At 43.9% G+C, this 57,671-nt stretch carries 46 protein-coding genes and 1 pseudogene (2 of these 47 cut by a window edge); 37 read left to right on the forward strand and 10 right to left on the reverse strand.

All coding sequences use genetic code 11. The features are described 5' to 3' along the window. A protein-coding gene (locus AC58PV_RS26435; protein ID WP_497435624.1) for a glycine--tRNA ligase crosses the window boundary here: on the forward strand, positions 1-515 show its 3' end. Its footprint begins 868 nt before the window's first position; the window shows 515 of its 1,383 coding nt (coding positions 869-1,383); its start codon lies beyond the left edge, outside the window; it ends in the stop codon at positions 513-515. 64 nt (positions 516-579) lie between these two features. On the opposite strand, the gene AC58PV_RS26440 is transcribed toward AC58PV_RS26435, so the two are convergent. The 4 genes from AC58PV_RS26440 to AC58PV_RS26455 all read right to left on the reverse strand — a co-directional run bounded on the left by AC58PV_RS26440 (position 580) and on the right by AC58PV_RS26455 (position 5,375). After that, a complete protein-coding gene (locus tag AC58PV_RS26440) occupies positions 580-1,071 on the reverse strand; it encodes a cysteine dioxygenase (protein ID WP_497435625.1) in 492 nt (163 codons plus the stop codon). A gap of 191 nt (positions 1,072-1,262) precedes the next feature. After that, positions 1,263-2,156, reverse strand: coding sequence for a LysR family transcriptional regulator (locus tag AC58PV_RS26445; protein ID WP_497435626.1), 894 nt, complete (start codon positions 2,154-2,156; stop codon positions 1,263-1,265). A gap of 145 nt (positions 2,157-2,301) precedes the next feature. Further along, positions 2,302-4,347, reverse strand: coding sequence for an iron ABC transporter permease (locus tag AC58PV_RS26450; RefSeq protein WP_497435628.1), 2,046 nt, complete (start codon positions 4,345-4,347; stop codon positions 2,302-2,304). Positions 4,348-4,358: 11 nt separating this feature from the next. After that, a complete protein-coding gene (locus AC58PV_RS26455; RefSeq protein WP_497435629.1) occupies positions 4,359-5,375 on the reverse strand; it encodes an ABC transporter substrate-binding protein in 1,017 nt (338 codons plus the stop codon). Positions 5,376-5,634: 259 nt separating this feature from the next. Here AC58PV_RS26455 and leuC point away from each other — a divergent pair, with 259 nt between their 5' ends. From leuC to gyrA, 15 genes are all read left to right on the forward strand, one after another. Further along, positions 5,635-7,056, forward strand: a complete 1,422-nt coding sequence (leuC, locus tag AC58PV_RS26460; RefSeq protein ID WP_497435630.1) for a 3-isopropylmalate dehydratase large subunit — start codon at positions 5,635-5,637, stop codon at positions 7,054-7,056. A gap of 66 nt (positions 7,057-7,122) precedes the next feature. After that, entirely contained in the window at positions 7,123-7,728 is a 606-nt protein-coding gene (gene leuD / locus AC58PV_RS26465; RefSeq protein WP_497435631.1) for a 3-isopropylmalate dehydratase small subunit, read from the forward strand. A gap of 261 nt (positions 7,729-7,989) precedes the next feature. Further along, positions 7,990-9,483, forward strand: a complete 1,494-nt coding sequence (locus AC58PV_RS26470; RefSeq protein ID WP_497435633.1) for an N-acetylmuramoyl-L-alanine amidase family protein — start codon at positions 7,990-7,992, stop codon at positions 9,481-9,483. A gap of 68 nt (positions 9,484-9,551) precedes the next feature. Beyond that, the gene (locus tag AC58PV_RS26475; protein WP_497435634.1) at positions 9,552-10,139 is read left to right on the forward strand and encodes a GerMN domain-containing protein; all 588 of its coding nucleotides are present in this window, start codon (positions 9,552-9,554) and stop codon (positions 10,137-10,139) included. 26 nt (positions 10,140-10,165) lie between these two features. Then, complete coding sequence (locus AC58PV_RS26480; RefSeq protein ID WP_497435635.1) at positions 10,166-12,904, forward strand: S-layer homology domain-containing protein; 2,739 nt, start codon at positions 10,166-10,168, stop codon at positions 12,902-12,904. Positions 12,905-13,098: 194 nt separating this feature from the next. Beyond that, positions 13,099-13,770: an endonuclease III gene (nth, locus tag AC58PV_RS26485; RefSeq protein WP_497435636.1), complete on the forward strand. Its 672-nt coding sequence runs from the start codon at positions 13,099-13,101 to the stop codon at positions 13,768-13,770. A 25-nt stretch (positions 13,771-13,795) separates the two neighbouring features. After that, positions 13,796-14,071 (forward strand): hypothetical protein, encoded by a 276-nt coding sequence (locus AC58PV_RS26490; protein WP_028554377.1) that lies wholly within the window; start codon positions 13,796-13,798, stop codon positions 14,069-14,071. Positions 14,072-14,161: 90 nt separating this feature from the next. Then, on the forward strand, positions 14,162-17,866 hold the full coding sequence (locus AC58PV_RS26495) for a dynamin family protein (protein WP_497435638.1): 3,705 nt from the start codon (positions 14,162-14,164) through the stop codon (positions 17,864-17,866). 263 nt (positions 17,867-18,129) lie between these two features. Then, on the forward strand, positions 18,130-19,980 hold the full coding sequence (locus AC58PV_RS26500) for an ABC transporter ATP-binding protein (RefSeq protein ID WP_497435639.1): 1,851 nt from the start codon (positions 18,130-18,132) through the stop codon (positions 19,978-19,980). Further along, positions 19,977-21,824, forward strand: a complete 1,848-nt coding sequence (locus AC58PV_RS26505) for an ABC transporter ATP-binding protein (protein WP_497435640.1) — start codon at positions 19,977-19,979, stop codon at positions 21,822-21,824. The genes AC58PV_RS26500 and AC58PV_RS26505 overlap by 4 nt, the downstream gene beginning before the upstream one ends. Before the next feature lie 203 nt (positions 21,825-22,027). Then, positions 22,028-22,843 carry a GDSL-type esterase/lipase family protein gene (locus tag AC58PV_RS26510; RefSeq protein WP_497435642.1) on the forward strand — a complete coding sequence of 272 codons (816 nt, stop codon included), beginning with the start codon at positions 22,028-22,030 and terminating at the stop codon, positions 22,841-22,843. A gap of 12 nt (positions 22,844-22,855) precedes the next feature. Further along, the gene (locus tag AC58PV_RS26515) at positions 22,856-23,818 is read left to right on the forward strand and encodes an ABC transporter ATP-binding protein (protein ID WP_497435644.1); all 963 of its coding nucleotides are present in this window, start codon (positions 22,856-22,858) and stop codon (positions 23,816-23,818) included. Between the two features lie 15 nt (positions 23,819-23,833). Further along, positions 23,834-24,826 (forward strand): DUF2705 family protein, encoded by a 993-nt coding sequence (locus AC58PV_RS26520; protein WP_497435646.1) that lies wholly within the window; start codon positions 23,834-23,836, stop codon positions 24,824-24,826. A gap of 27 nt (positions 24,827-24,853) precedes the next feature. Then, the gene (gene parE, locus AC58PV_RS26525; protein ID WP_497435647.1) at positions 24,854-26,827 is read left to right on the forward strand and encodes a DNA topoisomerase IV subunit B; all 1,974 of its coding nucleotides are present in this window, start codon (positions 24,854-24,856) and stop codon (positions 26,825-26,827) included. Between the two features lie 23 nt (positions 26,828-26,850). Beyond that, positions 26,851-29,292 carry a DNA gyrase subunit A gene (gyrA, locus tag AC58PV_RS26530; protein WP_497435649.1) on the forward strand — a complete coding sequence of 814 codons (2,442 nt, stop codon included), beginning with the start codon at positions 26,851-26,853 and terminating at the stop codon, positions 29,290-29,292. Here gyrA and AC58PV_RS26535 read toward each other — a convergent pair. Further along, entirely contained in the window at positions 29,283-29,450 is a 168-nt protein-coding gene (locus tag AC58PV_RS26535; protein ID WP_157265131.1) for a hypothetical protein, read from the reverse strand. The two genes, gyrA and AC58PV_RS26535, sit on opposite strands and share 10 nt — an antisense overlap. Positions 29,451-29,780: 330 nt before the next feature. Here AC58PV_RS26535 and AC58PV_RS26540 point away from each other — a divergent pair, with 330 nt between their 5' ends. Then, on the forward strand, positions 29,781-30,185 hold the full coding sequence (locus AC58PV_RS26540; RefSeq protein ID WP_497435715.1) for a MarR family winged helix-turn-helix transcriptional regulator: 405 nt from the start codon (positions 29,781-29,783) through the stop codon (positions 30,183-30,185). A 22-nt stretch (positions 30,186-30,207) separates the two neighbouring features. Here AC58PV_RS26540 and AC58PV_RS26545 read toward each other — a convergent pair whose 3' ends face one another. Genes AC58PV_RS26545 through AC58PV_RS26555 form a run of 3 tightly spaced genes read right to left on the reverse strand, consistent with a single transcriptional unit; the run spans position 30,208 to position 32,964 of the window. Then, positions 30,208-30,918, reverse strand: a complete 711-nt coding sequence (locus tag AC58PV_RS26545) for an RluA family pseudouridine synthase (protein WP_497435651.1) — start codon at positions 30,916-30,918, stop codon at positions 30,208-30,210. 3 nt (positions 30,919-30,921) lie between these two features. Then, positions 30,922-31,788 (reverse strand): class I SAM-dependent methyltransferase, encoded by an 867-nt coding sequence (locus tag AC58PV_RS26550; protein ID WP_497435652.1) that lies wholly within the window; start codon positions 31,786-31,788, stop codon positions 30,922-30,924. Positions 31,789-31,842: 54 nt separating this feature from the next. Then, the gene (locus tag AC58PV_RS26555; RefSeq protein ID WP_497435653.1) at positions 31,843-32,964 is read right to left on the reverse strand and encodes a peptidylprolyl isomerase; all 1,122 of its coding nucleotides are present in this window, start codon (positions 32,962-32,964) and stop codon (positions 31,843-31,845) included. A gap of 181 nt (positions 32,965-33,145) precedes the next feature. Between AC58PV_RS26555 and glgB the strand changes: the two genes are divergently transcribed. The 5 genes from glgB to cls all read left to right on the forward strand — a co-directional run bounded on the left by glgB (position 33,146) and on the right by cls (position 40,414). Then, positions 33,146-35,152: a 1,4-alpha-glucan branching protein GlgB gene (gene glgB / locus AC58PV_RS26560; RefSeq protein ID WP_497435654.1), complete on the forward strand. Its 2,007-nt coding sequence runs from the start codon at positions 33,146-33,148 to the stop codon at positions 35,150-35,152. Next, positions 35,095-36,243 (forward strand): glucose-1-phosphate adenylyltransferase, encoded by a 1,149-nt coding sequence (locus AC58PV_RS26565; RefSeq protein ID WP_068670193.1) that lies wholly within the window; start codon positions 35,095-35,097, stop codon positions 36,241-36,243. Before glgB ends, AC58PV_RS26565 begins: the two co-directional genes overlap by 58 nt. A 6-nt stretch (positions 36,244-36,249) precedes the next feature. Beyond that, positions 36,250-37,362, forward strand: coding sequence for a glucose-1-phosphate adenylyltransferase subunit GlgD (gene glgD / locus AC58PV_RS26570; protein ID WP_497435656.1), 1,113 nt, complete (start codon positions 36,250-36,252; stop codon positions 37,360-37,362). A gap of 50 nt (positions 37,363-37,412) precedes the next feature. Beyond that, entirely contained in the window at positions 37,413-38,849 is a 1,437-nt protein-coding gene (glgA, locus tag AC58PV_RS26575; RefSeq protein WP_497435716.1) for a glycogen synthase GlgA, read from the forward strand. 104 nt (positions 38,850-38,953) lie between these two features. After that, positions 38,954-40,414, forward strand: a complete 1,461-nt coding sequence (gene cls, locus AC58PV_RS26580) for a cardiolipin synthase (protein WP_497435657.1) — start codon at positions 38,954-38,956, stop codon at positions 40,412-40,414. An 83-nt stretch (positions 40,415-40,497) separates the two neighbouring features. Here the strand turns inward: cls and AC58PV_RS26585 are convergent, their stop codons facing one another. After that, on the reverse strand, positions 40,498-40,923 hold the full coding sequence (locus tag AC58PV_RS26585) for a VOC family protein (RefSeq protein ID WP_497435658.1): 426 nt from the start codon (positions 40,921-40,923) through the stop codon (positions 40,498-40,500). A 310-nt stretch (positions 40,924-41,233) separates the two neighbouring features. Here AC58PV_RS26585 and AC58PV_RS26590 point away from each other — a divergent pair, with 310 nt between their 5' ends. From AC58PV_RS26590 to speD, 13 genes and pseudogenes are all read left to right on the forward strand, one after another. Further along, positions 41,234-42,205 carry an ABC transporter substrate-binding protein gene (locus tag AC58PV_RS26590; RefSeq protein ID WP_497435660.1) on the forward strand — a complete coding sequence of 324 codons (972 nt, stop codon included), beginning with the start codon at positions 41,234-41,236 and terminating at the stop codon, positions 42,203-42,205. Positions 42,206-42,277: 72 nt separating this feature from the next. Next, positions 42,278-42,916: a hypothetical protein gene (locus AC58PV_RS26595; RefSeq protein ID WP_497435661.1), complete on the forward strand. Its 639-nt coding sequence runs from the start codon at positions 42,278-42,280 to the stop codon at positions 42,914-42,916. A gap of 12 nt (positions 42,917-42,928) precedes the next feature. After that, positions 42,929-43,102: pseudogene (locus AC58PV_RS26600) on the forward strand (helix-turn-helix domain-containing protein); the annotation flags it as partial. Positions 43,103-43,123: 21 nt separating this feature from the next. Beyond that, positions 43,124-43,918 carry an ABC transporter substrate-binding protein gene (locus AC58PV_RS26605; protein ID WP_497435718.1) on the forward strand — a complete coding sequence of 265 codons (795 nt, stop codon included), beginning with the start codon at positions 43,124-43,126 and terminating at the stop codon, positions 43,916-43,918. Between the two features lie 87 nt (positions 43,919-44,005). Continuing rightward, complete coding sequence (locus AC58PV_RS26610; RefSeq protein ID WP_497435663.1) at positions 44,006-44,989, forward strand: substrate-binding domain-containing protein; 984 nt, start codon at positions 44,006-44,008, stop codon at positions 44,987-44,989. Positions 44,990-45,024: 35 nt separating this feature from the next. Continuing rightward, positions 45,025-46,425 (forward strand): sensor histidine kinase, encoded by a 1,401-nt coding sequence (locus tag AC58PV_RS26615; protein WP_497435664.1) that lies wholly within the window; start codon positions 45,025-45,027, stop codon positions 46,423-46,425. Then, entirely contained in the window at positions 46,422-47,996 is a 1,575-nt protein-coding gene (locus tag AC58PV_RS26620) for a response regulator (RefSeq protein WP_497435665.1), read from the forward strand. The genes AC58PV_RS26615 and AC58PV_RS26620 overlap by 4 nt, the downstream gene beginning before the upstream one ends. A gap of 95 nt (positions 47,997-48,091) precedes the next feature. Continuing rightward, positions 48,092-49,168 carry a D-xylose ABC transporter substrate-binding protein gene (xylF, locus tag AC58PV_RS26625; protein ID WP_497435666.1) on the forward strand — a complete coding sequence of 359 codons (1,077 nt, stop codon included), beginning with the start codon at positions 48,092-48,094 and terminating at the stop codon, positions 49,166-49,168. 112 nt (positions 49,169-49,280) lie between these two features. Next, entirely contained in the window at positions 49,281-50,381 is a 1,101-nt protein-coding gene (locus AC58PV_RS26630; protein ID WP_497435668.1) for a sugar ABC transporter substrate-binding protein, read from the forward strand. A gap of 93 nt (positions 50,382-50,474) precedes the next feature. Further along, positions 50,475-51,995, forward strand: a complete 1,521-nt coding sequence (locus tag AC58PV_RS26635; protein ID WP_497435669.1) for an ATP-binding cassette domain-containing protein — start codon at positions 50,475-50,477, stop codon at positions 51,993-51,995. Positions 51,996-52,006: 11 nt separating this feature from the next. Continuing rightward, on the forward strand, positions 52,007-53,182 hold the full coding sequence (locus tag AC58PV_RS26640) for a sugar ABC transporter permease (protein WP_497435670.1): 1,176 nt from the start codon (positions 52,007-52,009) through the stop codon (positions 53,180-53,182). A gap of 44 nt (positions 53,183-53,226) precedes the next feature. Then, a complete protein-coding gene (locus tag AC58PV_RS26645) occupies positions 53,227-53,841 on the forward strand; it encodes a hypothetical protein (protein WP_497435671.1) in 615 nt (204 codons plus the stop codon). Between the two features lie 105 nt (positions 53,842-53,946). Beyond that, the gene (gene speD, locus AC58PV_RS26650) at positions 53,947-54,759 is read left to right on the forward strand and encodes an adenosylmethionine decarboxylase (protein WP_497435673.1); all 813 of its coding nucleotides are present in this window, start codon (positions 53,947-53,949) and stop codon (positions 54,757-54,759) included. An 89-nt stretch (positions 54,760-54,848) separates the two neighbouring features. Here the strand turns inward: speD and AC58PV_RS26655 are convergent, their stop codons facing one another. Beyond that, complete coding sequence (locus AC58PV_RS26655; RefSeq protein ID WP_497435674.1) at positions 54,849-55,799, reverse strand: serine hydrolase domain-containing protein; 951 nt, start codon at positions 55,797-55,799, stop codon at positions 54,849-54,851. A 230-nt stretch (positions 55,800-56,029) separates the two neighbouring features. Between AC58PV_RS26655 and AC58PV_RS26660 the strand changes: the two genes are divergently transcribed. Both AC58PV_RS26660 and wsfD read left to right on the forward strand, forming a co-directional pair. Continuing rightward, positions 56,030-57,160, forward strand: a complete 1,131-nt coding sequence (locus tag AC58PV_RS26660) for a hypothetical protein (RefSeq protein WP_497435675.1) — start codon at positions 56,030-56,032, stop codon at positions 57,158-57,160. A 20-nt stretch (positions 57,161-57,180) separates the two neighbouring features. Further along, positions 57,181-57,671, forward strand: partial view of a glycan biosynthesis hexose transferase WsfD gene (wsfD, locus tag AC58PV_RS26665; protein WP_497435676.1) — the start only. The gene runs 997 nt beyond the window's last position; the window shows 491 of its 1,488 coding nt (coding positions 1-491); the start codon lies at positions 57,181-57,183; its stop codon lies beyond the right edge, outside the window.

Below are 57,671 nucleotides of genomic sequence, written 5' to 3' on the forward strand. Positions count from 1 at the left end.
GGGGTATTGCGGACCGTACGGACTACGATTTGAAGCAGCACATGGCGCATTCAGGCGAAGATTTCAACTACATTGATCAAGAAACGAATGAGCGTTATGTTCCTTACTGTATCGAGCCTTCGCTTGGAGCAGACCGTGTCACTTTGGCGCTTCTAATCGATGCGTTCGAAGAGCAGAAGCTTGAAGGTGATGACAGCCGTACAGTGCTTCACTTCCACCCCGCATTGGCACCTATGAAAGCAGCGATTTTCCCACTTTCCAAGAAATTAAATGAAGGTGCGCAGGCTGTTTTCGCCGATCTTGCGAAGCATTTCATGGTTGATTATGATGATACAGGTTCTATCGGTAAAAGATACCGTCGTCACGATGAGATCGGTACGCCATTCTGTATTACGTACGATTTCGAATCCGAGACGGATGGTCAAGTAACGGTACGTGATCGTGATACCATGGAACAAACACGTATGCCGATTTCGGAATTGAAAGCCTTTATCGAGAATGCGCTACAATTCTAATCATTGATAAAATAGAAAACCCCTTGTGAGCTCGTCAATATGACGGCTTGCTAGGGGTTTTTCATTAGATAACATAATCTAAGACATCACTATAGGGTAAGTAACGTCGAACTTCACGCAGCGGCGGTGTATAGACATGGATTGAAACAGCCGGCTCATGAAATGGATTGCTTAATTGGTGGATTTGCTCAGCAGGCGCAGTGAAATATTCCCCGGCTTGGATGAAGTCATCCTTATGAGCAACTGGGTAACCTTCTGAATCTAACGAGTAGGTTGAATTCACTAAGGAACCTAAGACAAGATAAGCTACACCAACGGACAAGCCATGGTTATGGATGGCTGTTGAACGGGAAGCCGGAATATGAATGACGATAACTTCTAGATGGGGTGAGCTAAACACGACATTTCGGCCATAAGGCAGTTGTGTTGGCTCGGTCTTAAACTCTGGAACGAAAGATAATTTGTGTTCTATCGATTGAAGGGCCTCGATTAATTGCTCCAAAGTTGGTGTATGCAACTTACAGAATGTCTGTTCAATTGCGTGAATAAGCGTCATTGGCATCTCGCCTCCTAGGCATTCTTATCTCTTTATCAAATATTATTTGTAAAAGGATAAGTTTTGTTTATATAATATGCCTCGGCGATTCATTTGGTTAGGGTTAAATGTAGTCACCTATTATTATTCAAAGATGGTTCATGAACAAATCCAAATCGAAGGTTGTATCCAAAGAAGTGAAGAGAGTTATGCTAACGAATCGTTTGCATAACCTCTTTCATTGTTGAGATAAAGGATTCGGCAGCTTTGGAAATATAGCGACCTTTGCGATAGGCAATAACGAGCTTGCGTGAAGGTCTGCCTTCTAAGATGACGTTTACGGGAGAAAGTTCGTGTAAGCTTCTTTTGGAAATTAAATAGGGAACGAAAGCAACACCCATCCCTGCTGCAACAAGCGATTGCACAGTTTCCATATTACTCGATTCGAACACAATATTCGGTGTGAAACCAGCTTCTTGGCATAGATCGAGGGTCAGCTTCCGGAAGCCTTGTCCTTTCTTCAATGCGATGAAGGGTTCCTTTTCCAGTTGAGAAATTTGTACATGATCCTTACTTGCAGCTAGTGGGTGCAGCGGCGGTACGGCAAGGATAATTTCTTCTTCTAATAACGTCTCATAGACGAGAGATTCTTCTCGTAGAGGCAAAGACAACAGAGAAATATCGGTTTGCCCGTTCACGGTTAAGGTCTCCAGGTTAGATGAAGTTTCTTCAACGAGCGATATTTCTATATCTGGATATGCAGCTTGAAACACGGGTACCACGTAGGGTAAAATAGTCGATCCTGTAATTGGCATTGAGCCAATCACGAGGCGGCCTTTTTTCATTTGAGAAATATCTTCCATTTCTTTTTTAAGCCCCTCGATCATATCGAGAATCTTTTGGGATTTCTCGACAAACAGAGAACCAGCATGTGTCAGCTCTACGGAATTCGTACTGCGCTGAAATAGAAGGACACCGAGTTCCTTCTCAAGCTTAGACAGTTGTTGGCTTAATGAAGGTTGTGCTATATGTAACTTCTCCGCTGCGCGTGAGAAATTTCGTTCTATGGCGATCTGAATGGCATACTGTAATTGACGTAATTCCATGCGAAGAAGTATCCCCTTTATTCATGTCTTGATGGTTATCATATCAAGCTTTTTGGGGTGAAACAAGGTGGACATAGGAACAATTAACCACAAAAGGCAATGAAGACCGGTAGCGACCAGTTTCATTGCCTTTTATGATTATTAATTATTTGCGAACAGTACTTCTATACATAAGGAATAATAGATACGGAGCGCCTATGATAGCTACTACGATACCTGAGGGAATTTCTTTGGGGATAAGAATTGTTTTCCCTATAATATCCGCCAATGTGAGAAGGAATGCCCCTAAGATAGCGGATAGAACTACGGATTTCTGATGATGCTGTCCCATGAAGAGGCGAACAGCGTGTGGTGCTAATAAGCCAACAAAACTTACTGTTCCAACTGCCGCTACGGCAATTGCCGCAACGAACACACCGATGGCAGCGGAAATTAATCTCGTTTTTTGTAATTTCAGACCTAGCCCAATAGACACGTGGTCACCGAATGCTAATAGATCTACACGGCGCCCAAGTAACCAAGCACTTGGTACTAGAATGACCGTTGTAACCAGAAGTTGGATGACTTCTTTCCAACCTCTAGAATAGGTGCTTCCTGCTAACCATGTAAGTGCAGGAGCGGCTCCAAGTTTGGACTGGATCACAAGAAATTGAATGACAGCCGAGCCGATTGCAGAAACCGCAATTCCGACAAGAATGAGAACAACGGGATTCAGCCCCTTTTTCCAAGCGAGCGCATAGACGCTGCCGGCGGAAATGAGTGCGCCGACTATAGCACCAATAGGAACCAAAGTTGCTGAAGCAGTTGGCCAAATCGTCAATACCAGCAAGGCGCCCATTCCGGCACCAGATGTAACGCCGACGACGGATGGATCAGCAAGTGGATTGCGAACTGCTCCTTGCATCATGGAGCCAGCAACAGCCAAGGAGGCTCCAGCGAGCGCAGCGACCAGAATGCGAGGCAGACGCAGATTCAGAATGACGTTGCGAGCCATCTCTTCTCCTTGCCCTGTAATTACAGCGATAACATTCGATATAGGAATATGCAAAGCTCCAGCTGTTAAACCGAATAGTATCAAGACAACTAGTGCAATTGCAGATACCACGACGATGATGGGATATGGAATTTTCGTGCCTACGTAACCGACGCTCATCGAGTTGCTTTCAGCGGAAGCTTTCATTCGAGAGCCGCGAATTGCGAGCCAAATCAGCCATGGTGCACCGATCAGGGCAGTTACGGAACCTGCAGGAAGCTCGCCTAGTGTACTGTGGAACATTTTGGCAATGGTGTCTGCTCCAAGCAGAACTGCCCCACCCCAGATCGCACTTCCTGGAATCAACAGTCGATGTCGTTGTAAGCCAATTAAGCGGACAAGATGCGGCGCGATAAGCCCTATAAAACCAATAGGTCCTACTACACTAACAGTCGCACCTGCCAGTAGTATCGCTGTAGCTAGCGCAACTAATCGGACTAGGTTGATATTCTCTCCTAACGAAATAGCAGTTTCTTCACTCAGAGCTAGCATATCCAGCTTTTGATGGAACAGAAAGGCAACGACGAGCCCGATGCAAGTCCATGGGAGTGCAAATCGAACCCCTTGCCAATCGTTCTGTCCTAATGCACCTGAACCCCACATGAATAAGCCATTGGTGGCATCCTCGAACATGATCTGCAAGCCGTTTGTGAACGCTGACAGTACGAGCGTTACGATCATACCCGCGAGTGCCATACGTAAAGGCGAGCTTTTGCGGCCGCCAGACATGTAGTAAGCCATAACGGCTGCGCCACAAGCCCCAATTAATGCAAGAGGTAAAGCATGATCCGACTTCAATGCCGGGAAGAAAACAGCAGCTAGAACTATAATGAAATAGGCGCCTGCATTCAAACCTAGCGTTGAAGCGGAGGCAAGTGGATTACGCGTGACAGTTTGCAGTAGTGCACCTGCAACAGCAAGTGCTGCTCCGGCAAGCATACCTATCACTGCGCGCGGCATGCGAAGCCCCCGCACCATTAAATGGTCGGGGGTATCTTGTGGAGATATCAAAGCTTGTATAACCGTATGAACGGTAATGTTCGCTTCTCCTTGCGTTATATTGAGAAAAAGCAAGAGGAGGAGAGTGAGCCCCCCACCTCCAAATACAAGAAGTGATTTCCACTCGATATTAGCGAAACGGTTAGTTTTCGATGTCATCGCGGATTGGATCATTTCGTAAGCGCAGCAGCAGTTAGCTCAGCGAATAATTTGGCAGATAAAGGTCCACCGAAAGTCCAAGTGTTACCTGGAAGCTTAAATGTCTTGTTGTCTTTCACGAATGAAAGACCTTTCCATACGGCATTGTCTTTCAATTGTTTCTCGAATACATTGTCCGCATCTTGAACAATATAGAAGAAGTTTGCATTTTGAACAGCAGGTAAAGCTTCTACAGAAGCAGTTGAGAACCCATAAAGCTCGAATTTAGTGGACTTAAATACATTTTTCAAACCGATACGATTCATAATCTGAACGACCATGGAGTTATCAGTGAACATACGAAGAACAGCATTGTTTTGATTGCTGAACGCTTGTGTTAAAGCAAACTCAGCGCCATCTTTTTTCGCAGCAACTAATTTCGCTTTCGTATCTGTGTAAGCTTTGTCTAGATCAGCTAGGACTTTGTCACCTTCCGTTTTCTTACCTACGATATCGGAAATTGTTTTGAAAGTAGTAATCATATCCGAGTATTGATCGCCTTTACCTTCAGCCGGGTAGGATTCGAATGCGATTGTTGGAGCAATCTTGGAAAGAGCTTCATAGTTCTTGCTTGAACGCAATGTGCTAGTAATGATAAGATCTGGCTTCAAACCAGTGATTGTTTCTAGGTTAGGTTCTTGACGAGTTCCTACATCAACGACAGAAGCATCTAATGCAGGTTTAACATTTACCGCACCAAGGTAACCTTTATTATCAGCTTGCCCTACAGGTTGAAGGCCAAGTGCTAATATATCTTCTGTGTATGCCCACTCTAATGTTACAATGCGTTTCGGTGTACCTTTAATTGTTGTTGTTCCTAATGCGTGTGTGATTGTTTTATCAGCAGCAGGTGTTGCTGTTGGTTGAACAGTTGCTGCAGGAGCAGGTGAAGCAGTTGATGAAGATGAGTTCGAAGTTCCGCATGCTGCTGTAAGGAATAGCAACATAAGTGAAAGTGTGAAAGTAACTGGTTTAATAAGTTTACGCACAATAAATCCCCCTGTTTATGTATTCAAATAATTGGTGAATCGATGGTCATTTCGATAACCACTAGGAGAATGATAATCATTATCATTGTGGATGTCAACAACATTTTGTAGGATAGTGACAACTTTTTTCGCTATATAGGAGTTATCTATCAAGCTTATAGTTATTATATCTTGGAACTATGACGTAATCCGTGCTAAAGTACGTTATGAGGGTAAGACATTAGCAAACTAATGCGGATAATGACAAGAGGTGACTGGTATGAGTAAAAAGACAATGTTCGAGAAGATTTGGGATAATCACGTTATTAACCAGGAAGATGGCAAGCCTAGCGTTATTTATATTGATTTGCATCTAGTACATGAAGTAACTTCACCACAAGCTTTCGAAGGGCTTCGTATGTCCGGTCGTAAAGTTCGTCGTCCTGATTTAACTTTCGCAACGATGGATCATAACGTACCAACGAAAGATCGTTTCAATATTACAGATCCAATTTCGAAGCAACAGATCGATACACTTTCACAAAACTGCCGTGATTTCGGCGTTACACTTTTTGACCTGGACAGCCTAGATCAAGGTGTTGTTCACGTTATGGGGCCAGAACTTGGTCTTACACACCCAGGTAAAACAATCGTATGTGGCGACAGCCATACTTCAACACACGGCGCTTTCGGCGCACTTGCTTTCGGTATCGGAACAAGTGAAGTTGAACACGTTATGGCAACACAAACACTTCAACAATCCAGAGCGAAATCCCTGGAAGTTCGTATCAATGGCAACTTGAAGCCAGGCGTTACTGCGAAGGATTTGATCCTTGGTGTTATCGCAAAATACGGCACAGACTTTGCAACAGGTTATGTTATTGAGTACACAGGCGAAGCGATCCGTGGTCTTTCCATGGAAGAGCGTATGACTGTTTGTAATATGTCTATTGAAGGTGGAGCTCGTGCTGGTCTAATTGCTCCTGATGCAACAACATTTAACTACCTGCGTGGTCGTGAATATGTACCTCAAGGTGCTGATTTTGACGCAGCGGTAGCTGAGTGGTCCAATCTTGTAACAGATGAAGGCGCTGCGTATGACTGGGTATTGGAATTCGATGCAGAAACGTTGATTCCACAAGTTACCTGGGGTACGAGCCCTGGTATGGGAACAAGCGTTACTTCCTTGGTTCCAGATCCACAAAGTTTCGAAACAGAGAACGAACGTAAAGCTGCTGAAAAAGCACTTGAATATATGGATTTAACACCAGGAACACCAATGACAGAATTGAAAGTGGATTATGTCTTTATCGGTTCTTGTACAAATGGACGTATCGAGGATCTTCGCGCAGCAGCTAAGATTGCGCAAGGATATTCCGTAGATCCAAGCGTAACAGCAATTGTTGTTCCAGGTTCAGGGCGTGTTAAAATTCAAGCTGAAAAAGAAGGTTTGGACAAAATCTTCTCCGACGCTGGATTCGAATGGCGTGATGCAGGTTGCAGTATGTGTTTGGCGATGAACCCAGACGTGCTTCAACCAGGTCAACGTTGTGCATCCACATCCAACCGTAACTTTGAAGGTCGTCAAGGCCGCGGCGGACGTACGCATCTTGTTTCCCCAGCAATGGCTGTTGCTGCAGCGATCAAAGGTCATTTCTACGATGTTCGTGACTGGGAAATCAAAGAATACCAACAAGCTTAATTTCTAATTGAAAAAATGTTTATGATGCTAGTTTTGCTGTAGCAAAACTTTAAGGAGAATGAGAACATGGAAGCTTTCAAACAACATACAGGACTTGTAGGCCCTGTTGATCGTGTAAACGTAGATACGGATGCAATTATCCCTAAGCAATTTCTTAAACGCATTGAGCGTTCAGGTTTCGGTCAATTCCTTTTCTTCGAGTGGAGATGGGATGAAGCGGGTAACGTGATCGAGAATTTCCCATTGAATCAAGAGCGTTACCAAGGAGCTTCCGTTCTTATTTCCAGAGCTAACTTTGGTTGTGGATCATCCCGTGAGCACGCGCCTTGGGCAATTCAAGATTTCGGATTCCGCGTTATCATCGCACCTTCCTATGCAGACATTTTCTACAACAACTGTTTCAAAAACAGCATTCTGCCAATCAAATTGTCGGAAGAGCAAGTTGAGGATCTATTTAGGCGTACTGCGAAGCACGAAGGATACAAATTGAATGTCGATCTAGAAAATAAAAAGCTGACTGATGATTACGGTCTTGAAATCCAATTTGATTTGGATGAACACCGTCGCCAATTCTTGCTGCAAGGTTTGGATGACATCGGATTGACACTTCAACACGAAGCGAAAATCACGGCATATGAGCAAGCTCACCAAAAGCGTTTAGCTTACAAATAAGCAAATGGCAGAAGACGTATCCCAAGGGGATGCGTCTTTTTTTGTTTTCGTTTTAAAGTTTTCTACATAAATCTTGCAACTTTTGGCAATTTGCTTCGTCTAATAGATTACTAGAATGTCGAAGTAGAGGAGGTTGTGCTGTCAGGTAGAGGTTAATTTTGCTATAATATATAAGGAACTTGATAGTTTCGTAGAATTTGCTGATTGGTTGCGTTCCTACATCCCCCGAAATCCCCCAATTCCGACATTACATAGAGGTGAATGATGAAATTTCCTGCATTTTGTTTGTTTTTGCTAGCATGTTTATTGCTGCTGCCTACTACCGCCCTTGGAGCCGAAGCGCCAAAACCGATTAAGCTTTATATGAATGAGAAACAGCTCGAAGTCGAAGGTGTTCAACCGCGCATTGTGAATGATAATACAATTGTACCTGTTCGAATAATCGTTGAACAAATTGGTGCCAAAGTCAGTTGGGACGAAGCTACAAGTAAAGTAACCATCGTGAAGGATAAAGTGAATATCCAACTCGTGATCAACAATGTAACTGCACTCATTAATGGTAAGAAAGAAACATTAGAAGTAGGTCCTAAGATAGAAAATGGCTCTACCATGCTTCCACTGCGTTTCATCGGTGAAGTATTGGGTATTGAATTTAAGTGGGATGGTGCTACATCATCTGTACATATGTTCAAGCCAACGGAATCAGATTCAAAGCCAGTAACAGGTCCTGTTGAAGTTGACGTACCTGACAGTGGTACTTCAAATCCAGAGACCAAACCACCGGGAACTAAGCCTTCTACGGGGACGGGTACAGGCAACGGATCTGGAACAGGTACAAGCCCAGGGAGTGGGTCAGGAACAGGAACAATCAAGCCAGATCCATCTGTACATGTGATAACCTCTATTTCACTTTCTGAAACAGAGCTAACAGTTGTTGCAAAGGATGGGACCATAAGTCCGAAAGTTTTAACGTTATCGAATCCTTCGCGTCTCGTGTTTGATTTCCCTAACACCATATTGGACGAATCCCTGCAGAAGCTTCTTGTTAAAAATTCCGGAGAATTACCATCCAAACAACCGTTAGTATCCAAGGTGCGGTTTTCAAATTTCAACGATAATCCAGCTACAGTACGAATTATTTTGGATTTGAACGCGCCAACAGAGTATCAGACAATTCCTTCTAAACTTACTAATCAATGGAAGGCTTCGATTGGCGAGAGGAAATTAACTGTTATTATTGATGCTGGTCATGGTGACAACGATCCTGGCGCACTCTCCATTACAGGGAAGCATGAGAAGGAATTTACCCTCTCTACAGCGAAGAAGGTAGAGGCACTATTAGCGAAAGATAAGCGGATGCATGTTATGATGACCCGTTCTGATGATACTTTTATTCCATTAGATGATCGCGTTTCTTTTGCCAATGATATTTCAGCAGATCTCTTTCTATCCATTCATGGGAATAGTGCCAAAGCAACTGTATCAGGAACGGAAACATACTATAACAGACCAGAGAGCTTAGATTTCGCCAATGTAATTCATAAGTACGCTGTTCCAGCTACTGGCTTTGCTGATCGAAAGGTTCGTCAAGCTGATTTCCGCGTTATTACCAAAACGAGTATGCCTGCAGTCTTGCTTGAAGTTGGTTATTTGTCCAATAAGAATGATGAATCTGCGATGTACAAAGAGGCATTCCAGGACAAATTAGCTGCTTCACTTGTAGCCGCTATTAAGGAATATTTGGACCTTAAGTAAATATGTAGACCATCAAGCGGATCAAAATAGGCTAGCCTGTCTAGGCATAATGCTAAGGAGTGAAGAAGATGAACAAAACAAGACGCCTAGTTCAAGGAGCACTCCTTGTAAGTGCCATCACATTATCGGTTACAGCTTGTGGCCAGAAAATGCAATTATCTGGGGCTGCTACTACGGCACCGCAAACAACATCTGCACCGATTGCAACAACGCCTACACAAACGGCTACACCGAAGCCTTCAGTTGCACCTCTGAAACAGTTGCAAGTGAAAGCTTACTACAGTGACCAAGAAGAGATGAAACTCGTTGAGAAAGTGGTTACCGTGAGCGTAGAGAAGGATTCGGAAGCGTATGAAGCAGCACTTAAAGCACTTCAGAAAAGTGAAGATCCGAAGGCAGTTCCCTTATTTGATGATATGAAATTTAACAGTGTGAAATGGGATGCTGTCAAAGGTGAAATGAAGTTGGACATGACATTTGGTCCCAAAACACAATTAGGTGCTCCTGGGGAAGAGTTATTCCTACAAGCATTGAAGAAAACGATTTTCCAATTCCCAGAAGTAAAAACATTGTATGTCCTTAAAGATGGTAAGCAAGTAGATAGTTTGATGGGACATGTGGAGCTTCCTTACCCAATTAAACGTCCTACTAATTAGGAATTGAAGAGGAGTTAATTTAGATTATGAAAAATAAGCAATTGGCGAGTGCTATCGTAAGCTCTCTAATCATCACAAGTCTAGCAGGTACGCCAGTCCTTGCAGCATCCGTGAATAATTCAACGACTTCGACAACTTCAACAACAACCTCGAACTCGAATGTTCGACTATCATTTGACGATGTAAGTAGTAATTATTGGGGGATTCGCCACATTTCCAAGCTCGCCTTGGAAGGGGTTATTGAAGGAGTGGGTGATGGCATCTATTCACCGGAAACTTCAGTAACACAACAAGATGTGCTTATTATGGCTACACGGATGATGGGTCTACAATCAGAAGTCGATAACTTGAAATCTGATACCGTTTTTCCAGGATTCTTATTAGTTGATAACTATGCACGCAACTATGTAGACATCGCTGAAAAAAAGGGCTTAATTTCGTGGGAACAAGAGAAATTGAGAAACCCAGGGGCTACTACAGCTGTTAAATGGGGACAACAAAAAGCGACGAGGGAATGGGTTGCAGAAGTCGTCATTCGCGCTATTGGTAAAGCTTCAATTGCGCAAAGCTTATCGAGTAATGCAACTTCTTTCACGGACAATTCACAGATTAGCAGCAGTGCACTAGGTTTCATCAATGCAGCTGTAGCTTTGAAAATCGTAGATGGATTCGAAGATGGATCTTTTCAACCGAAGGGCGCGGTCACACGTGCACAAATGGCTGCCTTCTTAAGCCGTTCTCAGAAGGATTCGACTACTTTACCAGAGCGCGCTAAGAAGGGTTATATGACTAGCTTAACGAGCGAAAGCATTGGCCTCATGGATAAAGACGGAAATACAAGTACGTATAAGATTTCGTCGAATACCGTCTTTTTCGGAAACAAGAATGATCTAGCTATTTCATCAAAAGAATTGCAAGAAACATATGAAATCTCTATTGTTCAAGTAAATGGTACAGCATATTATGCGGAAATCCTAAGTGATAAACTGCAAATGGATATTCATGAAGGTCAGTTATTAAAGCTTAATATTGCTACGATGAAAGCAACCTTAGACGATTATGAAAGTTATGATTTAGCTTCGGGTGTTACTGTAACAGATGCTGATGGGCGAGGACTTAGCTTGGGTGAAATCGTTACAGGAAGCACGATCCAAATTCGTAAAAGTCAGCTTGTAGACAGCGACAAATATACATCTATTATTGTGAAACAAGTACCGGTGAACAAAACAGCTCTAGGTGATATTCAGACGTTGAATAAAGAGGCTATGCAATTGACGTTACTTGCCTCCGAAACAGGTGAGCCTGAGACATTCGGTTTCTCCAGTAATGTCGTTGCGACACTTGCGGATAATACTTTAATTAGTGTAGATGCGATCCATATTGGCGATACGGTAGAGTACACGGTCAAGAATAGTGAGATTGTAAAAATTATCGTTAAGAAGCAAGCTGATGTTGGAACAAGTGTAGAAGGAACGTTCAAACAATTTACGGACGATCATTCTACGATTTTGATCAATAAAACATCGGGCAAGACAGTCGATGCCTTTGAATTGAGTAATAATGTCAGTGTTGTTATTGATGGTTTAACTAATGCAAGTATTTATGATCTGGCTGCTGGTGACCAATTAAAGCTGGACGTGCTGAATAATAAGGTTACAACGATTACGGTTATCAACCGATCGATTGAGAATTTATATTTTGCGAAAATTATTGATTATAAGGATTCATCTAAAATTTTAACCGTTACAGATAATGCTGGAAATCCAAATGCTTATATTTTAAATGATGGAATCACAATCATGTTTAATGGCAGTAAACTCCCATTTAGCTCTTTTAATAGTGTTTTTACTGCTGGTAAATATGTAGATGTCCTCGTTTCTAATAAAAAAGTTTTGAGCATTCAAATGTCCACTCAGTTAGATGGTGCTCTAACACAATTGAATTTACAGACTAATGATGTTACGTTAAAAACAGATAGTGGGCAAAGTTTGACGTTTAAACTGAACTTTACTCCCATTGTAGAAGTTGCTAATAAGCCGAACAGTACACTTGCTGATTTGAAAGTAGGAGATAAAGTAAGTCTTCTACTTAGCTATGATCAAACGACAGTAACTAAAATCGTCACAACGAATACGACAATTTATAAAACTCTACTAACCAATGCGAACTTGAAACAAGCTACGGTTATGGATACCAATAATACGAACTATACGATCGCATTAGATGGTATTTCATTAGTGAAAGCTGATGGTACTAGCGCAGTGTTCGCTGACCTAGCGATTGATGATTATGTGAAACTGACATTCAAAGGGCTGACGATCACGAAAGCAGAGTTGATAACTCCGATTCGTGGCAAAGTAACAGCTGTGAATGCAGCAGGTACAAGCTTGACTGTTCAAGATTTTACAGGTAAAAGCCAAGTCATCAATGCAGGCAGCAATTACAGCGTGAAAGTGAACGGTGGTGCAGACTTGAGCTTCTCCTCCATCAAAGTGGGGGATCGTGTTCAATTGATGAAGGATATCAATGATAAAATGCTTATCCAAGTCGCTACACTTTCTAAACGTGAGTTTGATCAATATAGCTCTACGCTGAACCAAGTGTATGTGAAAGCAACGAGTACAGATGCTCGTACAGCGTACAATGTATTCCCGAGAGCTTACTTCCATACGGGTTCCACAGTTGTACCGTTGACTTCTTATGTATCTGGTGATCAATTGAATTTGTATATCCTTGATAATAAAATTGTTGAGATTGAAAAGTAGAAAATTGAACAAATGTTAGGAGACAACCGTCTGTATTTGAGAAGATATTTATCTCAAACAGATGGTTTTTTCTGTTTTTCAAAAAAAAATGTTTATTTTTTAGAAAATGTTCGCATTTTGACGCTTTCAAGGATTGATTCTGTTCTAACAATTCGATAAACTGGAGAATATTACGACCCTAAGGAAGATTAGCTATGACACAGAAGACAGTAAGACATATTCTCGATACGATCGGTGAGCTATACCCGGATGCACATTGTGAGTTGAACCACAGTAATCCATTTGAATTAACGATTGCTGTATTGTTATCAGCTCAGTGTACGGATGAAACCGTGAATAAGGTTACTAAAGACTTGTTTGCGAAGTACACATGCCCTGAAGACTACTTGGCTGTTCCGTTAGAGGAATTGGAGCAAGACATTCGGAGGATTGGACTGTTTCGTAACAAGGCTAGTCATATTCATAAGCTGTGTCAATTGCTACTGGACAAGTTCGGTGGTGAAATTCCTGAGAAGCATGAGCAGTTAGTTGAATTGCCAGGTGTTGGACGTAAGACGGCAAATGTCGTTGTATCGAATGCTTTTGGCGTGCCGGCAATTGCTGTGGATACGCATGTGGAACGAGTCTCTAAGCGATTAGGACTTGCTGGCTGGGACGATTCCGTGCTGGAAGTTGAAAAGAAGCTAATGAAGAAAGTACCTCGAGACGAATGGACGCAAACACATCATCGACTCATATTCTTTGGTCGATATCACTGTAAGGCACAGAACCCCAATTGCACGTTCTGTCCATTATTGGACAAATGCCGTGAGGGGAAGAAACGTATGAAACCACAGCCAACTAGGAAAACTATTACAAACAAATGAAATGCTGACAAAGGATGGGATTGAAATGAAATGCATCGCCGTATATACGAATAGCTTCGAATTGTTCTCTGATATCTATGAGCAAGTTATCAATACACCGCTAGCTGATAATGAGGAAAAAGTCATTGAAGGTGTAACAGTCAGTGAATCCGGTGAGGTTCCTCAGAATTACATAGACAAAATGAAAACAAAATCCGAGGTTGTTGTGATGAAAGTGAAGGATTCGGATATTACGATTCTTCAACATCGTGACGTTTTTGAAATTTTCCTACCGGAAAAAGAAAAAATCGCCCTCACGTAAGTCCAGAATCTCCCTTTGGGAGATTTTTTTTCTGTATAGCTGAGAAGTAGTAAGAAAGAACAACAGATCATAGAGGAGCGGAATGAACGAATGACGCAATTAGTAGCAGGAAGCATCACGGTCATGCCGGATGCACTTAAGAAGATGGAGCAAGTGCTGGGTCATGCAGGTGATGGCGATAATGCCACGAAAATGGGGCAATTGCTAGATAAGCTGGATAGTGGACGGATGAATATTGCGTTCTGCGGGCATTTCTCTGCTGGAAAATCAACACTTATTAACCAGTTGTGCGGGCATGCCTTACTACCTTCGAGCCCGATTCCAACGAGTGCTAATATTGTTAGCATTCGGAATGGGCAACCAGGTGCGCATGTGACGCATCGTAGCCAAGAAGGGAAGGTCAACCAACAAGGAAAGGCTACAACCATCCCACTCAGCGAGCTAGAAGCATATTGTGTGAATGGAACGGATATTGAAACCGTTGAAATTACGTACCCGATCCCCTTCCTAGGCGAAAATACAGCTTTGCTGGACACTCCCGGTATTGATTCAACTGATGATGCGCATCATCAATCTACCGAATCCGCTTTGCATTTAGCAGATGTGGTATTCTATGTCATGGACTATAACCATGTACAATCAGAAGTGAATTTAGCATTTACGAAGAAAATGAAAGAGTGGGGAAAACCGCTCTATCTCGTTGTTAATATGATTGATAAACATAAGGAATGGGAGCTTCCCTTCGGGCAGTATCAGAGTGGCACGAAACAAGCTTTCTTAAATTGGGGTATTGAGCCTGATGATTTGTTGTTTGTGACGATGAAAGAGCCAACACATCCCCATAATGAGTACGCTAAACTGCAATGGCTGTTAAGCCGTTTAATTGAGCGTGGCGATCTCTTGCGAAGTTATAGTATTGATGCTTCTGCACGTTACTTGGCGGCCGAACATAGCAAATGGTTGGCGGAGCAGCATGAACCGCAGAAGGCAGAGTTGCTGGAGGCGATGAACGAGGAAGGCAATGTTGAAGACGTTCAAGCTTTGGCTGTAACCAAGCAAAGTGAGCTGAATACGTTGAATAACTTACCCGAAACATTGACGACCGTACTTCGCAAAGAAGTTGGCGCGATTATTGAAAATGCTAATATTACGCCAGCACTTACCCGAGATTACGCACATGCTTATCTAGAGAGTCGCAAGCCAGGATTTAAGGTTGGATTTTTCTCGCGCGCAGCACAAACGGCTGCGGAGCAAGAGAAGCGGCTAAACGCATTTCAGGCCGATTTGGCAGAACAAGTAGAAGCACAATTGGATTGGCATTTGCGCGATGCGCTGAAAAAGGCAGCAAACGAACAAGGCCAACATGATGTGGACTTAATTGCTCAGATTGAAGCGTTGAAAGTTGAAGTTACTGGCGCTTTGATCGGTTCGCAGGTGAATACAGGGGCGACGTTTGGCGGCGAGTATACGCTGAACTATATGAAGCAGCTTGCAGGTGAGCTGAAGCTGCAGTACCGCAAACTGGCGTTTGCGGTGATTGACATCATCGCGGCCGCGGTCCGCGATAATTCACGTGCAGCCGCCGCTGCGTTAGCGGCTGAGCTGCAAGCCCTCAGCGGCCGGCTGAGCGCCAGCCGCGAGCTCGCTCGCCTCGAGGAAGCCGAGGCGGCGGCAGAGACCCAGCTGCTGCGCATGGCCAGCTGGGCAAGACCTTCTGCGCCGGCGCTGCCGGATGCGCAGCTTTTCACGGCCATGGAGGAGCCGGCAGCAGCCCCGCAAGGCGGGGCTAACCTGCACGTGACCTCCATGGGCACGATTCTGCAAGCCGCCGCGAATGCGACGGCGGCAGCAGGCACGGACTCGGCTGGCCCCGCGGTGGCAGCCGAGCAGCCGTCATCCGTGTTCACCTCGGGTGAACACGGCAAGCGCATGGAGCGCAAGGCCGCCGACTTGCAGGCGGCCTCCGCGCTTATCGACGGGCTGCCGTCGATGCGGTCCCTTGCACGCGCCATGCGCGAGAAAGCGGACCGTCTGCGTCAGCGGACGTTCACGATTGCGCTGTTCGGAGCGTTCAGCGCGGGTAAATCGTCGTTCGCCAATGCGTTGATTGGCGAACGGGTATTGCCAGTGTCGCCGAACCCGACTACGGCGGCAATCAATAAGATTATGCCGCCAACAGAAGGCTGGCCGCATGGCACGGCTAAGGTCAAGATGAAGAAGGCAGACGCAATCTTGGAAGATGTGCTGTACTCGCTTCAGATTCTTGGCGTAGAGGCGTCCGATATGACTAGCGCTTTGAAGCGAATCAGTCAGCTTTCACCTGCGGATGTGACAGCCAAAGGAAAACCGCACTTCTCTTTCCTGAAAGCCGTTGAGAAAGGTTGGGAAGCAGCCTCAGGTCAGTTGGGTAGCGAACTTCGGATTACAAAAGATGAGTTCTCAGGTTATGTGGCGGAAGAACATAAGTCCTGCTTCGTAGAATTTATTGAATTATACTATTCCAATCCACTGACGGATCAAGGTATCATTTTCGTCGATACACCTGGGGCAGATTCGATTAATGCTCGACATACTGGTGTCGCTTTTAACTATATCAAGAATGCAGATGCTATCCTTTTCGTCACTTATTATAACCATGCCTTTTCCCAGGCAGATCGTGAGTTTCTGCTTCAGCTTGGTCGTGTTAAGGATAGCTTTGAAATGGATAAAATGTTCTTCATCGTCAATGCTTCTGATTTGGCGGCAAGCTCGGAGGAGCTTGCGGGGGTTGTGAAGCATGTGGAAACGAATTTAGTCCAACATGGCATTCGCCATCCGCGAATTTATCCAATATCCAGTTATTTGGCGGCTGAAGGGAAAATCAATGGCAACGAAAGCCTAATCGCACAATCAGGGATTCAGCCATTTGAACAGCAATTTGTTCAGTTTACTCTGAATGAACTCAGTGATGTGGCTATTCATTCGGCTAATCTAGAGCTTCATCGAGCAATTAGCACCATGCAGAATTGGCTGGAACGAGCACAATCAGGTGAGGAAGAACGTAGACAACAGCTTATTATGTTGGATAAGTCGGAACAACAAGGCTTAGATCTACTGGATGACACACGCTATGATGCTGAACTGAAGGAATTGAAAAAAGAAATTCAAGAATTGATGTACTATGTCAAACAACGAACGATGTATCGCTTTGGCGAGCTCTATAATTTCGCGTTCAATCCATCCACGTTCCGTGATGAAGCTAAGGATCCGAAAGTAGCCATTCAATTCGCATGGAATGAATTATTACGTATGATTGGGCATGATTTATCCCAAGAAGTACTTGCTACGACACTGCGAGTAGAAAATCGGATGAATCTCATCTCCACCAAACGTATGAATCGCTGGGGTGAGGAGCTGAGCTTGCTGCTAGAAGGCTTTGAGAAGGCTTCTTATGAGTCTAATACGTTTGTAACGCCTGAGGTAACAACGAAGCTAGAGGCATCGGAAGTAAGCCTGAAGCTGCTTCAAAGTTATTTCAAGAATGCCAAGCAATTTTTTGAAGGGGATGGCAAAAGTAAGCTAAAAGCAGAATTAGAGAATCGGATTAATGCGCCGGTCAGTGCTTTTATCGAAACGCAAACGCTAGAACTTGAACGAGCTTACGGCGTACAGCTAGAAAATTGGTTGATTTCTCAGAAATCGATCATGGAACAACAGGTGAAAGAGCATGCAGAAGGGCTTCGAGATGCACTCCAAATGAAGATTGATTTGGATGAACTTATATCTAAACAGCATCAGTTAAAGGCGTTTGTTTAGCTATTAAACAAAAGGGTGACTAGGTTCTTCGGAACTAAGTTGCCCCTTTTTTTGGATTGCTCATGTAAGGGCTTTCAATGGCGGGTATCCCGATGATTTAAAAGAATAGGGGGGATTACTACACGAATTTGTGAATTTATGCCTAATTAAGCGTTTAAATCCGAGTATCCTCGAATTGCTCACATATAGTGATGGTGTTAAGATTCATAAAGTGTTCACACATTATAAGCGTTTCAAATCTATCCTTTTAAGGAGGGCCCAAAGTGGATGTATTCAGGCAACTGAAGCCATATTTTTGGCCAGAGAAAAAACTGTTTTTTGGAGCAATTGCATGTCTTGCAATCGCTACCGCGCTCGGCTTGGTGTATCCCAATTTACTTCGGTATCTGATTGACGAAGTGATCACCAAGAAGCAATTTGACTTAGTTCCACGATTGGCACTATTTGTTGTTATTGTCGTTTCTATGAAAGGGATGTTCCAGTTTCTACATGGTTTGTGCGGGGGTCGCTTAGGAAACCGTGTTGCATACCACTTACGGAATGCGCTGTACAACAAGCTGCAGTATTTATCATTTCAGTACTATGATCAAGCGAGAACAGGAGATCTGATGTCAAGATTGACAGCCGATCTAGAAGCGATTCGCCAGTTTATTGGCTTTGGCTTCGCACAGATTCTGAACGTTTTGTTAATGCTTGTTTTTGGTATGGCGATGATGTTCTCTATCAGTTGGAAGTTAGCTTTACTTACAATGATTACGATGCCATTTCTAGCATTTACTGCTGTTCGCTTTGAAGGTAAAATTCACCCGGCTTTCCGGATGGTGCGTCAGTCTCTGAGCACGATGACGACTGCTGTTCAAGAAAATATTACAGGCGTTCGGACCGTTAAATCTTTTGCTCGCGAACCGCATGAAATTACCAAGTTCGCAGAACGCAATGAAGATTACAAGTCCATGAATATTGGATCGTCAGGGATTTGGGCGAAGTACTTCCCGATCATGGAGATTCTAGCGAACTTGAGTGTCGTTATACTACTTGGTGCTGGCGGTTACATGGTTATTGATGGGTCGATTTCACTAGGGGATTTGGTAGCATGCTTTAGTCTTATTTGGTACATAATCGGGCCGATGTGGGGACTTGGTTTTCACATTAATAACTTTACACAAACAAAAGCTTCTGGTGAGAAAATCCTTGAGGTTCTGCATCACTATATGCATGTCAAAGATAGCGATACCGCTGCGGCCTTGACCAAGGTTGATGGTCATGTAACTTTTGATCACGTAACGTTCGCTTATCCAGAGAAACAACCAGCGTTGTATGATTTTTCATTAGATGCCCCTCCAGGTTCCGTTATTGGTCTTCTAGGAAGCACGGGTTCCGGTAAAACAACGGTGATCTCGCTCCTCATGAGAGCTTATAATGTCAAAGAAGGCAAGGTAATGCTCGATGGGAAGGATATTCGTTCCTTACAGATAGAAAGCTACCGTAGCCAGATTTCAACAGTTTTTCAAGAAACGTTTCTATTTTCTTCTACAATTCGCAATAATATCGCTTACGGTCGCAAAGATGTGACGATGGATGAAATTATTCGGGCTGCGAAACTAGCAAAAGCGCATGATTTCATTTCGGAACTTCCTGAAGGCTACGACACCTTAGTTGGTGAACGGGGACTTGGACTTTCAGGGGGACAAAAACAGCGTATTGCGATTGCCAGAGCTTTGATCAAAGATCCGAAAATTCTCGTACTAGACGACGCCACAAGTGCAGTTGACATGGAAACAGAGCATGAGATTCAAGCTGGTTTTGGTGAAGTTATGGCAGGTCGAACAACGTTCATTATTGCCCACCGAATTTCTTCATTGAAACACGCGGATGAAATCATTGTCCTGGATAAAGGTCGCGTCATTCAACGAGGTAAGCATCAAGAATTACTGCAGCAAGATGGCTTGTACCGTCAAACGTATGATATTCAATATGCGGATGGTCCACAAACCCAAACTGCTCAAAACCAAGCAGCGGTTACTCGAGAAGAGGGGACTTCTGCAGACTCAGAAGTTTCCGAAGGCAATCCAATAACCCATTCCTCCAAGCCAGAAAGAAGGTTGGCAAATTGAGTACTCCATCGAAACAAGCTGAGGCGGCTGCGCCGAATCCAGATTCACAAACAGGCCATCGCTTCGTCTATCAAGATGATGAACTGATCGAAAAGCCGTTTGACTGGGGCCAATTAAAACGCTTGTTTGGCTATATGAAACCTTATCGTAAACAAATGCTGCCTATTATTATTACAATGATGCTATTAGGTGCGATTACGAAGTTGACAGTACCACTACTCATTAGTAAAGCAATTGATAATGCAATTATCCCAAAAGATAAGAATCTGCTCTTTCTCATTGTTGGCATCATGCTAGCTGTTTATCTCATTCAATGGTTAGCCAATACATTCCGCATTAAGTTTACCAATATGATTGGACAACGGGTTATCTATGATCTTCGCCATGACCTTTTCAGTCATATTCAGAAGCTCTCATTCCGATTCTTCGATACACGACCAGCGGGATCAGTCCTTGTTCGTGTTACGAACTATGTGAATTCCTTACAGGATTTATTTACGAACGGTGTTGTCAACTTATTGATCGACGTTGTTCAACTTGTAGGTATCATCATTATTTTGCTCTCATTTAATTTTAAATTAGGTGCTTCGATCATTGTAACGGTTCCGATTATGTTTATCATCTCGACGAAACTGCGGACCAAAATCCGCCGCTCATGGCAGGATGTTACGATGAAGCAATCCCGATTGAATGCCCATTTGAATGAGTGTATTCAAGGGATTAAAGTGACACAGGCTTATACACAGGAGAAAGAAAACATTCAGTTCTTCTCCAAAATGAATATGACCAATCGATTGTCTTGGAACCGAGCATCCATGCTGAATCAATCCTTTGGACCTCTTATTGAAATTACAGGTGCGATTGGGTATTTTATCTTGTTCTGGTTAGGCGCCCATTTGATTCAAACGGGAGAAATCAGCGTTGGTTTACTCGTTGCGTTTGCGACTTACATCGGTTATTTTTGGGAGCCGATTACACGTTTGGGGCAAATGTATTCGCAGTTGTTGATTGCGATGGCTTCGGCGGAGCGGATTTTTGAATTCATGGATGAGAAACCAACGGTTGCAGAAATCGAGGGTGCCAAAGATTTACCTACAGTACAAGGAAATGTGAAGTTCAAAGATCTTGTATTCGAATACGAGCCAGGACGTCCAGCATTGAACCGAATTAACTTGGATGTAACTGCCGGACAATCTATCGCTTTGGTAGGTCATACCGGATCAGGGAAAAGTACGATTATGAACTTACTTTGTCGCTTCTATGATCCTAACGAAGGGGTAATCGAAGTCGATGGGTACAACATTCGTAACGTCACAATTCACAGCCTTCGCTCTCAAATCGGGGTCGTCCTGCAAGATACGTTTATTTTCTCCGGTTCGATCCGTGATAACATTCGATTCGGTCGCCTAGATGCAACGGACGATGAAATTGAGAAGGTAGCGAAGGCTGTTCATGCACATGACTTTATCTCCAAGTTGCCTAATGGCTACGATACAGAGGTGCAAGAGCGCGGTAACGTCCTATCAATGGGGCAGCGCCAATTGATTTCGTTCGCCAGAGCATTGCTAGCCAATCCTCGCGTACTTATTCTGGATGAAGCGACAGCCAGTATTGATACGGATACAGAGCTCAAAATTCAAGAAGCGCTGAAGACACTATTGGCGGGTCGTACTTCCTTTATCGTCGCACATCGCTTGTCAACGATTCGCAATGCGGACAAAATTGTTGTGCTAGATCACGGACGGATGATGGAAATTGGCAATCATGATGAGCTTATGAAGGAGCAGAAGATTTACTACGGTTTGATCCAAGCTCAGTACAAATTTTTACAAGACGCTGTTTAAGAAAAGAAGAAGCTGCTTAGCCACTTGATTGTGGTTGGGCAGCTTTTTTCTTTGTGGTTACGAGAAAGTGTACACCTTTAAATACGCTCAAACCGCATTCACATCCCGTAAATTCATCTAATCTGTCCAATGTTTGCAAAATTTGACGAGAAGCTATACTCTTAAATTGGAAATATGCCAAAGATTCGCAGGAGGGGACAGCATTGAAATCATCTCGCTTCATCTGGGGTGCCATTGGTTTGACCGCGTCAATTTCTACGATTGTTTTCGCTGTTGGCTTTGCGTACGCGGCGAATCAAATATGGTTTCCTAAGGCGTCTGGAGACTTGCAACTCGCGACTCCGGCACCTACGAAACCATCGGTTATTGAAAGCAGCTCTAAGCTGCAAATTGTCGCTTTAGGAGATTCACTGACAGCTGGAACTGGCGACAATACAGGCAAAGGTTATGTTGGACGTGTGCGTGAGAAGCTGGAGAAAGCAAGTGGTAAGCCAGTCTTTGTACTTAACAATCTCGCTATTCCCGGTTACAAAAGTGATCAATTACTTACTGATTTAGCATTGAAAAAAACACAAGATGCGCTAGCGCAAGCCGATATTATTTTGCTTACGATCGGTGGAAATGATATTTTTGCAGGAGGGGAAGGGCTCTTTAAAGGTGATAATCAAACTGAATTTAATCCAGAGGCAGCTGAGAAACGAGTAGATCCAGCACTAGCCAAAATGGAAAAGATTATTGCGGCCATCAATCAAGCCAATCCCAAAGCAACGCTCTTATATATCGGTTTATATCACCCTTTCCTAGATCTTGATCCATCAAGACAGGGTTCTTTAACCGTGCAGCGCTGGAATAACGGTGTGTTTAAACTGACGAATCAATACCCGCAGATGCTCATTGTTCCTACCTACGACCTATTTGATCAAAATTTGATCAAATATTTATCATCTGCTGATCATTTTCATCCGAATGGGGATGGGTATGAGCGAATCGCAGATCGGATCGTCCAAATTTTAAAATAGGGAGGACATGGTATGGCTATAGCTGCAACGCCTAAAATTGTTTTATCTGTCAATAATCTTAGAAAAAGCATCAAAAACAAAGAGATTATTAAAGGCATTTCTTTTGACGTATACGCTGGCGAAATATTTGGTTTCCTTGGGCCTAATGGCTCAGGCAAAACGACGACCATTCGTATGCTCGTTGATTTAATTCGCCCTACGGAAGGGACTATTCATATCTGTGGATTTGATGTACATAAAGAACATGATGAAGCGATGCGAAAAGTGGGTTGTATCGTTGAAAATCCTGAGCTTTATTCCTACCTGACAGGGTGGGAGAATCTCGAACATTTCGCTCGCATGCTTCCAGATGTGGATGAGAATCGGATTCGAGAAGTCGTGGAGATTGTTTCGATGGATGCACGTATTCATGATAAAGTAAGGACCTATTCCCTCGGGATGCGTCAACGTTTGGGGATTGCTCAGGCTTTATTAGGGCGACCAAGTCTTCTGATTCTGGACGAGCCTACTAATGGGCTTGATCCGCAAGGTATCAAAGAAATGAGGGAGTTTATACAACGATTAGCAGCGGATGGACTGAGTCTATTCGTTTCAAGTCATTTGCTTAGTGAACTTCAGCAAATGTGTGATCGTGTAGCGATTATTAGTCATGGTGAAGTCATTCAAGTAGGAGCTGTAGATGAACTCATTGCACAAGGTGGCAGGGTCGTATGGACGGTTTCACCAGGTGAAGAAGCGTACCGCGTACTGCAATCATCTGAGGTTGTGCTTTCAGCGATCTCCGTTGAGTCGGAAAGCCTAACAAACTTACCTCCAACGGTTAAGCAGATTTCAACGCAGATGAATCAAGAAGACATTCCTAAGCTAAATCAACTCCTTATCGAAAAGGGAATTAGTTTATATGCCGTAGAAATTAAAAATCCAACACTTGAAGATTTGTTCTTGCGTCTAACTGAAGGGGAACGAATTGAGTAGGAGAAGGTGAATGAATTGACAGGACTCTATGCTTTAGTTAAAAATGAAATGATAAAAATGATTAAGAAAAAGCGATTTTATGTCATTCTACTTATTCTTCTTGCTTTAATTCCCATGTTCACTTATGCTCAAATGCGAGTTGCTCAACATACGCAGAAGCAATTTGGTACATCGGATTGGAAGGCAGATCAGCGGCAGAAAGTGACCGATTGGGAGAAACGCCTCAGTTCTGCACGAACACCAGATGAATGGAAGCAGCAATTGCGAGTTCAAATTCAAATTGCGAATTATTATTTAGATCAAGACGTGAATCCAAGTTCGCCGAATGCGGTTACATTTACACGTGAATTTGTGAAAAATGCTGTAGGATTATTTATTCCGTTGATTATTATGGTCATTTCAGCAGATATCGTATCATCCGAGCATTCTACGGGGACTATTAAATTATTGTTGACAAGACCGGTCAGGCGTTGGAAAATCCTATTGAGTAAATTAATTACCGTGATCTTCTTTACCTCACTGACTGTGTTGTCGACGGGATTGATATGCTACTTGATTTCTGGCGTTGTATTTGGTTACAACGGATGGAACATGCCGATCTTCACAGGCATACAGTTATCAGGGGCAGATGTCGATTTTAGTCGTGTCCGCGCCGTGGATCAATGGTTCTTTCTCTTGATGGAATTCGGCTTAGTATGGTTTACAGCAATCGTCGTAGCGATCATGTCGCTTATGCTTTCTGTACTAATTCGATCAACCGCAGCAGGTATGGGGGTCATGCTTGCCGTATTAATATCAGGAACCATTTTATCGAACATGGTTTCTTCGTGGGAGACGGCTAAATATTTGTTTATGGTCAACTTGGACCTAACCAAGTATTTGACTGGAGGCATCCCACCGATTCAGGGAATGGATTTAGGGTTCTCGCTTAGTGTACTAAGTGTATGGACCATACTAGCGCTTATCGTTTCGTTTACGGTATTTTCGCGCAAAGATATTTTAAATTAGAGATCAAAGAGATAAAGGAGGGCTCCAATGGCTGAGCAGCTAGAATTTGCGAAAGGGAAAGCCCCGACTCCCACGACAGATTACGAAGCAGACGATATTCAAGTCCTGGAAGGGCTTGTTGCTGTTCGTAAAAGACCAGGGATGTATATTGGCAGTACCAGTTCTTCAGGTCTACATCATTTGATCTGGGAAATCGTAGATAATGCAGTCGATGAGCATCTGGCAAAACATTGTTCCAAAATTAATGTCACGATACATAAAGATCAATCGGTAACCGTCCATGATAATGGCCGCGGTATTCCTACAGGTATGCATAAGACTGGTGTTCCAACGCCTCAAGTCGTATTTACGATTCTTCATGCAGGAGGTAAATTCGGTGGTTCAGGGTATAAGAAATCTGGTGGTTTACATGGTGTAGGGGCTTCCGTAACGAATGCACTATCCGAGTGGTTGGAAGTTGAGATTAACCGTGATGGCAAAGTGCATAAGATGCGCTTTGAGTATTGGGTTGATGATAAAGGCATAGAACATGTGGGTGAACCGGTTACAGGACTTGAAGTTATCGGCAACACCAATCGTACAGGGACGAAAGTAACGTTCAAACCAGATAAACGCGTCTTCCAAGGTGGAACGACGATTAACTACGATACACTCGCTGAGCGGCTGCAGGAAATTGCCTTCTTGAACTCGGGACTTCAAGTAAACCTCAAAGACGAACGCACAGATAAAGTCGATCAGTTTCAATATGAAGGCGGTGCAAGCCAGTTCGTAGCCTTCTTAAACGAAGAGAAGACCGTACTGCATCCTGTCATTCATTTTGCCTCGGAGAAGGACGAAATTGAAGTTGAAGTCGCACTCCAATACAATGATGGCTACACGGAGACGATTGCTTCGTTCGTCAACTCGATTCCAACACGCGGTGGGGGAACGCACGAGACAGGTTTTAAGACAGCTTATACGCGTGTCATGAATGAATATGCCCGTAAAGGGGGCATTCTCAAGGAAAAGGATAAAAACCTCGATGGAACCGATCTCAGAGAAGGTATGATGGTCGTCATCAATATCAAAATGGGCGATGTCGAATTCGTAGGTCAAACAAAGGACCAACTAGGAAGTGCTATTGCACGTAGTGCCGTGGACGCCGTGGTATCCGATAAAATGACCGTTTTCCTTGAGGAAAATCCGCAAATCGCTCAAATGATGCTGAAGAAGGCCGTACAAGCATCTAGAGCGAGAGAAGCTGCACGTAAAGCGCGTGAAGAAATTCGCAGCGGGAAGAAAGGCAAGAGCGAGAGCTCGAACCTGAATGGTAAGCTTACACCAGCGCAATCCAAGGATCTGCAGCGGAATGAACTATTCATCGTGGAAGGTGACTCTGCGGGTGGATCAGCGAAACAAGGGCGCGATTCGAAGCATCAAGCGATATTACCGCTCAAAGGCAAGCCGATGAATCCTGAGAAAGCCAAGCTCCTTGATATTTTGAAAAATGAAGAGTACAAAGCCATTATCGCTGCGATTGGAGCAGGGGTAGGATCGGAGTTCGAAGCAGAAGAGACGAATTACGGCAAAATCATTTTGATGACAGATGCCGACACAGATGGTGCGCACATTCAAGTGCTGCTGCTCACGTTCTTCTATCGTTACATGAAACCGTTGATTGATGCAGGCAAAGTGTATATTGCTCAGCCTCCGCTGTATAAAGTGACGAGAAAAGGTAAAAATGGTGGTCATAAATACGCTTGGACGGACGATCAACTGCAGGTTGTCGTGAAAGAGCTTGGTAAGAACACGGAGCTTCAGCGCTATAAAGGATTAGGCGAGATGAATCCGGATCAGTTGTGGGAAACGACGATGAATCCGGAGAGTCGAACACTGCTCCAAGTGCAGATCGAAGATGCAGCCAAAGCAGAACGACGTGTGACAACATTAATGGGCGATAAAGTAGATCCACGCAAGAGATGGATTATCGAAAACGTTGATTTTACGGAATATGTTGAGTAATCATAAAGAGTGGTGACGAGAAAGTGAGCATTTTAGAAGAGTTTTTACCAGCCTTCCTGGAGGAGATCGTAGGTGATCGCTTCGGTCGGTATTCCAAATATATTATTCAAGATCGTGCGATACCTGACGTAAGAGATGGCTTGAAGCCAGTGCAACGTCGTGTGTTGTATGCGATGTATGACTCCGGCAATACGCCAGATAAGCCTTACCGGAAATCTGCCAAAACCGTTGGGGATGTGATGGGTAACTACCATCCACATGGTGATTCATCGATCTATGATGGTATGGTTCGTATGGCACAGCCATGGAAAATGGGTCACACGCTCGTCGATGGACATGGTAACTGGGGTTCCTTAGACGATGATCCGCCTGCAGCGATGCGTTACACAGAAGCAAGGTTGTCCGAAATTGCTATGGAATTACTGCGTGATATCGAGAAGCGCACGGTCCTATTCAAAGATAATTTCGACAATTCAACCAAAGAGCCAGTTGTTCTGCCTGCTCGCTACCCGAATTTGCTAGTTAACGGCGTTAGCGGGATCTCTGCAGGCTTTGCAACAGAAATTCCGCCACATAACCTGCGTGAAATTATTGACGCTTGCATAGCAATGATAGATAAACCGGAAATCACGGTTGACGAGTTAATGACGATTGTCAAAGGACCTGATTTCCCTACTTCAGGGATTATCATGGGAGAAGAAGGCATTCGCGAAGCTTACCGCACGGGTAAAGGTCGTATATATATTCGGTCCAAAACAGCGATCGAAGAGATGCGCGGCGGCAGACAGCAAATCGTGATTACGGAAATCCCTTACCAAGTGGTTAAATCCCGGTTAGTGACCGCAATGGAAAATATCCGTTTGGAGAAAAAAATCGAGGGTATTGCCGAAGTGCGGGATGAAAGCGGACGGAATGGGCTTCGTATCGTGATCGAGCTTAAGAAGGAAGCGGATGCACAAGGGATTTTGGCTTATTTGCTGAAAAAAACGGATCTTCAAGTTACGTATAACTTCAACATGGTTGCGATTGTGAATAAAGCACCTCGTCAGCTCGGTATCCGCGAGATTCTGGAAGCTTATATTGAGCACCAGAAGGAGGTTGTAACGTTCCGCTCCCAATACGAGTTAGAAAAAGCGGAAGATCGTGCACATGTCCTCGAAGGACTTGTGAAAGCACTGAACATTTTGGATGAGGTTATTGCCACGATCAAAGCATCGAAGAACCGGCAGGACGCTCAAAATAACCTCGTAGAGAAGTTTCATTTTTCGGAACGTCAAGCTGATGCGATTCTCGTCCTGCAATTATACCGTTTAACGAATTTGGAAATAACAACGCTGGAGAAGGAATTGAAGGATGTTCAGAAAACAATTGCCTATTTGCGCGGAATTCTGGGCAGCTTGAAGAAACTCCTGGGTGTGATTAAAGATGAGATGGGCGAAATTCGCAAGAAATATGGGATTGATCGCCGCTCGGAGATTCAAGGAGAAGTCGAAGAACTGAAAGTGAATCTAGAAGTTCTTGTAACAGCGGAAGATGTGCTTGTCACCTTGTCCAATGAAGGCTACTTGAAACGTACAAGCAAGCTATCCTTCACGCGTTCAGGTGGGGAGCTTGAGAATACAGGCATGAAGGAAGGGGATTACCTTCGTTTCTTGCTGGACGTGAATACGATCGAGAGCTTGCTGATCTTCACGAAGAAGGGGCAATACTACTTATTGCCTGTCCATCAAATTCCAGAGTATAAGTGGAAAGACAATGGAACCGCGATCGTGAATGTCATCCCGATTGCCAAGGAAGATCGCATCGTGAATGTCATTCCTGTGAAGGGCTTCGAGGATCCGACGAAGTCACTCGTGTTCGTTACACGGAAGGGACAAGTAAAGCGGACTGAGCTGAAAGAATACATGACGAATCGATCTAATGCGATCGTTGCGTGTAAGCTGGGCGAGCAAGATGAAGTGCTGCATGTTCAAATGAGTGACAATACGAAGGAAATTCTTCTCGTCACGAAACAAGGCATGAGCATTCGATTCCGTGAGGAAGAAGTAAACCCGATGGGCCGTTCAGCCGCAGGTGTACGCGGCATCCAGCTCAAGGATGACGATGAAGTCGTGTCAGCTGAGTGGATCTATGGGGATGAAGGGGAAGTACTAGTAATCTCGGACCTCGGGTATGCGAAGCGATCTCTTGTGGTAGATTACCCAATTCAAGGTCGCGGCGGTAAGGGGATTATTACCTTCGAATTCAAAGAAGGCAAGCGTGTCAGACCGAACGGTTCAGCGTTAATCCGAACTTTCATTGTGAAGATGGATTACTTAATTACAGCTGTTATGAGTAATGGCGAGAAGCTGCGCTTCTCAACGGAGACAGCTCCATTAGAGGATCGTAAAGCTCAGGGTAAATCACTTATTCCTGTGACGAAAACAGAATCGATTGTTGAAATTTTACGCTTTCCTCAATCGTAACTAACGGTTGGTGGATCCAACTTTTCAATCAATGCAAAAGCTAATTCCAATAAGACCCACAGGGGCATCGGTTCGTCTAATCGATCCAGCCACTGTGGGTCTTTTAGCATACCGGCTTCCAACGCTTTGCGGCCTAGCTCTACTTTCCAAGCTTCCAATGCAATCACTCCTTGAACGTAAGTTGGCAGCCATGCAGGTTAAGTTTCTCTGGAATGAAAGGGAAGCAACGTAATTTGTAGGGAGCATGACACCTTCGATTAGTATATGTATGTACTGGGCAACTTGTTAAAAGAAGTCGATTCGCTTGTCATTCTGCACAAGACTAGACAAACTATGGGAAGGCTCGACAACAGGTATCAGCAAACCACAGCATGTCCATGAATCTCGCAATTTTTGTAAGAAAATATTAATGGCATTAATCTTTAAAGTAGAGAAAAGGCATGCTATACTTGCTGTAAATAGGTGAAAATGGAAGTGAGTTGATGAGGATGTATTCCGATGAATTCGGAAAGCTATGGCTAAAATTATCGAAGGAATTGAAAAATCAGATGGAGGTAGGTCTAGCTCCTACGATTACGGAAGGACAACTGAATGTGCTTGAATTGCTCCTAATCCATGAACGTATGAAGCCTTCGGATTTAATCGAGTATTTATCCACGACACCTGCTGCCGTTACAACCTTGTTAGACCGGATGGAAAAAGCGGAGTTGATTACCCGTGTACGCGACGAGAAAGATCGCCGTATCGTTTGGATCCATGTCACGGACAAAGGAAAAGCGGAATGCGAGAGAGGCCGTGGAATCCGTGAAGAACTGTTGGATTCGTACCTGAATCGCGTTTCCGCTCATAATCAGAAATTGCTTATTTATTTATTGGGCAAGGTTGCCAATTAGATTGATGTAGAGCGTCATTCCCTTATAGCTCGGGAATGGTGAATGCGTTCCAAGGGCGCTGCGCAGGCGGCAGCGACCGGAAGTGCATGTTCTCTTTGAGCACAGGATGCTCAAAGGATAGTGCCGTCGCCCACAGCGCAAGCTGTTGGCCTGGTTTGTTGACAGCGCTGCCGTAGCGCTGGTCCCCATACAGCGTGCAGCCGATGGCAGCCAGCTGCACGCGGATCTGATGCGGCCGCCCGGTGTGCAGCTTGATCCCAATCAAGCTGAGCCCGTCATGGCTGCCGAGCAGCTTGTAGTCCAGCACCGCCTCTTTGGCGTCCTGCTGGCCTGCCTTGACCACGCTGACGGTATTCGTCCGCGTATCCTTCCACAGCCAGTGGCGCAGCGTAGCGGCCGGCTGGGAGGGTTTACCGTGCACGACAGCGACGTACGTCTTGTCGAGCTGCCTTGTTCTTACCGCGTCCGATAGTCGGGACGCGGCTTTTGACGTTTTGGCGAAGACCATCACGCCGCCAACGGGACGATCCAAGCGATGGACAAGCCCGAGGTAGACATTGCCGGGCTTGTTGTACCGCTCCTTGATGTCCGCCTTCAAGGCGTTCAGCAAGTCAAGATCACGTGACTCGTCTTCCTGCGTAGGCATGTTGACGGGCTTCTCAACCACGAGAATGTGGTTGTCTTCGAAGAGAATCGGTATTTGCGATGCACCGTTATCATTCTTGAGAGCCACTGCTTACGCCTCCCAGCGTCCAAGAATACCGCAAGGGAGCATAAGACCGGAGTGCGTGATCGGAAGGCCGATTTCACCGCTGGAGATCGTTCCGCCATGCTTGGCTTTCATCGCCATAGTCAAAATGTTCTGAAGTACAGTAGCCGAGATACCTGTCGTATAAGAATTAATTAACAGGAACAACGGGTTGTCCGTCAAAATAGATTGGCATGTCTGGATGAAGGGGAAGAGATCATCTTCCAGCTTCCAAGTTTCACCGTTAGGCCCACGTCCGTACGAAGGTGGATCCATAATGATCGCATCGTACTTGCTGCCGCGGCGCTGTTCTCTCTGAACGAATTTGAACACATCATCCGTAATGAAACGAACAGGCCTGGAGCCCATACCGCTAAGATGCAGATTTTCCTTTGCCCATTGGACAACACCTTTAGATGCATCGACGTGGCATACTTCCGCGCCAGCGTGTGCGCAAGCCAGTGATGCTCCGCCAGTGTAAGCGAACAAGTTAAGTACTTTAATGGGACGACCGGCACCTTTGATCTTGTCCATCATCCATTTCCAGTTCACAGCTTGCTCAGGAAAGAGCCCCGTATGCTTAAAGCTAGTTGGTTTAATATAAAAGGTTAGCTTCTGATCATACGTAATTGTCCAACGCTCAGGAAGCTCTGCGTTCTGCTGCCATTGGCCGCCGCCGCTAGAGCTGCGGTGATAATGCGCATCCGCTTGACGCCAAGCTGGTGTTTCTTTCTGTAGAGGCCAAATAATTTGTGGGTCGGGTCTGCGCAGCACAATCGTACCCCAACGTTCAAGCTTTTCGCCGCCGCCCGTATCGAGCAGTTCATAATCGACCCAGTCTTTTGCATAAAACATGTTGCAATCCATCCTTCAACTTGATTTCTTCACTAAACAACCATTGTACACCATTTATTGACCTAAATCGATCTTTTCAATCAAACTAGGCAGTTCAGTTTCGGAAAATTGTTGGAACAGTGCTTGCTCAGCTGCCGCACGAAGTGAATCTTTCACTGCAGCAAGTGGTTTAACAGAGCGAGAGTCAACTTTGATCACATGGTAGCCAAACTCTGTTTCAACGGGATCGCCAATCACACCAACTGTTTGTGAGATCGCTGCATTTTTGAATCCTTCAACCCATAGACTTACATCGGCATCCGCATAAAGGCCACCATTATCTTTCGAACCTGGATCTTCAGAGTATTGCTTAGCAAGCGCAGCGAAATCTCCGCCATTTTTGAGTTTCTGTTGAATATCCTTAGCAAGTGTTAGAGCTTCTTCTTTCGTGCGAAGAGCTTTACCTGATGGGTCCGTAAGTCCGATCAAAATATGACGTACAGAAGCAATGGTAAACGCATCTTTATTTGCAGCAAGTGCCGCATCATACTGAGATTTCAATTGAGCGTCCGTTACACTGGATTTCACGTAATTAGTCGCTGTCATACTGCCAACAAGGAAGTACTGAAGTTCGGTTTCCTTCACTTTTGCGTTTTTCAAATCCGCTTGAAACTTATCAACGCCCATTTGCTGCTTCCATGCAGCAACCTGTCCAGCAGCATTCTTTTTTGCAGCTTCTTGGTCAGCTTCAGACGCCCGACCATAGAGAATCCGGTTCGATACTAATTCTTTGAGAATACTTGTTTGATAGTCGATATTGTCCTTGGAGCTTGCATATGCACTATCTATCAGTGATTTAACGTTAAAGACGACATCAAACTCAGCTCTCGTCACCGTTCCGCCTGAGTAAGTTGCAACGACTTGATTCGGATTGTTGCCGATCCAAATGGTACTTGTTGCATCATCCCACGCAACTTTTTTGCCAAGGGAGTCGCTCATGAAACGCAGTGGAACATAGGTATCCCCTTCATAAATGAATCCTTTCGCACCCGTTGGTGCTTTCTCGACACCATCAAACATGTACGTCAGATTGCGGAAAGCGACTTCGATTTGTGTACCCGCTGCAAACGCTACGGTTCCGCTTAAAACAGAACCAATGGTTAAACCTACGATAAGTCCTTTTACTTTGTCTTTCATTATGAGTGATCCACCTTTCATATCATGTCCTACCATTAATTCACCGAAGGTTGAGAGATTTCCTTTTTTTTATCAGAACGAATTGAAGGAATTCATTACCTGTTTGTTGTATTTGTAGAGGTAGAGTCGTTTCATTACACGCATCTTTGGGTAAAGACATGTCGAAATAAGGGGGGATAATGTGGGAGCAAATGTTGGTATACCCAGCTCCGAGGATTTATTTCTGCTTCATGAAGGATCCCTTTTCCACAGTTATCGTATCTTAGGGGCACATGTTAGCAAAGAAAAAGGGCATGAAGGTGTTCGATTCGCCGTTTGGGCACCGCATGCGAGAACCGTGTTTGTCCTTGGTGATTTCAATGATTGGCAATCCGGCGAGCATACGATGGAAAGAATTAGTTCATTAGGTCTTTGGATGTTATTCATTCCAGAAGCACGTGAAGGTGACTACTACAAGTTCGAAATTCATAGTCAGACAGGGCAGATTTTGTTAAAAGCTGATCCCTATGCCTTCTATTCTGAATTAAGGCCCGGTACGGCATCACGGGTTGTTGATTTGGAGGGTTATGAATGGCAAGATCAAGCTTGGCAACAGCAGAAGAAAGAAGTTCCCGCTTATAACAAGCCGCTATCCATTTATGAGGTGCACTTGGGTACTTGGCGTAAGAAAGATCGTACAAGCGAGGAGCTCTATACGTACGAACAATTAACCAGTGAATTGGTGGATTATGCAGTAGAAATGGGGTATACCCATATCGAGGTCATGCCGCTTGCGGAACATCCCTTCGATCGTTCTTGGGGGTATCAAGCAACGGGATACTTTTCAGTGACGAGTCGCCACGGTGCACCCAAAGATTTCATGCGTTTCGTAGATCGCTGCCATCAGAAGGGAATTGGGGTCATTATGGACTGGGTCCCAGGCCATTTCTGCAAGGACAGTCATGGACTGCGTCAGTTTGATGGCATGCCTCTGTATGAGTATGAGGACCCTCGCAAAGCAGAGAAGCTGGAGTGGGGAACACTTACCTTCGATTTCGGAAGGCCAGAGGTCCAGAGTTTCTTGATTTCAAATGCCTTATTCTGGATGGATATGTATCATATGGATGGCATTAGGGTGGACGCTGTTGCTTCCATGCTGCATCTTAATTTCGGCAGATGGAATGAGGAGCCGATCTTTAATCAACTCGGCGGGGATGAGAATTTGGAGGCTGTTGCGTTCATTCGCAAGTTGAACCAAGTTGTGTTCTCCTATTACCCTGATGCGTTGATGATGGCGGAAGACTCCACAGATTGGCCGCTTGTGACAGCTCCTGTACACGAAGGTGGGCTTGGGTTCAACTACAAGTGGAATATGGGTTGGATGAACGATATGCTCAAATATATGAAGCTGGATCCCATCCACCGCCGATATAATCACAAGTTGATTACCTTCTCTTTCATGTATGCGTGGAGCGAGAATTATGTACTCCCTTTGTCACATGATGAGGTTGTGCATGGAAAGCGTTCACTCCTGCATAAGATGCCAGGAGACTATTGGCAGAAATTCGCTAATCTACGAGTATTATATGGGTACATGTCTGGACATCCAGGGAAAAAGCTGCTCTTCATGGGAAGTGAATTCGGTCAATTCGACGAATGGAAGGATCTCGAGGAGTTGGATTGGTTTCTTCTAGATGGCTACGAGAAACATGAGCAGATGCTTCAATATGTGAAGTCGCTCAATCAGTTTTATTTGAACGAACCGGCTTTGTGGCAGCTGGATCATGATCCAGAAGGCTTTGCATGGATTAATCCCCATGACGAGAGCCAAAGTGTTGTCACTTATATGCGAAAAGGGAAATCGCCGGAGGATGAACTTATTCTCGTGTGTAATTTTACACCTGTTGTTCATCCGGATTATCGGATCGGCGTTCCGAAATTAGGTCTGTATGAGATTGTATTTAATAGCGACGCGACAGAGTTCGGTGGTTCTGGTCAGGGGAATACACTGCCAATCACAAGTAAAGCAAGTTCCATGCATGGCATGCCATACAGTTTATCGTTATGTATTCCGCCGCTTGCGGCTGTCTATATCAAGTGTGTGAGTGAATTCCAATCAGAGATTGATGAAGGTGAAGGGGGAAATCAAATATGCGCAGTAAAGAATGTGTTGCTATGCTCCTCGCTGGAGGAGAAGGGCGAAGATTAGGCGTACTGACGAACAATTTAGCTAAGCCAGCTGTTCACTTTGGCGGCAAATATCGCATCATTGATTTTACTCTCAGCAATTGTACGAATTCCGGGATTGATACGGTTGGTGTTCTTACACAGTATCAGCCGCTCGTTCTGAATACGTACATCGGTATTGGAAGCTCTTGGGACCTTGACCGCAAGTATGGCGGTGTAACCGTGTTGCCACCATTCATGGAGCAAAAAGGCGGAGATTGGTACAAAGGAACTGCAAACGCGATTTATCGGAATATTGGATTTATCGAGCAGTATGATCCCGAATACGTCTTGGTCATCTCGGGTGACCATATTTATAAAATGGATTACGATCTCATGCTCTCCTATCACAAAGAGAAAAAAGCGGATGCAACAATCGCGGTTATCGAAGTGAAATGGGAAGAGACCAGCCGATTCGGCATCATGAGCGTAAATGAGAAGCAAGAGATTACGGAATTCGCTGAAAAGCCGAAGGAAGCAAACTCTAACTTGGCTTCAATGGGGATTTACATTTTTAACTGGAAAGCTTTGAAATCGTATTTACTTGAAGATGAGGCGAATCCAGAGTCTAGCAAGGATTTTGGGAAAGATATTATTCCGATGATGTTGAAGGATGAAGCAAGAATGTTTGCTTATCCATTCCAAGGCTATTGGAAGGATGTCGGAACCATAGATAGCTTATGGGAAGCGAATATGGACCTTTTAGATGACAATAATGAACTTAACTTAAATGATAAAGATTGGCGTGTATATTCACAGAATCCGTACCAACCTGCTCAATATGTAGCACCTACAGCAAATATTAAGCGTTCATTGGTGAATGAGGGTTGTGCGATATTTGGAGATGTTGATCATTCTGTTCTCTTCTTCGGGGTTCAAGTCGGTGAAGGCAGCCAAATTAAGGATTCCGTCATTATGCCGAATGCCAAGATTGGTAATAACGTAACGATTATCAAAGCTATTATTGGTGAGAATACGGTCGTTGAAGATGGTGCAGTTGTAGATGGCAATGGCGAAATTGTGCTTATTGGCGGTAACGAACGGGTAACAGGCTACGCTAATCAGAAGGGATGATATCGGATGAAACATGTGATGGGAGTCATTAATTTAGTCAATGAACCGGATGATTTGGAGGAACTGACTTATTTTCGCTGCCCGGCATCTGTGCCTTTCGGCGGTCGTTATCGGTTAATCGATTTTGCACTTTCCAATATGGTGAATTCCGGAATTGATAATGTGGCTGTTTTCACACAGCACAAATATCGTTCACTGATGGATCATCTGGGATCTGGTAAAGAGTGGGATTTGGATCGTAAGCGCGGGGGACTATTCGTTCTACCTTCCGTACTTGATGAACCGACGGGGATCTCGCGTGGAGATTTATACCAGTTCTATAGCCATCGCGACTATTTCTACCGAGGCAAAGAAGAGTTTGTAATCATTTCCCGCAGTCACATGGTGTGCAATCTTGATCTGAACGATGCCGTTCGTTACCATGAAGATATGCAAGCGGATATCACTGTCATTTATAAACAAACAGATGAAGAAATTCATGGGAAATTCCGCCGTATGGCTGTGAAAGAAACAGGTCAAGTCACTTTGATGGAAGATCATACCGGGCGCTTGCGGACGAATAACATCTCCATGGAAATGTATATCATGAGCAAGGCGTTACTTCTTGATATGGTTGAGTCCTGCTTAGCGCAAGGGTATGACCATTTGGTACGTGACGGTATTATGAAAAATATTGATAAACTGAGCGTGTACGGCTATAAGTTTGAGGGTCATTTGGGCATTGTGAACTCCATACAAGGCTACTACAAGCACAGCATGCAGCTGTTGAACCCAGCGATTTGGCGGGAGCTGTTCTTCCAAAAGAACAACCTCGTATATACGAAGGTCAAGGATGAGCCGCCTGCGAAATATATGGAATCTGCAGCTACCAAAAATACACTAATCGCGAATGGCTGCCAAATTGAAGGGAAAGTAGAGAACAGCATCCTATTCCGCGGAGTGAAAATCCGCAAAGGTGCCTACGTGAAAAATAGTATTATTCTGCAAAACTGTGAAATTGAGGAAAATGTAATTATCGAGAATGCGATTCTGGATAAGGATGTCTTCATTAGCCGGGGGCGCGTATTAACAGGTGACAATAAAGCACCGTTCATTGCAGCGAAAACCAAAGTGATCTAATTGCAATGTGGTGTTAGATCAGGTTCTAGCAAAGTTGGAGGAGTGGCATGATGAAAATACTGTTCGCGGCTTCGGAGGCCGTTCCTTTTATAAAGACAGGTGGATTAGCAGATGTGATCGGCTCCTTACCCAAAGAGTTGACACGTCAGGGACTTGATGTGCGTGTTATTTTGCCCAAATATGGTGATATTCCAGCCAAATATAGGGAAGAGATGTCACATCTAGCATCATTCGAAGTGCAATTGGGTTGGCGTAAACAGTTTATTGGAATTGATACGCTGGTTCATGAAGGGGTTACCTTCTATTTCGTTGATAATGAATTTTACTATAAGCGTCCTGGCATCTATGGCTACGGGGATGAGGCGGAGCGGTTTGGTTTCTTCTGCAAAGGCGTCATTGAGGCCTTGCCGTACTTGGATTTCAGACCGGATGTGATTCATTGTCACGATTGGCAAGCGGGAATGATTCCTGTCCTACTGAAGGCTCACTATCTCCATTTGCCATTCTTTAGTGAGATCAAGACAATGACAACCGTCCATAATTTGAAATATCAAGGTGTATTCAGTCAAGAAGTGTTTAAGGATTTGTTTGGCTTGTCCGATGATCACTTCTCAGGAACAGCCCTAGAACTTCACGGTGGCGCAAGCTTCCTGAAGGGGGGACTGCTCTATTCAGATCAGATCACAACGGTTAGTCAGACGTATGCAGAGGAGATCCAAACACCGTATTACGGTGAGTTTCTGGACAGCTTGCTTCGTCATCGCAAAGATCAATTGACAGGCATCGTGAATGGGATTGACTATGACGTCTTCGATCCTATGACAGACAAGAATTTGGCTGTGAATTATCGGGACTCTTTATCGAAAAAGACACAGAATAAGACGGCGCTTCAGGAGCGTCTAGGACTTCCTGTGAATGGGGATATCCCGATGATTGTACTCGTTACTCGTCTTGTTCAACAGAAGGGTCTAGATTTGATACAGCACGTGCTCCGTGAAATTCTTGCCTTGGATATTCAGCTAGTTGTTCTCGGTACTGGCGAACCTGTTTATGAGCAAATGTTCAGGAACGCTGCCGTCACACATCCGACTAAAGTGTCAGCGCACATTTATTTCGATGAAGCGTTAGCGCATCAGTTCTACGCGGCGTCTGATCTGTTCTTAATGCCATCCCAATTCGAGCCATGCGGCATTGGGCAGTTGATTGCACTGCGCTATCGTTCCGTGCCAATCGTCCGTGAAACTGGCGGTCTGAAGGACACCGTGCAGCCTTATAATGAGTTTACAGGGGAAGGTACGGGGTTCTCCTTCACGAATTATAATGCGCATGATATGCTGCATATCATCAGGCGTGCGGTTTTCTTTTATAAGAATGATCGTGACAGTTGGTTGAAGATTGGGAACAATATGAAAAAAGGTGACTTTAGCTGGCGCAAATCGGCACAGCAATATATCACGCTTTACAACCAAATGACCGTTCACGTATAGCAAAAAAGCCTCTAAATTCGAAAGAATGAGGAGGCTTTTTTCGTTTATTAGAAAATTCAGGTATAATAGAACTAGACGAGTAAAAAGAGTTGGAGTGGTAAGGGATGGGCATGGATTGGCTTTCACATGTATTGACGATGGTGTTCGTTGTAAATATTTTACTGGCGCTCACTGTGGTATTCTTAGAAAAACGTAATGTAGCTGCTACTTGGTCGTGGTTAATGGTGTTATTATTTATTCCTATTCTTGGTTTTCTATTGTACGTGATGTTAGGGCAAAACTTGAGCCGTCGAAAGTTGTATAAATGGAATAAGCGAATGCAGGAGCGCATGCAAACTGTGATTGGTGAGCAGCGGCAACAGCTCATGGAGGGAACTTTTCCATATATCGATCCGATGGTTATGGAGTATCGCTATTTGATTTATTTGAATGTAGCAACGAATGATTCATTTCTGACACAGGATAATGACGTACATATTTTCACAGATGGGGTCGAGAAGTTTAATGATTTGATTGATCGAATGGAAGCTGCTCAGCACCATATTCATATGCAGTATTATATTGTGAAAAATGATACCTTGGGTCAGCGCATTATGGAAGTACTCACACGCAAAGCGAAGCAAGGGGTCACTGTTCGGTTTCTGTATGATGATATTGGGTCCCGTACGTTGAAAGATTCTTTTTTCAAAGAATTCAAACAAGCTGGCGGACAAAAGGCAGCATTCTTTCCCTCAAGTATTCCTTTCCTTAATTATCGGGTGAACTATCGAAATCATCGCAAGCTTGTGATTATTGATGGGCAGATTGGCTATATTGGCGGATTTAATATTGGAAATGAGTATCTGGGCCTGGATCCGAAATTTGGTTATTGGCGGGATACCCATCTTCGATTGTCAGGCAGTGTCGTGCGGGCATTACAATCACGATTCATCCTGGATTGGAACCTCGCTTCGACAGAAACGTTGGATGTTGAAATGACGTATTTCCCAGCCATTTTGGAGAAAGCCAAGCAAGGACATGTTCCTATGCAAATTGTTGCTAGTGGCCCGAACGAAACTTGGCCGCACTTTGTGTATACATTTCTTAAGCTGATTCATTTGGCCAAAAGTCGAATTCTGCTGCAAACACCTTATTTTATTCCCGAAGAAAGTATGTTGAACGCTTTACGAATTGCAGCTCTATCGGGAATTGATGTAAGAATTATGATTCCGGAGAAGGCGGATCATTTATTCGTGCATTGGGCTTCCTTGTATTATGTCGGTGAGTTGTTACGTGCAGGCGTGAAATGCTATTTGTACGATAACGGATTTCTACATGCCAAAACAATTATTGTAGATGGCAAAGTGGCATCAGTCGGTACGGCGAATTTCGATATTCGCAGTTTAAGGCTTAATTTTGAGACGAATGCCCTGATGTTCCATGAAGAAACAGCGGCGAAACTGGAAGATACCTTCTGGATGGATATGGAGGGGTGTATGGAATTGACGTTGGAGGAATATGAGAAGCGTTCACTCCGCATCCGATTCTTGGAATCGATCTCGAAGCTGATATCACCAATCTTATAGCGAAATGCAAAAGGATTCCGTCATCTCACCTGAATTTGTGAGCTACGGAATCCTTTTATATTAGAGAGACTTATGTGAAATTCTTAGAAATTTTCACCACTGTCAAGATTGAACTGCCAAAGAATGCCAAACTTGTCCTCAACTTGGCCATACAACTTGCTCCAGTCCGTTGCTTGAAGCTCCATGCCAATTTTTCCGCCTTCTTTGAGCTTATGGAAAGCATTTTGGATGTCGTCAGCGTTCGCGCTAACGTAGGAAAGACTGATGTTGTTACCTACTACGTACGGCATTCCTGGGAACACATCAGAGAACATGAGCGGGCTTCCGTTAATATCTAGTCGCGTGTGCATAACGCCATTTTTGGCTTCTTCAGGAAGCGGATAGTCAGGATGTGCCGGCATATCGCCGAATGTAATGATTTTGGGAGTGGGCAAATTAAATACTTCAGCATAGAAAGTCACAACTTCGCGCGTGTTTCCTTGGAAATTTAAATAAGCATTAATTGACATGACCATTCTCCTCTAATTGTGATATGGGGACAACCTCCTATATTCTACCACTGGGTATATAGAAAATCCACCAAGCCTATAAGCGGAGTATAGGGACTGGAGTTGAGCTCTGCCTTCGGCGGACAACGATTGGAGTAACTGGCCCGAGGCTTGAGCCATCGCACGCTAGCGCACAAAAATCAAAACTATGCAATCGTGCGGTTGCTAGAAGAAAAGTCAGCATTTTTACGTATTCACAAATGTGGAATTGTCCTATATACTCCTATATATCGATAATGATTATCAGTATCATCTAGGAGGATTTATGATTATGATTCAAGCAAGAAAACTGGTTAATTTTACAGTAGTTCTACTCGTGTCTACGTTATTTCTAGCCGGTTGTGGAGCTGGTACGGATACGAAAAGTGCAGCATCGCCTGCGAGTACAACACAAGCCGCAGAGACAGCTGCAGCAAAAGCACCGCAAGAACGTGTCCTGACGGATGCAATGGGACATGAAGTGAAAATCCCTGGTGAGGTCAAACGTGTCATTGCTCCTTTCCTCGAAGATGGACTAACCGCAATCGGCATTAAGCCTGTCGCACAATGGTCTGCAGCAGGTGAGCCACAGCAGTATTTGCAAAATGTATTGAACGGAGTTCCAGTTCTTGACATGACAGGTGGACTCAAACCCGAGCAAACGTTAAGTCATAACCCAGATCTCATTATTCTAGTAGCACCAACGTACATGAAGAATGGAACGTATGAGGATTTCTCCAAAATTGCTCCTACTTTCGTCTTATCTAATGATGAGAATGACTGGCGCGGAAATGTTGCCAAACTAGGCGAAGTGCTGGGTAAAGTCAAGGAAGCTGAGCAGGCAATTAAGAAATATGATGAGAAATTAGCGACTTCCAAAGATAAGATTCGTGCAGCAGTCGGGGAAAAATCAGCCGTATTATTCCAATCCGCGAATGAAAAAGGGTTTAAATTGTTCGGAGCGAATTTCTATAGTGGAAAGTTACTGTACCAAGGCTTTGGATTTAAGCAGCCGAAAATGCTAAAGGGAGACTATGATACATACTCCTTGGAAACGCTGGCTCAGCTCGATGATGTGGATTACATTTTCGTTCTTTCTGGCAAAGGTCGTCCGAAACCTCCTGTGGATAATCCATTGTGGCAGCAATTGCCCGCGGTGAAGCAAGGTCATGTGTATGAGGTGGATTCGGGTCACTGGTTCAATCAAAATGTGATCGCTAATCAATTAATCATTGATGATGTTCTAAGTAAACTAATCAAATAATACGTGCAAGGAAGGACGGGGGATTCCCTCGTCTTTTACGCGTTTACATCGGTACAAAGGGAGCGAGTATAGATGAACGATGAGATCACTCCTTCAGAAGTAGAGGAAGAGCATCCATTTAACAGATTGTGGTACAAGTTGACCAACATTGAACGAATTGTGATTAAGGATTTGCAATGGCCAGTTGAACGAGATTTTATGAAGGCAGACTCACTTATGTTAGTTATCTCGGATACGACAGAAGGCCGTTTGGTCATCAATGGTCAATACTTCGCATTGCGGATGGGCACTGTATTCATTTGTAAGCCAGGACAACTTATTGAAGTAGGTCTGCCCAAAGACGAGGAGCATGGGGTATATGTACTTCGGTTCCAAGCAGCTGCTATTGAACATAAGGATGCTGCAGAGCCGAATATCCAATCTGTCATCACGTTCCCAGGTGAAGGTGAAGCCATTCATCTTCCCGTTTCTACGGTTATTCCATTAGTTAAAATGATTGTGACTCATTGGAAGAATGGTACCATCGCGGATCTGTTCCGGGCAGAGGCGGGTTTCTACGAGTTACTTAGTCTGGTTTTGCAAAATGAAGAACACAAAACGTCGATTGCGTTGGAATACGCGAAGTTCATGTTAGAACGGGACTATACGGAAGAAATTACGATTGATGCTTTGGCAGCAAGAGCAGGTTTAAGTCGTTTTCATTTTATGTGATTATTTAAAGAAAAATTTGGTAAAGGCGTTATTGAATACGTCACGGAATTACGATTAAGTAAAGCGAAGGAACTGATGCGAGAGCTCCCGAATGCCTCCATTCGTAAGATTGCTTTTCAAGTTGGGTATAAGAATGAGATTTATTTCAGCACTAATTTTAAGAAACATATGGGTATGGCACCTGCTGTGTATTTGAAAAATACGAAGATGAAAGTCGCCGCGTACAGTTGGGTGAACATTGGTCAATTGCTGGCACTTCAAATTATTCCTTATGCGGCACCGATGGATCATTATTGGACTGACTTTTATCGAAATAAATATGCCTTTGATGTAACGGTTCCATTGAGTCATCATTATGAGTTCAATTTATCGGCTTTGCGGCAGTCAGCACCTGATTACGTTATAGGCATTGACGCCTGGATTCCTAAAGATGAACAAGTGAAACTAACAGTAATAGCTCCGACTTTATTTTTACCATGGGACTGTGACTGGCGTGAACATTTGATCCGTATGGGCGATTTCCTTGGAAAGTCGAAGGAGGCAGGGAAATGGCTGCAGTGCTATGACCTGAAAGCTGCTGAATTAAGAGAGAACGTTAAGTTGTCGATACAAGAAGATAAAGTGTTAGTCATCACAGTTCATCACAACGAAATACTTGTGTGGGGCAAGCTTGCTGGAACGGTATTGTATGATGATCTGCAAGTAAACCCAGCGAATCAGTTGGATCAGTTTCATTGGACGCAGTCCGTGCAAGCGGAAGAATTAGCAAAATTTGAAGCGGATCAATTGATTGTGAATATTTGTAAGGATCCCATTTCCCAAGCGACTTGGGCAGATCTTTCTAAACAGGGGGAATGGCGATGTTTACCACCAGTAATGAGGGGGAGGGTTCATATTACCCCTGGATATGCGGGCTGGGAAGCGCCCTGGAATGAACATACGGCCTTCAATCATGAGCGCCTCTTACAGCAGATTGCGCAAATCCTACTTCCGGCAACATAATTGTTGCTGGATTTTATTTTGATTCTATTCGGATATCCGAAATCATGATAGAATTACTGGAAATTGGAAGAGTCTGTGGGTGAACGAATGAAGAAATTGATTGGGATTGCGATCATTGCCAGCAGTTTTGTTGCGTTGTCATTTTCTTTGTTCTATATGCTCAAGATTTATCAAAGCGATGTGAGTATGTCTACGGCAGGGGAGCCTATGGTGAATGTACATACCGAACGCATCGTGATTATTTCACAGGAGCAAGGCAGTTTCATGATGAATGCCATTCAGAAAGGGGCACGTGAAGCAGCGGAGGAACATCACATTCAAATTGACTTTTGGGGTGTATACCGTTCGAACTTGGAAGGGCTAATTAAGCAGATTGATATTGCAATCGCTTCCAAAGCGAGTGGGATCGTTGTAGAGGGCGTGGATCATCCGGATTTTGACCTCATGGTGAAGAAAGCGACAGTGAAAGGCATACCCATCATTACCATTAATTCTGATGCTCCTAGCAGCTTGCGCAAGTCATATATTGGTTCCGATCATTATCAAGAAGGCATTATTATGGGGGAATACATAGCAACTCAGTTGAATGGCAAAGGTGTCGTTGGTGTTATTAAAAACCTTGCGTCTCCTACAACGGATGATTTGCGATTGAAAGGTCTGACGGAAGTTTTTCGAAAGTATGAGGGGCTAAAGGCTGTAATCGCAGCTAATGATCCTGAAATTTCGCAACCGAAGATGCAAACGAACGATATTTTGAATCACTATCCGAATGTGACAGCCTTTGTCGGTTTAACCTCAGAAGCTGGCGAGAGCATCGTTCAAGCAGCACATGCGCGTTCACGAACCAAAGAATATCCGATTTTCCAATTCGATGATTCTCCGCAAACCATGATGTTGATTAAGAATGGTCAGGTGAAAGCAGGACTCTCGCAGCACTATGAAGACATGGGTATTCTAAGTGTTAATTTAATGAAACGTTGGTTAGTTGCTGCACAGCTGCCGCTCGAGAACAGCTACTTTACACCAATTAGCATTGTGACTTCATCGGGAGAAGAGGAGAAAGCGCCCTGAAAACCATTCGAAGTAAAATGATGATGTTATCGATCTTGATTTGGGTCATTATGGCTATTATTTGGCTCTCCATGAGCATCTATAATCAGCGGACCGTTGAGAAGTATAATGAGATTCTGCAGCGTTACATGCAAATGAATCAAGCCTCGCAATTAAGCCAGCAATCCTTAACCACGTTGAATAAATATCGGATGTCACCTACATTAGAAAGCATGAATCAGTATGTTTCGGACATGGGCAGTCTACTTCGAACAAAGGAAGAGATGAGTTGGTTGCGGAATCCGAGCAACACAATGCCCCTCAACAATTTGCAGAACATGCTGGAAAGTCAGGCCGAAGCGATGGATTTAGCTGTACGTTTTCAAAAAGATAATGATGAAGAAAACGCAGCCAAACAATTTGATGAGGCATCCAACATTTCCAAATACATTTCAGAAACTACGCTCACATTAATTAGCGGTGAACAGAACACCTATGATGCTTTTTATAGAAAGATTATTAAACGAAGTGAAAACATTAAGAAGATGGGACTTTGGACATTAGCGCTAGTTTCTTTGCTTTTGTTGCTGTTTTCCTATCGATTCGTTGATAGTGTGACACAGCCCTTGCTGAAATTAACGCTGTCTGCGCGGGAGTTGTCACGGGGGAATTTCAAGAATCCCATAGACTTGGGAAATAACGATGAAATATCTTTTTTAGCTATAACATTAGAAAGTATGCGTCTGAAGATCGGTCATTTTATCGATGATATTCAAAGTAAAGCCCAATTGGAATATGATCTGCATCGACATAAGCTCATGCTGAAGGAAAGCGAGTTAAAGAGTTTACAGAGTCAGATCAATCCCCATTTTCTTTTTAATACGTTAAATATGTTGTCGAAGGAAGCTTATTTGGCTGGCGCGGATAAAACAAGCGAATTAATTAGCTCTGTCGCCGGTATGCTTAGATATAATCTCCGTAAGTTGGATAGCCGAGTATCCTTGAAGGATGAGCTCGAGGTACTGGAGGAGTATTTGACTATACAAAAAGCTCGTTTCGGCGATCGCTTGCATGTCGTTCGTGAGATTGATGAGTCTCTACTAGGGATCGAGCTTCCTATTCTTGTTTTGCAACCGCTTGCAGAAAATGCATTTATTTATGCGATTGAACCCGCTGAAGAGGGTGGGACACTCACCATTCGAGTCAAGCAGGAAGAGAAACGAATCCTTGTTCAAGTACAAGACACAGGGCAGGGCATGGATGTAGAGCAATTGCATAAGCTGCTCTCCCACACGGAACATTCCGTATATAAAGGGCATTCAACTGGTTTAGGAATTTGGAACGTGATTCATCGCTTACAGCTGTTTTATGGAGTTGAAGAGGTTATAGAGATCGAATCCCATCCAGGAGTTGGTACTTGTATAACATTGAAGTTGCCGAGGGGGCAAGCTATATGATTCGTATGTTAATCGTAGATGATGAACACATTGAGCGGATTGCGTTGCAACGGATTATCGAAGAAGGTTCGCCAGATGTAGAAGTTGTCGGTCAAGCAGCGAATGGCAGGGAAGCGATTGAAGCAGCCGAACGGTTACAACCAGACCTGATCACGATGGATATTAAGATGCCGGGCATTAATGGGCTCCAAGCAATGGAGAAAATCAGAGAGTTTAATTCAACTGTGAAGTTTATTGTTGTTACTGCATTTGATACTTTTGAATTCGCACAGCAAGCCATTAAGTTAGGCGTTTATGACTATATGCTGAAACCAAGTCGAATTTCTGTCGTGCTCGAGACGATTGGACGGGTAGCGAGTGAGATAGTCATGATGCAACAAGAGTTGGCAAAAAGAAGCTTAGAACAAGCGCGGCTGCAGAAAATGACACCTCTCGTTGAGGCAGATATTGTGGAGCAGTTGCTATTTGATTATGTACAAACAGCGTCACTCCCTGGAATGATCGACTTAATTGGTCTTCCGACTGGGCGAGACGGATTCGTGATGACCTTGCAATTCTCACCTATTTCTTCAGAAGAAGGGCAGTCGCGGGATTTCGATGATGTGTATCTGCAAGTAAATGAGCTGTCCCTGGATGTGTCCAATCCGATCTGGTTAGGGAAAATGTCAGGCAATCAAGTGCCGGCCATCATCTTTATGGATGGTGAGTTCTCCTATCGTGCACAGGCCATAGGCATTGCGAGGAAATGGATCCAAGCGTTGGACGGGAAGAGTGGATTTCGTCTGTTTATAGGCATAGGCGGTGTATGTAAAGACGTGAGGGACATGCGGAAATCGTATCAGGAAGCCTTGTTGGCTTCGATGGATCACACACTGCTTGCTCGTTATTGTTTGTTTGAGAATTTGACACAGGATGAGATCCAGGCGATTGGTGGTCGTTCTCTTGAGATGGAGAAGAACGTTCTCGAGGAGATCAGACGGGGAAATCTAGACCAGGCTGGCGATCAAATTGCCAGAATGATTGATGTCTTCGAAGGTATAGGGCAAGGCGTTGGGATGTCGCAGCAGCGGATTTTTGAAGTATTGATTGTTGTGACCCGGCTGCTGCAAGAAATGGGGATGGAAGTTCGCACACCCTATTTTCCCTATTCAACGACAAGTTATATGCAACTGAAAGCGGAATCCCGGTTGTTGATTCATCAAATCGTTCAAGTGGGAGAAGTTGTTGAAACGGACTTACTCCAAACGATGAAGCTATATATCCAGACGCATGCGCACGAGGATTTATCGTTGGAGCGGATTGCCGCTACAGTTGATCGAAATCCATTCTATGTGAGTAAGCTGTTTAAAGAGCACTTCGGAATGAATTATATTGACTTCCTAACGGAATACCGGATTGAAATGGCCAAGCAATTGATGCAAGAAACAGATAAAAGTCTCAAGGAAATTACGTTTGAAGTGGGCTACAACGATCCGAATTATTTCAGCCGTGTATTTAAAAAGTTGGTCGGTCATTCACCTACGGATTATCGGAAATTGCTGATTCGACCAACGAAAAAGAAGCATAGTTAAGCTAATACTTATGATTTTAGATTAAGGATGAAACCAATGAGGAGGGGCTTGCGCTGAAACAAGTCAGAATCAAGAGTGGCCTGCTTGGCATCACTGTGATCATAGCCATCATGCTCTCGGCTTGCTCGTTCGTTGGGACGAGTACGCCGCCAACAAATCATGCTAGCCAACAAATTGATAGTAAGCCAAGCCCCAATCGGATTGTACAATCCGACCAAAAAGTAATTGTTGGTTTATCGATCGATACTTTGCTGGAAGAACGGTGGCAGAAAGACCGCGATTTGTTCAAAGCTGCGGTAGAAAAGCTCGGCGCGCATATTGAGGTTCAAGCTGCGAACGGTGATGATGCTCTGCAGCTTGCACAAGCGGAGAGCTTGATTTCGCGCGGTGTAAATGTGCTGGTTGTTGTGCCGCACAATGCGGAGGTATCCGCAGCGATTGTGGAGAAAGCGCACAAATCGGGCATTAAAGTCATTTCATATGATCGCTTGATTGTTGGGGCAGATGTTGATCTCTATGTCTCCTTCGACAATGAGAAAGCTGGTGAATTGCAGGCAAAAGCGATCATAAAGAAGGCACCAAAGGGGAATTATGTTCTCATTGAAGGTGCGGATACCGACAATAATGCACATATGTTCAAAAAAGGACAAATGAATATTCTGAAGCCTCTCGTTGAGAAAGGTGATATTCATATTGTATTTGATCAAGCTACGAAGGAATGGAAGCCGACGAATGCGTTGGCGAACATGGAGCGGGCTTTGATGGCGAATCAGAATAAAGTAGATGCGGTAGTTGCTGCGAATGACGCTACAGCTGGCGGTGTGATTCAAGCCTTGACTGCTCAGAAGATGGCCGGTCGCATCCCGGTTTCGGGGCAAGATGCTGAGCTTGCAGCTGCCCAGCGAATCGTCGAGGGGACGCAAACAATGACCGTGTATAAACCGATTAAGAAGCTTGCCGAGACAGCGGCTGAGCTTGCTGTGAAGATGGCAAAGGGTGAAAATGTCCACGCGGATAAAAAAGTAAACAATAAGAAAATTGACGTACCGTCCATTTTGCTCGAACCCATTGCCGTTGATCAGTCGAATATGGATGCCACCATAATTGCGGATGGATTCCATCTGAGAGAAGATGTCTATAAAAATGTGAGTCAAGGGAAAATAACAAAATAGTATAGCAATGTTAAAAAAAGTGCTAATTTAAAGCGGTTACATTGGAAAATCCCGGTGATATACTCAGTTTGTAGTTGGCGCAGAGCCAAAACAAATGAGAGGGGTATTTCAAATGAAACGTAGTGTGAAAGCGATTTCTTTGATGTTGGTAGTCATGTTCCTAGCCGTAATGGTTGCAGCCTGTGGGAACTCTGGCAGTTCGAAAGTGAGCGTCGGTATTGTATTGCCTACCAAAGATGAACCAAGATGGGTTCAAGATGAGCAACGTTTCAAAGATGCCTTGAAAGGTTCGAAATATACTACAGAGATCTTATTCAGCCAAGGTTCTTCAGCGAAAGAAAAAGAAAACGTAGACGCGTTAATCGCAAAAGGAATCAAAGTGTTAATTATTTGTCCACAAGATGGGGATGCAGCAGCAGCAGCTGTAGAATCGGCTAAAAAAGCAGGAATTCAAGTCATCTCTTATGACCGTTTGATTACCAAAACAGATGCTGTTAACTACTATGTGACTTTCGACAGTATCGCTGTTGGTAAAGCGCAAGCGCAATACCTCGTGGATAAAGCGAAACCAGGTCAGCCATTGTACTTGTACGCAGGTGCTGCTTCGGATAACAATGCTTTCTTGTTCTTCGAAGGCGCATGGCAAGTGCTTCAGCCGAAAATTGCCGATGGCACTTTCAAAATTGCGAACTCCAGTGAAGCAGCTGCTTTGAAAGGAACGGCCAAACTATCACGTGAGCAAATGAGTAAAATTATTGGTCAAGTTACGACAAACTGGGATGCAAATGAAGCCAAAAATAAAGCTCAAACCCATTTGACAGCTGCTGCCGCAGACATGAAAGGTGACGTTGCCATTCTTGCTCCAAATGATGGAACAGCTCGCTCCATCGCAGACGTTTTCGCATCAGATAAAGCGGTTACGAAATTCCTCGTTACCGGTCAAGATGCAGAGAAAGCTTCAATCCAATACGTCATTGATGGTAAGCAATCCATGACCGTATTCAAGGATGTTCGTACACTCGTGAAAGACGCGATGGGTATGGCTGTTGCGATCTTGGATGGCAAAACACCTGAAACAACGGGATCCTACAACAATGGCAAAATTGATGTCAAAGCCAAACAAACGAACGTCATCGTCGTAGATAAAGCAAATGTTAAATCTGCACTCGTGGATTCGGCATACTACCAAGCATCCGATTTCAAAGGCTTGTAGGTGTAAGATCACATAGTTTGGATGGAATAGTGATAGATCCGTCTATCACTATTCCTCTATTCCATGAGTCGGTTGGCTAAGGAGCGCTAGAAGATGAATAAATATCTCTTAGAAATGAACAACATTTCCAAAGAATTCACGGGTGTGAAGGCTCTTGCGAACGTTAACTTTAAAGTGAACACAGGCGAAATTCATTGTTTGGTGGGCGAAAATGGTGCGGGTAAGTCGACCTTGATGAAAGTGCTTAGCGGTGTATATCCTTACGGTACTTACGCAGGTGATATTGTTTTTGAGGGCAAAGTTCAACAATTCTCAAGAATTAGTGATAGTGTGAAGACGGGCATAGCCATTATTTATCAAGAATTAGCGCTATTTCCGGATCTTACTGTGTACGAAAACATTTATGCTGGCAATGAAGTGAGAAAAGGGATGATGGTTGACTGGAATCAAACGATTCGTCAAGCCAAAGCGATGCTTCAGAAGGTGAAGCTGGATGTGAATCCAGAGGTTCTCGTCAAAGATTTGGGCGTCGGGAAGCAACAGCTTGTTGAAATCGCCAAAGCTTTGAGCAAGGATGTGAAGCTGCTCATTCTGGATGAACCGACAGCTGCCCTCAATGAGAAAGAAAGCGAGAACTTGCTGGAGCTGTTGCGCGAACTCAAAAAGCAAGGCATTACGAGCATCATGATCTCTCATAAGCTCAAAGAAGTGACAGCGATTGCGGATCAACTCACTGTTTTGCGAGATGGCAGAACGATATGTACATTGGATGCAGCTAAAGGCGAGATTTCCGAAAGTGTCATTATCAAAAACATGGTAGGTCGCGAGATCGACGATATCTATCCGAAGCGAACAACGAAGTCATTCGGTACGAACATTCTTGAGATTCAAAACTGGACGGCATATGATCCACAGTTGGGTCGAGACGTCGTGAAAGATGTGAATTTGTATATTAATAAGGGTGAAATTGTTGGTATTGCAGGGTTAATGGGATCTGGCCGAACGGAACTGGCACAAAGTATATTTGGGAATCCCAAAGCGTATAAGCTTCGTGGTGACCTTCTTATGGAAGGTGCGAAACAAACATTCAACCATCCGAAAGATGCCATTCAGGCAGGTATTGCTTACGTAACAGAAGATCGCAAAGGGGACGGATTGTTCCTAATCCAAGATATTAAGCAAAATATTGCGGTTGCCAACCTGCAGCAGATATCTGAAAACGGCATCATTAATCATAATGAAGAAGTAAAAATTTCAAACCACTACAAGCAGTCCTTAAATATTAAAGCGCCTTCCGTGGAACAAATTGTTGGTAATTTGAGCGGGGGAAATCAACAGAAAGTATCACTCGGCAAATGGTTATTTGTGAATCCGAGCCTGCTCATCTTAGATGAACCTACGCGCGGCATAGACGTCGGGGCCAAATATGAAATTTATACAATTATGAACAAGCTGATCAGTGAAGGGATGAGCATTATCATGATCTCATCGGAACTTAGTGAGGTCTTGGGGATGAGTGATCGTGTCTATGTCATGGCCGAAGGTAAAATAAAAGGCGAGCTATCCATTGAGGATGCGGATCAAGAACGAATCATGAAACTTGCGACGCAATAGGAGGAAGAGCCGTGCAATTTTATAGTGAAGCGAAATCGCTAATTAAAGTGAATATTCGAGAATATGGCATGTACATTGCCCTATTCATCATCATGCTGACGTTCTCGATCATGACAGATGGATTGTTCATGTCATCCCGAAATATAAGTAATCTGATTGACGCAACGGGGTATATTGCGGTTCTTGCTGTCGGAATGACGCTTGTCATCGTTATTCGGCATATTGATTTATCCGTTGGATTCGCGGCAGGATTTCTAGGCGCAATCGCCGCGGTACTCCTCTCACAAGCAGGAGTTCCATTCTATATCACGATTCCAATCATTCTTGTGTTAGGTATTATCGTAGGGCTATTCAATGGGTTGCTAGTTGCGCAATTCGGTATTCCGTCATTCGTGGCTTCGTTAGCGGGCATGTTGATTTTCAGAGGCGCGTTGCTGCGTGTAACGGAGAAAACGGGCACGATTATTGTGAAAGATGAGCATTTCAATGCCATCGGGAATGGCTTCATCCCATCGATTGCCAAGGTAGGAGGATTAAATCTGCTCTCTTTAATTCTTGGAGCAGTTATGATCGTTCTGTACCTGTATAGTGAATTCTCGAAACGAAACAACAAGCTGAAATACAATTTTGAAGTTGTTTCTGCCAATATATTCACTGTAAAGGTTATTTTCGTCTCGGCAATCATTGCGTATATTACGTGGATTCTAGCTGGTTATAACGGCTTTTCCTGGACGGTCATCGTGGTGATGATAGTGGTTGCTGTGTACCACTTCTTGACGACTTCAACGGTTCTAGGCAGACACATCTATGCAGTCGGCAGTAATCCAGAAGCAGCGAATTTGAGCGGAATTAGCGTGAAGAAGATTACGTATATTGTATTCGGTTCGATGGGGATGCTTTCAGCGCTTTCAGGAATCCTCTTCACTGCGCGGCTGCAATCCGCAACAACGACTGCAGGCACTCTGTTCGAGCTTGATGCAATTGCTGCCGCATATGTTGGCGGTGTCTCTGCAGCAGGCGGCGTTGGTAAAGTGACGGGTTCCATTATCGGTGCCATTGTTATGGCTTCTTTATCGAGTGGTATGAATCTTATGGGCATAGGTATTTCGTATCAATACATGATTCGTGGTGCGGTCTTAGCCATAGCGGTTATTTTCGATGTCGTTACGCGTAAGAAGAGAGCTTGATTGATCGATGGAAGGATGGCGTCGGCGCAAAGGAGGGACAGGTGATGGCCATTTACACGCCACAGGGACTTAAAATAAGCCTGGATGTTCCAACTAGTTTTGGTCTAATGGCGAGATTGTACCCTGAAATCAAACCGAATAACATACTCAAAACCACAGAGTCCATTAGTCTGATGGCTTCAGCATTAGGTTTTGTCACAGGTATCTTGAGTTTTGTATTGCAAATAAGTCCTTCGAGTATTGCGATATGTACATTGACTGCGATGACGATCGGTATCTTACTATCCTTTGGTGGGGTCATGTTGTCCCCCATGATACAATTAGGCGCCATGTTCTCACATATCAATGGACTCTTCCTCCCCATGATAATTGCTGTTGCAGTTGGATTTATATTGACGGGGTGGGAGGGTGTAGCCGCTTATCTAGTCTCACGCTTTGTAGCGTCAGGTATATCTATCCTCGTTAGTACCGGGTTTGCGAAGCAGTCTCCCATTTATCAGGGAAGCCCGATTAGTTCAGCGGAGAGAAATTTTTACAATGCTTATCGTTATCATGCTAGGCAAATCGGCAAATCGATGAGTCTGGTACTGTCGAAAGACGAATTGGAGGAGGCTTATTGGGGTAAAACCTACCACGCATATGACAGTTCTCGTGGATGATGTATTTGTTAGCATGGAATAAAAGCGACTCCGACATACCATCCTATGTGTAGCTGTTTAATTTTTATGTAAATAGTGTAATGGATACACATAGGGGGAATTTACTTGAAACTAACTTCGGAGCAGATGATCACTCTGCATGGCTTTAATAATTTAACCAAATCCCTAAGTTTTAATATGTATGATATCTGTTTCACCAAAACAAGAGAAGAACGCGAAGCCTACATAGCTTATATTGACAAGCAATATAATGCGGATCGACTGACGGCTTTATTGAAAACAGTTGCCGACATTATTGGGGCGCACGTCTTAAATATCGCCAAACAGGACTATGTCCCACAAGGAGCTAGCGTAACGATGCTAGTATCTGAGGGGCCAATCGAACAGGAACCAAGCGAATCATTCGAAGAGTCTCCAGGACCGTTGCCCGACGCGGTAGTTATGCACCTCAACACGAGTCATATTACCGTTCATACGTATCCTGAATATCACCCTGATGAGGGAATTAGTACGTTCCGAGCTGATATTGATGTATCCACATGTGGAGAAATTTCTCCGCTCAAAGCGTTGAATTTTCTTATTCGCTCTTTCGATAACGATATCCTGACGATGGATTATAGAGTGAGAGGATTTACGCGTGACATTAGCGGCCACAAGCTGTTCATTGATCATGAGATCAGTTCGATTCAAAACTACATCCCTGAGGATATTCAAGATTTATATCAGATGATTGATGTGAATGTGTATCAGGAAAATATTTTCCATACGAAATGTAAACTTCGTGAGTTTGATTTGAACAACTATTTGTTCGGATACACGAAAGATACACTCAGCACAGAAGAACAGTTGGAAATCGAGAAAAGCGTCAAATGGGAGATGGATGAAATCTTCTATGGGAAGAATATGATATTTACCTGAGGTTTAAAAAGGGTTTGGAGGCAGAAACGACTGCACCAAACCCTTTTCGCGTTGGATTATGTAGGTTAACTTCAAATACTCGTTGAATTTCATTTTATAAGTTCCATCAGATATGGCGCCACGGATTGGCGGAACACTTGCAGGGGAATTTTGCTCTTCTTTCGTTGATCATTGGTCAATACAACGACTACATCGATAAAAGGGAGGATATAAATGCACTGGCCTCCAAATCCATACGCGTTAAAGTAATGCAACTGGGGAATGTCGTCGTCACTCGTTCGATCTGGATACGTGTCTGTCCACCAATGCCAGCCATAGCTGCCGCGGCGAGGGGACTCCGCTCGTATCGCAGGTTGTGTGGAACGGGCAACTAGTTCTTGGGATATCAGCTGTGTATGTCCCCACTTTCCTTGCTGCAGGTAGAGTTGACCAAATTTGAGCATGTCTATGGGACGAAGTGACAAACCGAAGCCTCCCGTATGGATGCCTTGAGGGTCTTGTTCCCAATGATACGATTCAATGCCGAGCGGCTCGAATAATGTTAATTCCGCAAAGCGGGCAACGGACATGCCCGTTGCTTGGACTAGGATCGCAGCTAAAAGTTGAGATCCACCCGAGTTGTATGACATTGTCGTACCGGGTGGATACGAAAAGGGCTGATCTAACACGAAATCTACCCAGTTCGGCGTTCTTGTCATATTAGGAAACGAATTCTGTCCACCAAATTCTGTCCAATTCATGCCGGATGTCATCGTTAGGAGATGAAGCAGTGTTATTTCACTCTTATGCGATGCTTTATCATTCACTAACTGTGGGAAGTAAACAGATGCAGGTGTTTCAGGTGCTGGCAACAGTCCCTGATCCATAGCGATGCAACAGAGTGCAGAGAGGACACTTTTGGTACAGGAATTGATTTTGGCAACAGTTTCAGCTAGATGCGGTTCGCGATATTGCTCGAATATGAGTTGTCCTCCTTGACTGATAAGACAACTGACAAGATTGGCTGGTACTAATTCTTCTCTCAAATTTGAAAAGTTCATGACATCCTTCTTTATATTACGACATTTTTCTCGAATTAGGGAGGATTTACCTTTTGATGGGGGAGTATCATGTGATAAACTAAAACTAACTAGGCTTACTCACGTGCATAATACAACCTCAAGAAAAAAGATTCCACCTCAGATGCAGTGTGTAGTCTTTTTGTCATTTTTTGACAATACCATTTTTCGGGTTTACTGGAAACAATTGTGTTAGGAGCTGCCGGAAATCGATGCCAATTAAAAGGAATCTAGTACGAATCAGCCTCGGGTTGATGGGTATCTGTGTGATCTATGTTGGGATTCATTCTATGTTCGGAAACACTCCGAGATTGGAGCGGCAAGTCAGCTCTCAGTATGGTCAGAACATGCAATTAATGGATAATCGTAACATGTTACTTAGCTTTATAAGTGACAAGCTCACAAGCAAGCATGGTGTTTATACGAATTTGAAGGATACCGATCAATTGGGTGCTGCAGCTTCAGGACATGAGGTTCTGAGTGAATCCGCGGGTCTTCTCATGCGATACTATGCACTAACTGGTCAGAGAGATAAGTTTGATGAACAGTGGCAGCAAGCTAAGTTAGTATTTGATACACCCTACGGCTTTAGCTATCGATACAGTCCTAAACAGAACAAACAATATCCTATGAATGCAATTGTAGATGATTTGCGTATCGTTAGGGCACTTGATGAAGCTTCTGTCGCTTTTGGAACAAAGAGTTACAGGAAACAAGCAGAAACATATGCCAAAAGAGTCTATCAATACAATGTTGCCCAGGGACAATTGCGAGACTTCTATGATCCCACATATAAAATGACAAATTCCTTCCTTACCTTGTGTTACATCGATGCTGCATCTTTGGAACTTATACCAACATCTCGCAAGAAGAAGGCGACACTTGAAGCTAGTATGCTGCAAATTGCCCAAGAAGGATACTTGTCAGATTCGTTTCCATTTTACCAAACCCGTTATGATTTTGAGAAGAATAGTTATCAATCGGAAAGCATTAACACAGTAGAATCGTTACTAACAATTCTGAATCTAGCTGAGGTTAAGCTGGAACAGCCTGCTAGTATCCAATATATCAAAGCTCAAGTCAAAGCAGGTACCTTGTTCGGTCAATATGATCAAAATGGAAAACCACTATCCGATGTAAGATCAACCGCAATTTATGCGATATCGGCCATGATTGGATCGGTTATTAAAGATCAAGAGCTATATACCGATAGTATTCTCAAAATGAATGAATTTCAAATCCATAATCCACAGAGCCCACTGAATGGTGGCTTTGGGGATGTCAATGTCGCACAAGCCTATTCCTTCGATAATTTGATGGCACTTCTTGCCTACACGTACTGATCAGAAAGGAGTGCGATCACATGTGGAACCATCGTTACATCCAGAAGTTGCTGCGCTATCTGACACCAGCTACTTTCGCTGCCATTATGGTATTTCTAATAACCGTGATCGCACTGTTTACGCCTCCTTATATCGGGATGGCTGATAATGGGGATTACTTTCGAATATTGTACAGTAACGGTCTGTATTTCAATGACCCGAATTATATGAATAATTACCTCGGTTATTTCGTTAAAAATTACGGTATTTATCAATATTATAATGAGAACGGTGCTACATTGTTTTCATCACAATCCATGTTTATTAAAGCATCACTCTTTATTAATATTTTACTTCATGATTCTCATATTTTTGATATTCGATTTCAAGCAGGGATGTACCTCGTTTTATACGTACTTGCTATTTACTTATTTGTAGAGGCTCTTACATGGAAAATGTCCAAGAAGAGAGGTTATTTAGTTTCGTTAATCACCATTTTCGTTTTAGGTGATACGGGATATACGGCTTATTT

It is taken from the genome of Paenibacillus sp. J22FR83 (assembly GCF_059691955.1).

Coding starts and splice junctions, on each gene's coding strand:
- cls (WP_497435657.1), top strand. CDS start 38,954: ATGGGCATGGATTGGCTTTCACATGTATTGACGATGGTGTTCGTTGTA.
- AC58PV_RS26605 (WP_497435718.1), top strand. CDS start 43,124: ATGAAAGTCGCCGCGTACAGTTGGGTGAACATTGGTCAATTGCTGGCA.
- AC58PV_RS26655 (WP_497435674.1), bottom strand. CDS start 55,799: ATGAACTTTTCAAATTTGAGAGAAGAATTAGTACCAGCCAATCTTGTC.
- AC58PV_RS26565 (WP_068670193.1), top strand. CDS start 35,095: ATGCGCAGTAAAGAATGTGTTGCTATGCTCCTCGCTGGAGGAGAAGGG.
- AC58PV_RS26660 (WP_497435675.1), top strand. CDS start 56,030: ATGCCAATTAAAAGGAATCTAGTACGAATCAGCCTCGGGTTGATGGGT.
- AC58PV_RS26445 (WP_497435626.1), bottom strand. CDS start 2,156: ATGGAATTACGTCAATTACAGTATGCCATTCAGATCGCCATAGAACGA.
- nth (WP_497435636.1), top strand. CDS start 13,099: ATGACACAGAAGACAGTAAGACATATTCTCGATACGATCGGTGAGCTA.
- AC58PV_RS26555 (WP_497435653.1), bottom strand. CDS start 32,964: ATGAAAGACAAAGTAAAAGGACTTATCGTAGGTTTAACCATTGGTTCT.
- AC58PV_RS26470 (WP_497435633.1), top strand. CDS start 7,990: ATGATGAAATTTCCTGCATTTTGTTTGTTTTTGCTAGCATGTTTATTG.
- AC58PV_RS26635 (WP_497435669.1), top strand. CDS start 50,475: ATGAATAAATATCTCTTAGAAATGAACAACATTTCCAAAGAATTCACG.
- AC58PV_RS26645 (WP_497435671.1), top strand. CDS start 53,227: ATGGCCATTTACACGCCACAGGGACTTAAAATAAGCCTGGATGTTCCA.
- AC58PV_RS26630 (WP_497435668.1), top strand. CDS start 49,281: ATGAAACGTAGTGTGAAAGCGATTTCTTTGATGTTGGTAGTCATGTTC.
- AC58PV_RS26590 (WP_497435660.1), top strand. CDS start 41,234: ATGATTCAAGCAAGAAAACTGGTTAATTTTACAGTAGTTCTACTCGTG.
- AC58PV_RS26495 (WP_497435638.1), top strand. CDS start 14,162: ATGACGCAATTAGTAGCAGGAAGCATCACGGTCATGCCGGATGCACTT.
- AC58PV_RS26585 (WP_497435658.1), bottom strand. CDS start 40,923: ATGTCAATTAATGCTTATTTAAATTTCCAAGGAAACACGCGCGAAGTT.
- AC58PV_RS26480 (WP_497435635.1), top strand. CDS start 10,166: ATGAAAAATAAGCAATTGGCGAGTGCTATCGTAAGCTCTCTAATCATC.
- AC58PV_RS26475 (WP_497435634.1), top strand. CDS start 9,552: ATGAACAAAACAAGACGCCTAGTTCAAGGAGCACTCCTTGTAAGTGCC.
- AC58PV_RS26515 (WP_497435644.1), top strand. CDS start 22,856: ATGGCTATAGCTGCAACGCCTAAAATTGTTTTATCTGTCAATAATCTT.
- glgD (WP_497435656.1), top strand. CDS start 36,250: ATGAAACATGTGATGGGAGTCATTAATTTAGTCAATGAACCGGATGAT.
- leuC (WP_497435630.1), top strand. CDS start 5,635: ATGAGTAAAAAGACAATGTTCGAGAAGATTTGGGATAATCACGTTATT.
- AC58PV_RS26550 (WP_497435652.1), bottom strand. CDS start 31,788: ATGTTTTATGCAAAAGACTGGGTCGATTATGAACTGCTCGATACGGGC.
- AC58PV_RS26620 (WP_497435665.1), top strand. CDS start 46,422: ATGATTCGTATGTTAATCGTAGATGATGAACACATTGAGCGGATTGCG.
- AC58PV_RS26440 (WP_497435625.1), bottom strand. CDS start 1,071: ATGACGCTTATTCACGCAATTGAACAGACATTCTGTAAGTTGCATACA.
- glgA (WP_497435716.1), top strand. CDS start 37,413: ATGAAAATACTGTTCGCGGCTTCGGAGGCCGTTCCTTTTATAAAGACA.
- AC58PV_RS26540 (WP_497435715.1), top strand. CDS start 29,781: ATGTATTCCGATGAATTCGGAAAGCTATGGCTAAAATTATCGAAGGAA.
- AC58PV_RS26490 (WP_028554377.1), top strand. CDS start 13,796: ATGAAATGCATCGCCGTATATACGAATAGCTTCGAATTGTTCTCTGAT.
- leuD (WP_497435631.1), top strand. CDS start 7,123: ATGGAAGCTTTCAAACAACATACAGGACTTGTAGGCCCTGTTGATCGT.
- AC58PV_RS26610 (WP_497435663.1), top strand. CDS start 44,006: ATGAAGAAATTGATTGGGATTGCGATCATTGCCAGCAGTTTTGTTGCG.
- AC58PV_RS26595 (WP_497435661.1), top strand. CDS start 42,278: ATGAACGATGAGATCACTCCTTCAGAAGTAGAGGAAGAGCATCCATTT.
- parE (WP_497435647.1), top strand. CDS start 24,854: ATGGCTGAGCAGCTAGAATTTGCGAAAGGGAAAGCCCCGACTCCCACG.
- AC58PV_RS26450 (WP_497435628.1), bottom strand. CDS start 4,347: ATGACATCGAAAACTAACCGTTTCGCTAATATCGAGTGGAAATCACTT.